General features: G+C 71.9%; 52 protein-coding genes (2 of these 52 cut by a window edge). 16 read left to right on the top strand and 36 right to left on the bottom strand.

What is annotated here, in order from left to right; genetic code table 11:
* The 10 genes in view from AC069X_RS20845 to AC069X_RS20800 are tightly spaced (at most 14 nt apart) and all read right to left on the bottom strand, a layout consistent with a single transcriptional unit that may run on beyond the window.
* Nucleotides 1-989: the 5' portion of an NADH-quinone oxidoreductase subunit N gene (locus AC069X_RS20845; protein WP_478730085.1), read on the bottom strand. The gene continues 544 nt to the left of window position 1, outside the view; 989 of the gene's 1,533 nt are visible here — the first part of the coding sequence; it begins with the start codon at nucleotides 987-989; its stop codon lies off the left edge, out of view.
* Nucleotides 986-2,563 carry a complex I subunit 4 family protein gene (locus AC069X_RS20840; protein WP_478730084.1) on the bottom strand — a complete coding sequence of 526 codons (1,578 nt, stop codon included), beginning with the start codon at nucleotides 2,561-2,563 and terminating at the stop codon, nucleotides 986-988. Before AC069X_RS20840 ends, AC069X_RS20845 begins: the two co-directional genes overlap by 4 nt.
* Nucleotides 2,564-2,577: 14 nt before the next feature.
* Nucleotides 2,578-4,581 (bottom strand): NADH-quinone oxidoreductase subunit 5 family protein, encoded by a 2,004-nt coding sequence (locus AC069X_RS20835; RefSeq protein WP_478730083.1) that lies wholly within the window; start codon nucleotides 4,579-4,581, stop codon nucleotides 2,578-2,580.
* Nucleotides 4,578-4,946 (bottom strand): NADH-quinone oxidoreductase subunit NuoK, encoded by a 369-nt coding sequence (gene nuoK, locus AC069X_RS20830; protein WP_478730082.1) that lies wholly within the window; start codon nucleotides 4,944-4,946, stop codon nucleotides 4,578-4,580. The genes AC069X_RS20835 and nuoK (AC069X_RS20830) overlap by 4 nt, the downstream gene beginning before the upstream one ends.
* Nucleotides 4,946-5,581: an NADH-quinone oxidoreductase subunit J family protein gene (locus tag AC069X_RS20825; RefSeq protein ID WP_478730081.1), complete on the bottom strand. Its 636-nt coding sequence runs from the start codon at nucleotides 5,579-5,581 to the stop codon at nucleotides 4,946-4,948. Before AC069X_RS20825 ends, nuoK (AC069X_RS20830) begins: the two co-directional genes overlap by 1 nt.
* On the bottom strand, nucleotides 5,581-6,198 hold the full coding sequence (locus AC069X_RS20820) for a NuoI/complex I 23 kDa subunit family protein (RefSeq protein ID WP_478730080.1): 618 nt from the start codon (nucleotides 6,196-6,198) through the stop codon (nucleotides 5,581-5,583). The genes AC069X_RS20825 and AC069X_RS20820 overlap by 1 nt, the downstream gene beginning before the upstream one ends.
* Nucleotides 6,198-7,166, bottom strand: coding sequence for a complex I subunit 1/NuoH family protein (locus AC069X_RS20815; protein ID WP_478730079.1), 969 nt, complete (start codon nucleotides 7,164-7,166; stop codon nucleotides 6,198-6,200). The genes AC069X_RS20820 and AC069X_RS20815 overlap by 1 nt, the downstream gene beginning before the upstream one ends.
* A complete protein-coding gene (locus AC069X_RS20810) occupies nucleotides 7,163-8,389 on the bottom strand; it encodes an NADH-quinone oxidoreductase subunit C (protein ID WP_478730078.1) in 1,227 nt (408 codons plus the stop codon). Before AC069X_RS20810 ends, AC069X_RS20815 begins: the two co-directional genes overlap by 4 nt.
* The gene (locus AC069X_RS20805) at nucleotides 8,386-8,991 is read right to left on the bottom strand and encodes an NADH-quinone oxidoreductase subunit B (protein ID WP_478730077.1); all 606 of its coding nucleotides are present in this window, start codon (nucleotides 8,989-8,991) and stop codon (nucleotides 8,386-8,388) included. Before AC069X_RS20805 ends, AC069X_RS20810 begins: the two co-directional genes overlap by 4 nt.
* Complete coding sequence (locus AC069X_RS20800) at nucleotides 8,982-9,389, bottom strand: NADH-quinone oxidoreductase subunit A (RefSeq protein ID WP_478730076.1); 408 nt, start codon at nucleotides 9,387-9,389, stop codon at nucleotides 8,982-8,984. Before AC069X_RS20800 ends, AC069X_RS20805 begins: the two co-directional genes overlap by 10 nt.
* 156 nt (nucleotides 9,390-9,545) lie before the next feature.
* Here AC069X_RS20800 and AC069X_RS20795 point away from each other — a divergent pair, with 156 nt between their 5' ends.
* The 8 genes from AC069X_RS20795 (at nucleotide 9,546) to AC069X_RS20760 (ending at nucleotide 19,790) form a co-directional block, all read left to right on the top strand.
* Entirely contained in the window at nucleotides 9,546-10,703 is a 1,158-nt protein-coding gene (locus tag AC069X_RS20795; RefSeq protein WP_478730075.1) for a sensor histidine kinase, read from the top strand.
* 223 nt (nucleotides 10,704-10,926) lie between these two features.
* On the top strand, nucleotides 10,927-12,243 hold the full coding sequence (locus AC069X_RS20790; RefSeq protein WP_478730074.1) for a sensor histidine kinase: 1,317 nt from the start codon (nucleotides 10,927-10,929) through the stop codon (nucleotides 12,241-12,243).
* Nucleotides 12,244-12,655: 412 nt separating this feature from the next.
* The gene (locus AC069X_RS20785; RefSeq protein ID WP_478730103.1) at nucleotides 12,656-13,315 is read left to right on the top strand and encodes a response regulator transcription factor; all 660 of its coding nucleotides are present in this window, start codon (nucleotides 12,656-12,658) and stop codon (nucleotides 13,313-13,315) included.
* 219 nt (nucleotides 13,316-13,534) lie between these two features.
* Nucleotides 13,535-15,481, top strand: a complete 1,947-nt coding sequence (locus tag AC069X_RS20780; RefSeq protein ID WP_478730073.1) for a 2-oxoacid:acceptor oxidoreductase subunit alpha — start codon at nucleotides 13,535-13,537, stop codon at nucleotides 15,479-15,481.
* 1 nt (nucleotide 15,482) lies between these two features.
* Nucleotides 15,483-16,541, top strand: coding sequence for a 2-oxoacid:ferredoxin oxidoreductase subunit beta (locus tag AC069X_RS20775; RefSeq protein ID WP_478730101.1), 1,059 nt, complete (start codon nucleotides 15,483-15,485; stop codon nucleotides 16,539-16,541).
* A 211-nt stretch (nucleotides 16,542-16,752) separates the two neighbouring features.
* On the top strand, nucleotides 16,753-17,784 hold the full coding sequence (rarD, locus tag AC069X_RS20770; protein ID WP_478730072.1) for an EamA family transporter RarD: 1,032 nt from the start codon (nucleotides 16,753-16,755) through the stop codon (nucleotides 17,782-17,784).
* A gap of 242 nt (nucleotides 17,785-18,026) precedes the next feature.
* Nucleotides 18,027-19,343, top strand: coding sequence for a M28 family metallopeptidase (locus AC069X_RS20765; protein ID WP_478730071.1), 1,317 nt, complete (start codon nucleotides 18,027-18,029; stop codon nucleotides 19,341-19,343).
* A gap of 48 nt (nucleotides 19,344-19,391) precedes the next feature.
* The gene (locus AC069X_RS20760; protein ID WP_478730070.1) at nucleotides 19,392-19,790 is read left to right on the top strand and encodes a hypothetical protein; all 399 of its coding nucleotides are present in this window, start codon (nucleotides 19,392-19,394) and stop codon (nucleotides 19,788-19,790) included.
* Here the strand turns inward: AC069X_RS20760 and AC069X_RS20755 are convergent.
* The 4 genes from AC069X_RS20755 to AC069X_RS20740 all read right to left on the bottom strand — a co-directional run bounded on the left by AC069X_RS20755 (nucleotide 19,764) and on the right by AC069X_RS20740 (nucleotide 22,929).
* Nucleotides 19,764-20,180 (bottom strand): hypothetical protein, encoded by a 417-nt coding sequence (locus tag AC069X_RS20755; RefSeq protein ID WP_478730069.1) that lies wholly within the window; start codon nucleotides 20,178-20,180, stop codon nucleotides 19,764-19,766. The genes AC069X_RS20760 and AC069X_RS20755 overlap by 27 nt on opposite strands.
* Nucleotides 20,177-20,380 (bottom strand): hypothetical protein, encoded by a 204-nt coding sequence (locus AC069X_RS20750; RefSeq protein ID WP_234333790.1) that lies wholly within the window; start codon nucleotides 20,378-20,380, stop codon nucleotides 20,177-20,179. The genes AC069X_RS20755 and AC069X_RS20750 overlap by 4 nt, the downstream gene beginning before the upstream one ends.
* A 106-nt stretch (nucleotides 20,381-20,486) precedes the next feature.
* Nucleotides 20,487-21,692 (bottom strand): LolA family protein, encoded by a 1,206-nt coding sequence (locus AC069X_RS20745; RefSeq protein WP_478730068.1) that lies wholly within the window; start codon nucleotides 21,690-21,692, stop codon nucleotides 20,487-20,489.
* Nucleotides 21,693-21,918: 226 nt separating this feature from the next.
* Entirely contained in the window at nucleotides 21,919-22,929 is a 1,011-nt protein-coding gene (locus AC069X_RS20740; RefSeq protein WP_007265838.1) for a polyprenyl synthetase family protein, read from the bottom strand.
* Between the two features lie 190 nt (nucleotides 22,930-23,119).
* Between AC069X_RS20740 and AC069X_RS20735 the strand changes: the two genes are divergently transcribed.
* Together AC069X_RS20735 and AC069X_RS20730 are read left to right on the top strand one after the other, a co-directional pair.
* Nucleotides 23,120-24,202 carry a peptide MFS transporter gene (locus tag AC069X_RS20735; RefSeq protein ID WP_478730067.1) on the top strand — a complete coding sequence of 361 codons (1,083 nt, stop codon included), beginning with the start codon at nucleotides 23,120-23,122 and terminating at the stop codon, nucleotides 24,200-24,202.
* Nucleotides 24,203-24,222: 20 nt separating this feature from the next.
* Nucleotides 24,223-26,232 (top strand): CocE/NonD family hydrolase, encoded by a 2,010-nt coding sequence (locus tag AC069X_RS20730; protein ID WP_478730066.1) that lies wholly within the window; start codon nucleotides 24,223-24,225, stop codon nucleotides 26,230-26,232.
* A gap of 20 nt (nucleotides 26,233-26,252) precedes the next feature.
* On the opposite strand, the gene AC069X_RS20725 is transcribed toward AC069X_RS20730, so the two are convergent.
* On the bottom strand, nucleotides 26,253-27,059 hold the full coding sequence (locus tag AC069X_RS20725) for a Cof-type HAD-IIB family hydrolase (RefSeq protein ID WP_478730065.1): 807 nt from the start codon (nucleotides 27,057-27,059) through the stop codon (nucleotides 26,253-26,255).
* A gap of 405 nt (nucleotides 27,060-27,464) precedes the next feature.
* Here AC069X_RS20725 and fahA point away from each other — a divergent pair, with 405 nt between their 5' ends.
* The 3 genes from fahA to AC069X_RS20710 all read left to right on the top strand — a co-directional run bounded on the left by fahA (nucleotide 27,465) and on the right by AC069X_RS20710 (nucleotide 30,157).
* Entirely contained in the window at nucleotides 27,465-28,688 is a 1,224-nt protein-coding gene (gene fahA / locus AC069X_RS20720) for a fumarylacetoacetase (protein WP_478730064.1), read from the top strand.
* A gap of 131 nt (nucleotides 28,689-28,819) precedes the next feature.
* Nucleotides 28,820-29,452, top strand: coding sequence for a hypothetical protein (locus AC069X_RS20715; RefSeq protein WP_478730063.1), 633 nt, complete (start codon nucleotides 28,820-28,822; stop codon nucleotides 29,450-29,452).
* Between the two features lie 93 nt (nucleotides 29,453-29,545).
* Nucleotides 29,546-30,157, top strand: coding sequence for a hypothetical protein (locus tag AC069X_RS20710; RefSeq protein ID WP_478730062.1), 612 nt, complete (start codon nucleotides 29,546-29,548; stop codon nucleotides 30,155-30,157).
* A gap of 70 nt (nucleotides 30,158-30,227) precedes the next feature.
* Here AC069X_RS20710 and nuoN read toward each other — a convergent pair whose 3' ends face one another.
* The 14 genes from nuoN to AC069X_RS20640 are packed head-to-tail and all read right to left on the bottom strand — an operon-like array spanning nucleotide 30,228 to nucleotide 46,135.
* On the bottom strand, nucleotides 30,228-31,874 hold the full coding sequence (gene nuoN / locus AC069X_RS20705) for an NADH-quinone oxidoreductase subunit NuoN (RefSeq protein ID WP_478730061.1): 1,647 nt from the start codon (nucleotides 31,872-31,874) through the stop codon (nucleotides 30,228-30,230).
* Nucleotides 31,871-33,481 (bottom strand): NADH-quinone oxidoreductase subunit M, encoded by a 1,611-nt coding sequence (locus tag AC069X_RS20700; RefSeq protein WP_478730060.1) that lies wholly within the window; start codon nucleotides 33,479-33,481, stop codon nucleotides 31,871-31,873. Before AC069X_RS20700 ends, nuoN begins: the two co-directional genes overlap by 4 nt.
* A gap of 1 nt (nucleotide 33,482) precedes the next feature.
* Complete coding sequence (nuoL, locus tag AC069X_RS20695; protein WP_478730059.1) at nucleotides 33,483-35,378, bottom strand: NADH-quinone oxidoreductase subunit L; 1,896 nt, start codon at nucleotides 35,376-35,378, stop codon at nucleotides 33,483-33,485.
* A 12-nt stretch (nucleotides 35,379-35,390) separates the two neighbouring features.
* Nucleotides 35,391-35,690 (bottom strand): NADH-quinone oxidoreductase subunit NuoK, encoded by a 300-nt coding sequence (nuoK, locus tag AC069X_RS20690; protein WP_030864698.1) that lies wholly within the window; start codon nucleotides 35,688-35,690, stop codon nucleotides 35,391-35,393.
* Complete coding sequence (locus AC069X_RS20685) at nucleotides 35,687-36,499, bottom strand: NADH-quinone oxidoreductase subunit J (protein ID WP_478730058.1); 813 nt, start codon at nucleotides 36,497-36,499, stop codon at nucleotides 35,687-35,689. The genes nuoK (AC069X_RS20690) and AC069X_RS20685 overlap by 4 nt, the downstream gene beginning before the upstream one ends.
* Nucleotides 36,496-37,119 (bottom strand): NADH-quinone oxidoreductase subunit NuoI, encoded by a 624-nt coding sequence (gene nuoI / locus AC069X_RS20680; protein ID WP_478730057.1) that lies wholly within the window; start codon nucleotides 37,117-37,119, stop codon nucleotides 36,496-36,498. The genes AC069X_RS20685 and nuoI overlap by 4 nt, the downstream gene beginning before the upstream one ends.
* Entirely contained in the window at nucleotides 37,112-38,509 is a 1,398-nt protein-coding gene (gene nuoH / locus AC069X_RS20675) for an NADH-quinone oxidoreductase subunit NuoH (protein WP_478730056.1), read from the bottom strand. The genes nuoI and nuoH overlap by 8 nt, the downstream gene beginning before the upstream one ends.
* Nucleotides 38,506-41,016: an NADH-quinone oxidoreductase subunit G gene (locus AC069X_RS20670; RefSeq protein WP_478730055.1), complete on the bottom strand. Its 2,511-nt coding sequence runs from the start codon at nucleotides 41,014-41,016 to the stop codon at nucleotides 38,506-38,508. The genes nuoH and AC069X_RS20670 overlap by 4 nt, the downstream gene beginning before the upstream one ends.
* Nucleotides 41,013-42,377, bottom strand: coding sequence for an NADH-quinone oxidoreductase subunit NuoF (gene nuoF, locus AC069X_RS20665; protein WP_478730054.1), 1,365 nt, complete (start codon nucleotides 42,375-42,377; stop codon nucleotides 41,013-41,015). Before nuoF ends, AC069X_RS20670 begins: the two co-directional genes overlap by 4 nt.
* Entirely contained in the window at nucleotides 42,374-43,150 is a 777-nt protein-coding gene (gene nuoE / locus AC069X_RS20660) for an NADH-quinone oxidoreductase subunit NuoE (protein ID WP_478730053.1), read from the bottom strand. Before nuoE ends, nuoF begins: the two co-directional genes overlap by 4 nt.
* Nucleotides 43,147-44,487: an NADH-quinone oxidoreductase subunit D gene (locus tag AC069X_RS20655; protein ID WP_478730052.1), complete on the bottom strand. Its 1,341-nt coding sequence runs from the start codon at nucleotides 44,485-44,487 to the stop codon at nucleotides 43,147-43,149. The genes nuoE and AC069X_RS20655 overlap by 4 nt, the downstream gene beginning before the upstream one ends.
* Nucleotides 44,487-45,209, bottom strand: coding sequence for an NADH-quinone oxidoreductase subunit C (locus tag AC069X_RS20650; RefSeq protein WP_478730051.1), 723 nt, complete (start codon nucleotides 45,207-45,209; stop codon nucleotides 44,487-44,489). The genes AC069X_RS20655 and AC069X_RS20650 overlap by 1 nt, the downstream gene beginning before the upstream one ends.
* Complete coding sequence (locus AC069X_RS20645; RefSeq protein WP_007265818.1) at nucleotides 45,206-45,760, bottom strand: NuoB/complex I 20 kDa subunit family protein; 555 nt, start codon at nucleotides 45,758-45,760, stop codon at nucleotides 45,206-45,208. The genes AC069X_RS20650 and AC069X_RS20645 overlap by 4 nt, the downstream gene beginning before the upstream one ends.
* Nucleotides 45,761-45,775: 15 nt before the next feature.
* Entirely contained in the window at nucleotides 45,776-46,135 is a 360-nt protein-coding gene (locus AC069X_RS20640; RefSeq protein ID WP_249767272.1) for an NADH-quinone oxidoreductase subunit A, read from the bottom strand.
* Nucleotides 46,136-46,960: 825 nt separating this feature from the next.
* Between AC069X_RS20640 and AC069X_RS20635 the strand changes: the two genes are divergently transcribed.
* The gene (locus AC069X_RS20635) at nucleotides 46,961-47,818 is read left to right on the top strand and encodes a C40 family peptidase (RefSeq protein ID WP_478730050.1); all 858 of its coding nucleotides are present in this window, start codon (nucleotides 46,961-46,963) and stop codon (nucleotides 47,816-47,818) included.
* A 135-nt stretch (nucleotides 47,819-47,953) separates the two neighbouring features.
* The gene (locus AC069X_RS20630; protein WP_478730049.1) at nucleotides 47,954-48,259 is read left to right on the top strand and encodes a hypothetical protein; all 306 of its coding nucleotides are present in this window, start codon (nucleotides 47,954-47,956) and stop codon (nucleotides 48,257-48,259) included.
* 59 nt (nucleotides 48,260-48,318) lie between these two features.
* Here the strand turns inward: AC069X_RS20630 and AC069X_RS20625 are convergent, their stop codons facing one another.
* From AC069X_RS20625 to AC069X_RS20615, 3 genes are all read right to left on the bottom strand, one after another.
* Nucleotides 48,319-49,602: a geranylgeranyl reductase family protein gene (locus tag AC069X_RS20625; protein WP_478730048.1), complete on the bottom strand. Its 1,284-nt coding sequence runs from the start codon at nucleotides 49,600-49,602 to the stop codon at nucleotides 48,319-48,321.
* A gap of 118 nt (nucleotides 49,603-49,720) precedes the next feature.
* Nucleotides 49,721-50,632 (bottom strand): glutaminase, encoded by a 912-nt coding sequence (locus AC069X_RS20620; protein ID WP_478730047.1) that lies wholly within the window; start codon nucleotides 50,630-50,632, stop codon nucleotides 49,721-49,723.
* A gap of 6 nt (nucleotides 50,633-50,638) precedes the next feature.
* On the bottom strand, nucleotides 50,639-51,331 hold the full coding sequence (locus AC069X_RS20615; protein WP_478730046.1) for a demethylmenaquinone methyltransferase: 693 nt from the start codon (nucleotides 51,329-51,331) through the stop codon (nucleotides 50,639-50,641).
* Nucleotides 51,332-51,510: 179 nt separating this feature from the next.
* Between AC069X_RS20615 and AC069X_RS20610 the strand changes: the two genes are divergently transcribed.
* Nucleotides 51,511-52,329: a DUF3152 domain-containing protein gene (locus tag AC069X_RS20610; protein ID WP_478730045.1), complete on the top strand. Its 819-nt coding sequence runs from the start codon at nucleotides 51,511-51,513 to the stop codon at nucleotides 52,327-52,329.
* A 6-nt stretch (nucleotides 52,330-52,335) separates the two neighbouring features.
* Here the strand turns inward: AC069X_RS20610 and AC069X_RS20605 are convergent, their stop codons facing one another.
* The 4 genes from AC069X_RS20605 to AC069X_RS20590 all read right to left on the bottom strand — a co-directional run.
* On the bottom strand, nucleotides 52,336-52,980 hold the full coding sequence (locus AC069X_RS20605) for an imidazolonepropionase-like domain-containing protein (RefSeq protein ID WP_478730044.1): 645 nt from the start codon (nucleotides 52,978-52,980) through the stop codon (nucleotides 52,336-52,338).
* Between the two features lie 6 nt (nucleotides 52,981-52,986).
* On the bottom strand, nucleotides 52,987-54,186 hold the full coding sequence (mqnC, locus tag AC069X_RS20600) for a cyclic dehypoxanthinyl futalosine synthase (protein ID WP_478730043.1): 1,200 nt from the start codon (nucleotides 54,184-54,186) through the stop codon (nucleotides 52,987-52,989).
* 85 nt (nucleotides 54,187-54,271) lie between these two features.
* Nucleotides 54,272-56,146, bottom strand: a complete 1,875-nt coding sequence (locus AC069X_RS20595) for a serine/threonine-protein kinase (RefSeq protein WP_478730042.1) — start codon at nucleotides 56,144-56,146, stop codon at nucleotides 54,272-54,274.
* A 207-nt stretch (nucleotides 56,147-56,353) separates the two neighbouring features.
* On the bottom strand, nucleotides 56,354-56,579 hold the 3' portion of the coding sequence (locus tag AC069X_RS20590; RefSeq protein ID WP_478730041.1) for a menaquinone biosynthetic enzyme MqnA/MqnD family protein. The gene runs 638 nt beyond the window's last position; 226 of the gene's 864 nt are visible here — the last part of the coding sequence; its start codon lies beyond the right edge, outside the window — the gene reads right to left on this strand; the stop codon is at nucleotides 56,354-56,356.

Genomic DNA, 56,579 nt, shown 5'->3' with positions numbered 1-56,579 from the left:
ACGGAGGACCAGGCGAGGAGCCGTACGGCGCTGTTGGCGCGGTCGGCGGACTGGCGCAGCGCGGCGGCGTTGCCGAGGGTCATGGTGAGCGCGGCGAGCACGGCGAGGGCCGGACCCCAGATGTCGGAGTACGCGGGGAAGGCGATCACCGTGACGAGGACGAGGCCGGTGAAGCCGACGGCCTTGCCGATCACCGACAGGTATCCGGCCACGGGCAGCGGCGCGCCGACGTAGGTGTCCGGGACCCAGAAGTGGAAGGGGACGGCCGCGGTCTTGAAGGCGAAGCCGACGAGGGTGAGCGCGACGCCGGCCATGGCGAGGGTGTCGAGCTGTCCCGGTACGTCTTCGAGGCGGTCGGCGACCTGCGAGAGGTGCAGGGAGCCGGTGGCGGCGTAGACGAAGCTGACGCCCATCAGGGAGACGGCCGTGGCGGTGACGGAGGACAGGAAGAACTTGAGGGCGGCCTCGGAGGAGAGCCGGTCGCCGCGGCGCATGCCGACGAGGGCGAAGGCGGGCAGCGAGGCCACTTCGAGGGCGACGATCAGGGTGGCGAGGTCCCGGGAGGCGGGCAGCAGGGCCGCGCCGGCCGCGGAGGACAGCAGCAGGAACCAGTACTCGCCGGCCGGGGTGCGCGCGTCGCGGACGGCGGTGACCGACAGCAGGGCGGTGACCAGGGCTCCGGCGAGCACCAGGAACTGCACGACGAGCGTGAAGTGGTCGGCGGTGTAGCTGCAGGCGGCCGGGTCGCCGATGAGGCAGAAGGTGGTGCGGTCGCCGGCGCGCAGCGGGAACAGGGCGGCGGTCGCGGCGGCCAGGCCGGCGACGGAGATCCAGCCGAGGACCGGCTTGCGGGCCTCGGACATGAAGAGGTCGGCGACGAGGACGACCAGGGCGACGGCGGCGGTGATGACCACGGGCGCGATCGCGAGCCAGTCGACGGACTGGACGAGGCTGGGGGTGTCGGCGGCGAGGACCGTCGTGGCCGTCATGCGTTGCCTCCTGCGAGGAGCTTCTGGACGGCCGGGTCGGTGAGGCCGAGGAGGACCGCCGGCCACAGGCCGGCGAGGACGGTGAGGGCGACGAGCGGGGTCCAGGCGGCGAACTCGTAGCGCTGGACGTCGGCGACGGTGATCTCGGGGCCGGCCTTCGGGTCGCCCATGCAGACGCGCCGTACGACGATCAGCAGGTAGGCGGCGGTGAGCAGGGTGCCGAACGCGCCGACGGCCATGTAGGTGAGGAACGCCGGGCGGGAGAGGCCCTCCGCCGGGTCGAAGGCGCCGAACAGGGCCAGCATCTCGCCCCAGAAGCCGGCCAGGCCGGGCAGGCCGAGGGAGGCGACGGCGGCGAAGGCGAGGAGTGCGCCGAGGCGGGGGGCGCGGCCGTAGAGGGCGGCGCCGGTGGCTCCGGCGAGGGTGTCGAGGTCGCTGCTGCCGTAGCGGTCCTTCAGGGCGCCGACGAGGAAGAAGAGCAGGCCGGTGATGAGGCCGTGGGCGATGTTGGCGAAGAGCGCGCCGTTGACCCCGGTGGGGGTCATGGTCGCGATGCCGAGGAGGACGAAGCCCATGTGGCCGACGGAGGAGTACGCGATGAGGCGCTTGAGGTCGCCCCCGCCGCTCTTGCGGGTCAGCGCGAGGCAGGCGAGGGATCCGTAGACGATGCCGACGGCGGCGAAGGCGCCGAGGTAGGGCGCGAAGGTGTGCATGCCGTCGGGGGTGACGGGCAGCAGGATGCGGACGAACCCGTAGGTGCCCATCTTCAGCATGACGCCGGCGAGGAGGACGGAGCCGACGGTGGGGGCGGCGGTGTGGGCGTCGGGCAGCCAGGTGTGCAGGGGCCACATCGGGGTCTTCACGGCGAGGCCGATGCCGATGGCGAGGACGGCCAGCAGCTGGGTGGTCCGGCTCAGTCCGCGCCCGTTGTCAGAGGCGAGTGCCACCATGTCGAAAGTGCCGCTGTTCAGGCCGATCAGCAGCAGTCCGAGCAGCATGACCACGGAGCCGAGGAGGGTGTAGAGGATGAACTTCCAGGCGGCGGCCTGCCGCTGAGCGCCGCCCCAGCGGGCGATGAGGAAGTACATCGGGATGAGGACCATCTCGAAGGCGAGGAAGAAGAGCATCAGGTCGAGGACGGCGAAGGTCGCGAGGGTGCCGGACTCGAGTACGAGGAGCAGCGCGACGAAGGCCCTCGGGGAGGGGCCTTCGGGGAGCTTGAAGTAGCTGTACACCGCGCAGAGGAAGAACAGCAGCGCGGTCATCAGGAGGAGGGGGAGCGAGATGCCGTCGACGCCGAGGTGGATCCGGATGTTCAGCGCCTGGATCCAGCTGATGTCCGTCGTCGCCTGGAAGCGGGACGGGGCGTCGTGGTCGAAGCCCAGGGTGAGGGCGACGGCCGCGGCGAGGACGACTCCGGTGATGGTGACGCCGTGGCGGAGCACGGCCTGTTCGGGGCTCTTGCCCTTGAGGCCGGGCGGGGCCGGCAGGAGGGCCGCGACGGCGCCGAGGAGCGGTGCGGCCACGGTGAACGCCAGGAGGAACTGCATCACGGACGGGCTGATATCGATCACGGCTGACTCTCGGCTCACGATCCGGCGTTGACGTTGGCGAGGACGGCGGTGGCGATCGCCAGGACCACGGCGCCGGCGAGCAGGGCGCTCAGGTAGCTCTGCACGTTGCCGGTCTGGGCGCGGCGTACGAGGCTGCCGAGCAGCCGGGGGCCGGTGCCCGCGCCGCGGACGTAGGTGTCGACGACCTCGCGGTCCAGGAAGCGGACCAGGCCCGCGGCCGCCCGGGTGGGGCGGACGAAGAGCCGGTCGTAGACGGCGTCGAGGTGGAATCCGTCGGCGGCGTGGCGGTGCAGCGGGCCGAGGAGGGCCCGGCCGGGGTCGGCCGCGGGGGCGGCCGGGACGGCGGGGTGGTCGTGGGTCACTTCTGCCACCTCGGGGGTCTCGGCGGCGGATGCGGCGGCGGCGACGGAGGCGGGCACGGCGGCACCGTTGCGCACCCCGGCGGCGGCGCGGGCGGTGGCCCGCTGCCAGAGGCCGTAGGTGAGCACCACGCCGATGAGCGCGGCGCCGGTGCCGAGGACCGTGGTGGTCACGGACGGGGTGAGTTCGGCGCCGTCGAACCAGTCGGCGAGGGGTCCCGCGGCGAGGCCGAAGGCGACGGTGGGGACGGCGAGCAGCCACAGCACGCCGGTCATGGCGACGGGTTCCCTGCCGTGGTCGGGGGCGGCCGCGCCCCGGCCGCGGAAGGCCATCAGCCACAGCCGGGTGGCGTAGGCGGCGGTGAGCAGGGCGGTCAGCACACCGGCGACGAGGACGAGCCAGCCCGCCGCTGCGGGTGCGAGGTCGGAGTGTCCGCCGGCGGTGTGCTCGGCGGCGACGAGGACGGCTTCCTTGGAGAAGAAGCCGGCGAAGGGCGGGATGGCGGCGAGCGCGAGGAGCGCGATCGTCATCGTCCAGAAGGCGTCGGGGATGCGCTTGGCCAGGCCGTCCATGCGGGACATGGCGGCCAGGGAGTTCGTTCCGGCGGCGTGGATGATGACGCCCGCGCCGAGGAAGAGGAGCGCCTTGAAGGCGCCGTGGGACAGGAGGTGGAAGACGGCGGCGCCGCGGTCGCCGACGGCGAGGGCGCCCGTCATGTAGCCGAGCTGGCCGACGGTGGAGTAGGCGAGTACGCGCTTGATGTCGTCCTGGGCGAGGGCGGCGAGGCCGGAGCCGACCATCGTGACGGCCGCCATGACGGCCATGACGACGAGTGCGGCCCGGGAGGCCGTGAAGACCGGCAGGAGGCGGGCGATGAAGTAGACGCCGGCGGCGACCATCGTGGCGGCGTGGATCAGCGCGGAGACCGGGGTGGGGCCGGCCATGGCGTCGGGGAGCCAGGTGTGCAGGGGGAACTGCGCGGACTTGCCGGCGACGCCGGCGAGCAGGAGCAGTGCGATGAGCGTCGGGTGGTCGAGCCCGCCGGCGGCGACCGTGCCGAGGATCTTGGTGATCCGGAAGGAGCCGGCGTCGGCGGCGAGTGCGAACAGGCCGATGAGGAAGGGGACGTCGCCGAGCTTGGTGACGAGGAAGGCCTTCAGGGAGGCGGAGCGGGCCGCTTCGGTCTCCCAGTAGTGGCCGACGAGGAAGTACGAGCAGATGCCCATGATCTCCCAGCCGACCAGCAGCACCATCAGGTCGCCGGAGTAGACGACGAGCAGCATGGCGGAGGTGAACAGCGAGACCAGGGCCGCGTAGGACGGGTAGCGGGGGTCCTCGCGCAGGTACGCCGTCGAGTAGACCTGTACGCAGGTGGCGACGACCCCGACGAGGGCGGCGACCAGTACGGCGAAGCCGTCCAGGTGGAGCGACAGCTCGATCGGCACGGAGCCGGTCGGGGTGAGCTCGGTGGCGGTGTCGATGGCCGGGCCGCCCGCGTGGCGGACGGCGACGAGCACGGCCAGGACGGCGGCGGCCAGTGTCGGCAGGATGGCGAGCGGCCTGACGAAGCCGGGTGCGCCGCGGCCCAGGAGCAGGCCGGCGACCGCGCCGAGGAAGGGGAGGACGGGGACGAGGACCGCGAGGGTCGTGGTGCTCACGCGGCGACCTCCGGCCGGGCAGTGATGTCAGCGGTGTCATCGGACCGGCCGGGCTCGTGGCCCTCGGCGGTGTCGCGGAGCTTGTCGACGTCCGAGGTGCCGCGGTTGCGGTACACCATCAGCACGATGGCGAGGCCGATGCCGATCTCGGCGGCGGCGATGGCGATCGTGAAGAGGGTGAGCGCCTGGCCGGCGTGCAGGGTGTCGCGCAGCCAGACGTCGAAGGCCACCAGGTTGAGGTTGACGGCGTTGAGCATCAGCTCGACGGACATCAGGACCAGGATGGCGTTGCGGCGGGCGAGCACTCCGTAGAGGCCGGTGGCGAAGAGCAGGGCCGCGAGGACCGCGGGGTAGGCGAGGTGCATCAGCGCTGTCCCTCCTGGCCGGCCGCGCGGGTGGCGGCGTCGGCGGCTTCGGCGGCGTCCTCGGCGGGGGTGTTGCGGCGGGACAGCACGATGGCGCCGATCAGGGCGGCGAGGAGGAGCACGGAGAGCGCCTCGAAGGGCAGTACCCAGTGCTGGAAGAGGATCTCCCCGGAGACCTTGGTGGAGCCCTGGGCGGGTCCGTCGAGGTCGATCCAGGTGGTGCGGAAGGCGTCGACGACGACCCAGACGAGCGCGGCCCCGGCGGCGCCGGCGACGCCGAGCGCGACCCAGCGGTTGCCGGAGTCGGCGTCCGGGGAGCGGCCGATGGGGGCCCTGGTGAGCATCAGACCGAAGAGGAGGAGGACGACCACGGAGCCGAGGTAGATCAGGACCTGGACCCAGGCGATGAACTCGGCGGTCAGCAGCAGGTACTCGACGGCGATCCCGCCGAGCGCGACGACCAGCCAGAGGGCGGCGTGCACGAGCTGCTTGGTGGTGACCGTGATGACGGCCGCGCCGAGGGTGGCGAGGCCGACGAGGAGGAAGGCGACCTCCACGCCGGTCGGCGAGAGGAAGCCGGGGCCGGGCGCGGGGGTGCCGGCGGCCGCGGCCGCTGCGAGGTGGGCGGCGTACATCAGGCGGTGCCTCCCGCCGGGGTGTCGGGGGTGCCGTCGGCGGGCGGGGCCGCTTCGGCCTGCGCGGCGGCGGCCGCGGCTGCCGCAGCCGCGGCGGCGGTGGCTTCGGCCTTCTCGACGGCCTTGCGGGCGGCCGCGATCTCCTTGGGCTCCTCCGCCGCGGGGTCCAGGGCGGGCGGGGCCGGGACGGTCCACATCCACTCGCGCAGCTTGTCGCGCTCGTGGGTGAGCTCGTGGATGTCGGTCTCCGCGTACTCGAACTCCGGCGACCAGAAGAGGGCGTCGAAGGGGCACACCTCGATGCAGATGCCGCAGTACATGCAGAGGGAGAAGTCGATGGCGAACCGGTCGAGGACGTTGCGGCTGCGCTCGCGGCCGCCGGGGGTGGCGGCCGGCACCGTCTCCTTGTGGGAGTCGATGTAGATGCACCAGTCGGGGCACTCACGGGCGCAGAGCATGCAGACCGTGCAGTTCTCCTCGAACAGGCCGATGACCCCGCGGCTGCGGGGCGGGAGCTCGGGCTGCACCTCGGGGTACTGGGCGGTGTGCGCGCGCTTGGTCATCGTGCGCAGGGTGACCGCCAGCCCCTTGGCGAGGCCGGATCCGGGCATGGGCATTACTGGATCGCCACCTTCACGATGCCGGTGAGCGCGATCTGGGCGAGCGCGAGGGGAATGAGCACGGTCCAGGCGAGCTTCTGGAGCTGGTCCTCGCGCAGGCGGGGGTAGCTCACCCGGAGCCAGATGACGACGAAGGAAAGGACAGCGATCTTGAGCAGGGTCCAGACCCAGCCGAGGTCGTCGCCGCCGAAGGGGCCGTGCCAGCCGCCGAGGAAGAGGACGGTGGTCAGGGCGCACAGGACGACGATGCCGGCGTACTCGGCGAGCAGGAACAGCGCGAACCGCAGGCCCGTGTACTCCGTGTACGCGCCGAAGATGATCTCGGAGTCGGCGACGGGCATGTCGAACGGGGGCCGCTGGAGCTCGGCGAGGCCGGCGGTGAAGAAGACGACCGCGCCGACGATCTGCCAGGGCAGCCACCACCACTCGAAGGCGCCGACGATCCCGGACAGGGACACGGTGCCGGCGGCCATGGCGACCGAGGCCGCCGCGAGCAGCATCGGCAGCTCGTACGCGAGCAGCTGGGCCGCGGTGCGCAGGCCGCCGAGCAGGGAGAACTTGTTGGCGGAGGCCCAGCCGCCCATGAGACTGCCGAGGACGCCGACGCCCATGACGGCGAGTGCGTAGAAGAGGCCCGCGTCGATGACCTGGCCGACGGCGCCGTCGCCCGGGCCGATGGGGATCACGATCAGGACGAGGAGGTACGGCAGCAGCGCGACGGCGGGGGCGAGCTGGAAGATCCGCCGGTCGGCGTTGGCCGGGACGATGTCCTCCTTCTGCGCGAACTTCACGCCGTCGGCGACGAGCTGGGCCCAGCCGTGGAAACCGCCGGCGTACATGGGGCCGAGGCGGCCCTGCATGTGCGCCATCACCTTGTGCTCGGTCTGCCCGATGACGAGCGGCAGCACGAGGAAGACGGCGAAGACGACGATCAGTCGCAGGGCGACGTCGAGGACGTCGTTCACGCGTCGCCTCCGGTGGTGTCGGTTTCGGGCTTGGTCTTGGTCTCGGGCTCGGGTCCGGGTCCGGGCTCGGCAGCGGGCTCCGGCTCGGATCCGGGCCCGGCGGCGGGCTCCGGCTGCGGCGGGGCCGCGGCCGGGGGCTCCTCGAAGGCGGGCTTCGGGTCGTGCCAGGGCGCGTCCGCGCTCCGCGGGGCCGGGCGCCTGCGCGCCTCCGGCTCGGGGGCCTGGCTCGCCGAGCCGTCCGCGGCGGACCGGGTGCGCCGGGCCGGGCGCGCGGCGTCCGGGGCCGCGGGGGCGTCGGGCGCGGCCGGGGTCTCCGGGGTGGCCGGGGCCGCCTGGCCGGCGGAACCGTCGGAGGCCGACCGGGTGCGCCGGGCCGGGCGCGCGGCGTCCGGGGCCGCGGCGGCGTCGGGCGCGGCCGGGGTCTCCGGGGTGGCCGGGGCCGCCTGGCCGGCGGAGCCCTCCGTCACCGAGCGGCTGCGGCGCGGCGGGCGCGGGGTCTCGGCGCCGGCGTCGGGCGCGGCCTGGGTGGCGGAGCCCTCCGCCACCGAGCGGGTGCGGCGCACCGGGGCGCCCTCGCGCGGGGTGCGGGCCGGGCCGGCACCGGCCGCGCGCGGGGTGCGGGCCGGACGGGCCGGGGCCGGGGGCAGCTGGCCCTTGAGGGGACCCCAGTCGTTCGGGTCCGGCACGCCGGGCGGGAGCATCTGGCGGCGCTTGGGCGCGTCCGGGTCGTGTGCCTCGCCCGGCTCCTTGGCCCCGGGCCACGCCTTGGCGACGCGCGCCGCCAGGACGAAGTCCTTGCGCAGCGGGTGTCCCTCGAAGTTCTCGGGGAGGAGCAGGTGGACGAGGTTCGGGTGGTCCGTGAAGGTGACCCCGAACATCTCGAAGGTCTCCCGCTCGTGCCAGGCCGCGCCCGCGTACACGGCGACGGCCGACGGCAGCGTGGGTGCCGAGTGCGGGACGGTGGTGCGCAGCAGCAGCCGGCGGACCCGGTGGTTCTCCAGGGAGACGACGTGCGCGCAGACGCGGAAGCCCGTGCCGGGCTCGTCGACCGCGCTCAGCCAGTCGAAGTAGGTGCAGCCCAGCTTGTCGCGGGCGATCTCCAGCGAGGAGATCCAGGAGCCGACGGGCACGTCGACGGTGAGGACCTCGTACGCGGACGAGGCCACGGCCTCGGCGCCGAACACCGTCGTGGCCGCTTCGGGGAGGGAGTCGTAGAGGTTCACGCGCCGGCCCCCGGTGCGGGCGGCGGCGTGACGAGGCCGCTGGTGAGCTGGGCGACGGAGGGGGAAGCGGCGTAGCGGTCCGCGAGGGACTCGCGCGCGATCTTCTCCTGGAGCTTGAGGATGCCCTGGAGGAGGGCTTCCGGACGCGGCGGGCAGCCCGGCACGTAGACGTCGACCGGAATGATCTGGTCCACGCCCTTGGTGACCGAGTACGAGTCCCAGTACGGGCCGCCGCAGTTGGAGCAGGCGCCGAAGGAGATGACGTACTTCGGCTCGGGCATCTGCTCGTACAGACGCCGGACGGCCGGGGCCATCTTGTCGGTCACCGTGCCCGAGACGATCATCAGATCGGCCTGGCGAGGGCCGGGCGCGAACGGGATGACACCCAGGCGGATGAAGTCGTGGCGGGCCATCGACGCGGCGATGAACTCGATCGCGCAGCAGGCGAGGCCGAAGTTGAAGACCCACAGGCTGTAGCGGCGGCCCCAGTTCAGGACCACCTTCATGGGCTCCGGGGCGAGACGGGAGAGCACGCCCAGCCTCTTCGGTTCCGGGAGCAGCTGGGGCTGGGGCTCCGGTGTGACGGCCGGTGTCACGTCCATTCGAGGACGCCCTTCTTGTACGCGTAGAGCAGGCCGACGGCCAGGAACCCGAGGAAGACGAACATCTCGACCAGGGTCGTGGCGCCGTAACCGGCGGCGGCGAACACCGTCGCCCACGGGAAGAGGAAGATCGAGTCGACGGCGAAGATGACGTAGAGGAACGCGTACACGTAGTAGCGGACCTGGGTGTGCGCCCAGCCCTCCCCCACGGGGTCCACGCCGCACTCGTACGTCAGCAGCTTCTCGGGGGTCGGGACCACGGGCCGCAGCAGGCGGCCGGCGCCGAAGGCCACGGCGACGAAGAGCACGCCGAGGACCGCGAGCAGGCCGACGACCGAATAGCTCCGGAAGTAGTCCGCGGCGATCACGGTCGCTGTCGATACCGTTGGTTCGGGCACGTCCGTTCCTCGCTCCTCGGCAACTGTCGACGATCAGGTTGATCTGGTACGGCAGGGAGTCTAGGGCCTGGGCCGCACGGGGTGGGGTTACCCCCCGTTCACTGGCGCCTGGCTCCCCCATGGCGTCGGCGGGGCGGAATTGGCAGGCTGAGCCGCATGACCGCGAACGATCAAGCTTCCGCTCCCCCTCCCGTACGACCCGCGTTCGACGCGGCGACGTGGAAGGAGATCGCCTACCTGCTGAGCAACCTGCCGGTGGCGTTGATCGGATTTGTTTACACGGTTTTCATGGTGGCGACGGCCGGCGGCCTGTCCGTGACCGCGATCGGACTGCCCTTGCTCGCATGCGGACTGCTGGGGTCGCGTCAGCTCGGCAAACTCGACCGCGCCCGGGCGCGCGCCCTGCTGGGCGTACGGGTGGACGAGCCGAGCCCGCTGCCGGGACCGAAGCGGGCCGGCGGGTTCTTCGCCTGGCTGTGGGCCGGGATCAAGGACCCGGTGGGCTGGCGGACCGTGCTGTACGAGCTGGTCCGGCTGCCGTGGGGAGTACTGACCTTCAGTATCGCGCTGACCGGGCTGTTCGTGCTGTGGCCCGTGCTCCCGTACGTGGTGCGGGCCCTCGCGAACGTGGACCGCGCGATGGTACGGGGCCTGCTGTCGCCCTCCGACGAGCTGGAGCGGCGCATCGCGGAGCTGGAATCGGGCCGCGGGGTGGTCGTCGACACGGCGGCGGCCGACCTGCGGCGCATCGAACGGGACCTGCACGACGGGGCGCAGGCCCGGCTGGTGGCCCTGGCCATGGGGCTGGGCCTGGCGAAGGAGAAGCTGCTGGAGGACCCGGAGGGCGCGGCGGCGATGGTCGACGAGGCCCACGGCGAGGTGAAGCTGGCGCTCCAGGAACTGCGGGACCTGGCCCGGGGCATCCACCCGGCGGTGCTGACCGACCGGGGACTGGACGCGGCACTGTCGTCGGTGGCCTCGCGATGCCTGGTGCCGGTGAAGGTGCACGTGGACCTGGCGGAGCGGCCGGCCGAGGCGATCGAGGGGATCGCGTACTTCACGGTGTCCGAGCTGCTGCAGAACGTCAGCAAGCACGCGGGGGCGCGGGGCGCGACCGTCGAGGTGTGGCGGGCGGGGGCGCGGCTGCTGCTGCGGGTCTCCGACGACGGGCGGGGCGGGGCCAGTGCCTCCGGCGGGAGCGGGCTGGCCGGGCTCGCGGAGCGGTTGCGGGCGGTGGACGGGGTGTTCGTGGTGGATTCCCCCGAGGGGGAGGGGACGGTGGTCACGGCGGAGCTGCCGTGGCGCGGCCGCTAGAGGTCATCGGGGGGCGGGGCCTTGCGGGGCCGGGCCCTGCGGGGTGGGCGGGGGCGGGTGCGGGTGGATGGGGCGGGGCGGGGGGCGGAGTCCTCGGCCCCGCCCTTCGCCCGTTCCCCGGGCTGCGCCCGGGTGCCGGGGTGGGGTTAACCCCACCGGGGAGACGCCGACCTGCCGCATGGTTCGGGCAGAGGGGTGGGCGGCAGGGTTGGGGGGACACGGGATGAGCGGAAGGGCGGGCGGGAACATGGGGAACGGCAAGAGCAGCGGCTGGACGGTGCTGCGGGCACCGGTGGCGGCGCAGACCTGGCGCGAGTTCGCGTACCTGCTCGTCGGCCTGCCGCTCAGCACCCTGTACTTCTCGCTCGCGGTCACCGGGGTGGCCCTGGGCGCCGGGCTGCTCGTGACGTTCGTCGGGGTGCCGGTGCTGGCCGGGGTGCTCGCCATGTGCCGGGGCTTCGGGCACGTGGAGCGGACCCGGGTGCGCGAGCTGCTGCGCGTACCGGTCGCCGACCCGGCGCCGGTCCGGGCGGCCAAGGACGGAGCGGTGGCCAGGATGGGGGCGCTGCTCAAGAGCGGCAGCGCCTGGCGGCACGTGCTGTATTCGGTGGTCCACCTGCCGTGGGCCGTGTTCACCTTCTCGACGGCGCTGACGCTGTGGAGCGCCGGCTGGAGCATGCTGCTGTACCCGCTGTGGTTCTGGGTCTTCCCGGCCTTCACCGACCAGCCGGGGCTCCAGCTGTTCCAGAACGACGAGTACGCCTTCTACCTGGACTCCCCGCTCGCGATCGCCGCCACCTTCGCCGTCGGGCTGGGCCTCACCCTGGCCACCCCGTGGGTGCTGCGGGCCCTGACCACCGCCGACCGGGTGCTGGTCAGGGGGCTGCTCGGCCGGTCCCGGCTCGACGACCGGGTCAGCGAGCTGGAGTCCGACCGGGGGTCGGTGGTGGACACGGCGGCGGCCGACCTGCGGCGCATCGAACGGGACCTGCACGACGGGGCGCAGGCCCGGCTGGTGGCCCTGGCCATGGACCTGGGGCTGGCGAAGGAGAAGCTCGGCGAGGACCCGCAGGCCGCCGCGCGGATGGTGGACGAGGCCCACGGCGAGGTGAAGATCGCCCTCCAGGAGCTGCGGGACCTGGCCCGGGGCATTCACCCGGCGGTGCTGACCGACCGGGGACTGGACGCGGCGCTGTCGTCGGTGGCCTCGCGGTGCACGGTTCCGGTGCGGGTGGAGGTGGACCTGCCGGCCCGGCCGGCGGCGGCGATCGAGGGGATCGCGTACTTCACGGTGTCCGAGCTGCTGCAGAACGTCAGCAAGCACGCGGGGGCGCGGGGCGCGACCGTCGAGGTGTGGAAGTCCGGGGCCCGGCTTCTGATCCGGGTGGCGGATGACGGGCGGGGCGGGGCCAGTGCCTCCGGCGGGAGCGGGCTGGCCGGGCTCGCGGAGCGGCTGGGCGCGGTGGACGGGGTGTTCGTGGTGGATTCCCCCGAGGGGGAGGGGACGGTGGTCACGGCGGAGCTGCCGTGGCGCGCGTGAGCCCTGCCGGGCGGTGAGCCGGGGCCCTGCCGGGCAGTGAGCCGGGCGGGGCCCGTGCGGGGCCCTGCCGGGGGCGCGGCCGAGGCGGGGGCGTGCCGCTGCGCGGGGGCGTGCCGCTGCGCGGGGCGAGGTCCCCTACCCTCCCCCAGACTCCGTCCGGGGGGACCCCCACTTCGCCCGTTCCCCGGGGCTCCGCCCCCGGACCCTCCCCCGGCTACCGCGGGGAGGTGCCCCCAGCGCCTCGAACGTCGGCGGGGCTGGATTGTGCCGCCCGCCCGCCAGGGCGGCGGTTTCGGCCATGTCTGGGCGCGTTGGCTTGGATCTGCTCCCCCGGCCGGATGCGGCTGGGATGCTTGGCTGTGCCAAGTGGTCGTCGAGTGGACGCGGGAGCTGCGGGAACGTGGAAGACAGGGTGCGAGTGGTCATCGCCGAGGACTCAGTGCTGCTCCGTGAGGGCCTGACCCGGCTGCTGACCGACCGGGGGCATGACGTCGTGGCCGGCGTCGGGGACGCGGAAGCCCTGCTCAAGACGGTGGCCGACCTGGCGGCCGAGGGGGCGCTGCCCGACGTCGTCGTGGCCGATGTGCGGATGCCGCCTACGCACACCGACGAGGGCGTACGGGCCGCCGTGCGGCTGCGCCGCGACTACCCCGGGATCGGGGTGCTCGTGCTGTCGCAGTACGTGGAGGAGCAGTACGCCACCGAACTGCTGGCCGGTTCCAGCACCGGTGTGGGCTATCTGCTCAAGGACCGCGTCGCCGAGGTCCGCGAGTTCCTCGACGCCGTCGTCCGCGTCGCGCGAGGCGGTACGGCCCTGGACCCCGAGGTCGTGGCCCAGCTGCTCGGGCGCAGCCGCAAGCAGGACGTGCTGGCCGGTCTGACCCCGCGCGAGCGCGAGGTACTGGGCCTGATGGCTGAAGGACGCACGAATTCCGCTGTAGCGAAGCAGCTCGTCGTGAGCGATGGGGCCGTGGAGAAGCACGTCAGCAATATCTTCATGAAGCTGGGGTTGTCCCCGAGTGACGGGGATCACCGGCGTGTACTGGCGGTCCTCACCTATCTGAGGTCTTGATTAACTGACAATGTGTCAGGTAAGGCGCGCCGCTCCGGCGTGCGCGCCACGGCGACCGCCGGGTGATTTGGAATATTTCGAGTAGTGCACGACGTCTGTCGGACCGGCCGCCCCGAGAGGGGCGGTCCAGAATGCGGGCGACCCCAGGGCCTGACGTCCTCACGGACGTAGGGTTGGTTTTGGGAACGAGCGCCCCCGCCTCGAAGGAGGTCCAGTTCAGTGACCAGCCAGGTCAGTAGCCCGGCCGAGCAGGCCGACGGGGCCGGTGGGTCCATCGGGGAGCAGCGCACGGCGACTGCGTCCCATGGGACCGGCAAGGAAATCCGCCGTGTCGACCGGGTGATCATCCGCTTCGCGGGTGACTCGGGTGACGGTATGCAGCTGACGGGTGACCGTTTCACCTCGGAGACGGCGTCCTTCGGGAACGACCTGTCGACGCTGCCGAACTTCCCGGCCGAGATCCGGGCCCCTGCCGGGACCCTGCCCGGGGTGTCGTCGTTCCAGCTGCACTTCGCCGACCACGACATCCTCACCCCCGGCGACGCGCCGAACGTGCTGGTCGCCATGAACCCGGCCGCCTTGAAGGCGAACATCGGGGACGTACCGCGCGGCGCGGAGATCATCGTCAACACGGACGAGTTCACCAAGCGCCCCATGGCCAAGGTCGGCTACGACACCTCCCCCCTGGAAGACGGCTCGCTCTCCGCCTACAACATCCACCGGGTCCCGCTGACCACCCTGACGGTGGAGGCGCTGAAGGACTTCGGTCTCACCCGCAAGGAGGCCGAACGCAGCAAGAACATGTTCGCGCTGGGCCTGCTGAGCTGGATGTACCACCGGCCCACCGAGGGCACCGAGAACTTCCTGCGGCAGAAGTTCGCGAAGAAGCCCGAGATCGCCGAGGCGAACATCGTCGCCTTCCGCGCCGGCTGGAACTTCGGCGAGACGACCGAGGACTTCGCGGTCTCCTACGAGGTCGCCCCGGCCACCACGGCCTTCCCGACGGGCACCTACCGCAACATCTCCGGGAACCTGGCCCTCTCCTACGGGCTGATCGCCGCCGCCCGCCAGGCCGACCTGCCGCTCTACCTGGGCTCCTACCCGATCACCCCGGCCTCGGACATCCTGCACGAGCTGAGCAGGCACAAGAACTTCGGCGTGCGGACCTTCCAGGCCGAGGACGAGATCGCCGGCATCGGCGCCGCCCTCGGCGCGGCCTTCGGCGGCTCCCTCGCCGTCACCACCACCTCCGGCCCCGGCGTCGCCCTCAAATCCGAGACCATCGGCCTGGCGGTCTCCCTGGAGCTCCCGCTCCTGATCGTCGACATCCAGCGCGGCGGACCCTCCACCGGCCTGCCGACCAAGACCGAGCAGGCCGACCTCCTCCAGGCCATGTACGGCCGCAACGGCGAAGCCCCCGTCCCCGTCGTCGCCCCGCGCACCCCGGCCGACTGCTTCGACGCCGCACTCGACGCCGCCCGCATCGCCCTGACCTACCGCACCCCCGTCTTCCTGCTCTCCGACGGCTACCTCGCCAACGGCTCCGAACCCTGGCGGATCCCCGACGTGGCGGACCTGCCCGACCTGCGCCCGCAGTTCGCGACGGGCCCCAACCACACCCTGGCCGACGGCACCGAGGTGTTCTGGCCGTACAAACGGGACCCGCAGACCCTGGCCCGCCCGTGGGCGGTCCCCGGCACCCCCGGCCTCGAACACCGCATCGGCGGCATCGAGAAACAGGACGGCACCGGCAACATCAGCTACGACCCGGCCAACCACGACCTCATGGTCCGCACCCGCCAGGCCAAGACCGACAACATCCAGGTCCCCGACCTGGACGTCGACGACCCGGACGGCGCCCGCACCCTGGTCCTGGGCTGGGGCTCCACCTACGGCCCCATCACCGCCGCCGTCCGCCGCCTCCGCACCAGCGCCACCCCCATCGCCCAAGCCCACCTGCGCCACCTCAACCCCTTCCCGAGGAATCTCGGAGAGGTCCTGAAGCGTTACGACAAGGTAGTGGTGCCGGAGATGAACCTCGGGCAGCTGGCCACCCTGATCCGGGCGAGGTACCTGGTCGACGCCCAGTCGTACAACCAGGTCAACGGAATGCCCTTCAAAGCGGAGCAGCTCGCGAAGGTTCTCGAGGAGGCCATCAATGACTGAGGTGACCGACGCCCCCACCCTGCTCTCCCTGGTCCCCAAGGCCGAGGCGAAGCAGTCGATGAAGGACTTCAAGTCGGACCAGGAGGTCCGCTGGTGTCCCGGGTGCGGGGACTACGCGGTCCTGGCCGCCGTCCAGGGCTTCATGCCCGAGCTCGGCCTCGCCCGGGAGAACATCGTCTTCGTCTCCGGCATCGGCTGCTCCTCCCGCTTCCCGTACTACATGAACACCTACGGGATGCACTCCATCCACGGCCGCGCCCCCGCCATCGCCACGGGCCTGGCCACCTCCCGCCGCGACCTCTCCGTCTGGGTCGTCACCGGCGACGGCGACGCCCTCTCCATCGGCGGCAACCACCTCATCCACGCCCTCCGCCGCAACGTCAACCTCAAGATCCTCCTCTTCAACAACCGCATCTACGGCCTCACCAAGGGCCAGTACTCCCCCACCTCAGAACTCGGCAAGATCACCAAATCCACCCCCATGGGCTCCCTCGACGCCCCCTTCAACCCCGTCTCCCTCGCCCTCGGAGCCGAAGCCACCTTCGTCGCCCGCACCATCGACTCCGACCGCAAACACCTCACCGAAGTCCTCCGCCAGGCCGCCGACCACCCCGGCACCGCCCTGGTCGAGATCTACCAGAACTGCAACATCTTCAACGACGGCGCCTTCGACACCCTCAAAGACCAGGAACACGCCGAAGAAGCCGTCATCCGCCTCGAACACGGACACCCCATCCGCTTCGGCACCGACCGCACCAAGGGCATCACCCGCAACCCCCGCACCGGCGACCTCGAAGTCACCGAGATCACCGACGCCAACGCCCACCACGTCCTCGTCCACGACGCCCACGCCACCAGCCCCACCACCGCCTTCGCCCTCTCCCGCCTCGCCGACCCCGACACCCTCCACCACACCCCCATCGGCGTCTTCCGCAGCACCGAGCGGCCCGTCTACGACACCCTCATGGCCGACCAGCTCGAAACCGCCGTGGACCAGCGGGGCAAGGGTGACCTGGCGACCCTGCTCGCCGGCTCCGACACCTGGACCGTCGTCGGCTAGGGCGGCCCGTACGCGTACCCCCGGCAGCCCGGATCCCGCCACGGGGTCCGGGCTTCGCCTTGCGCCGCCCGGTTCCGGGGCCCGCCCGCCCCGGCCCGGCCCGGCCCCCGGGGTGTCATGAGTATCTCTCCGGTACGGGCATGACAGCAGCGCCGTACGGCGCTACCGTCGTGAGGTTGTGAGATTGGCTGGAAGTCGCACTGGAGGCCCCGTGAAGGCGGAGAACGAGCAGCGCACGGGTTTGCTCTACGGATTCGGCGCGTACGGGATGTGGGGGCTCGTCCCCCTCTTCTGGCCCCTCCTCAAGCCTTCCGGGGCGGTCGAGATCCTCGCCCACCGCATGGTCTGGTCACTGGCCGTGGTGGGTGTGGCACTGCTCGCGCTGCGGCGCTGGAGCTGGGTCGCCGAGATGGTCCGCCGGCCGCGCAAGCTCGGGCTGACGGCCCTGGCCGCGGCCGTGATCAGCGTGAACTGGGGCCTGTACATCTGGGCGGTCAACAACGGCCAGGTCGTCGAGGCCAGCCTCGGGTACTTCATCAACCCGCTGGTCACCATCGCCATCGGCGTCCTGGTGCTGGGCGAGCGGCTTCGCCGGGCCCAGTGGGCGGCCGTCGGGATCGGATTCGCCGCCGTCCTGGTGCTGGCCGTCGGCTACGGGCGGCTGCCGTGGATCTCGCTCACGCTGGCCTTCTCCTTCGCCACGTACGGGCTGATCAAGAAGAAGCTCGACATGGGCGGGCTGGAGTCACTGGCCGCCGAGACGGCCCTGCAGTTCCTGCCGGCCCTGGGCTACCTGGTGTGGCTGGGAATGCAGGGGCAGTCGACCTTCACCTCACAAGGGCTCGGGCACTCGGCGCTGCTGGCCGCTACGGGTCTGGTCACCGCGATCCCGCTGATCTGCTTCGGGGCGGCCGCGATCCGGGTGCCGCTGTCCACGCTGGGGCTGCTCCAGTACCTGGCTCCGGTGTTCCAGTTCGGGCTCGGGGTCCTCTACTTCCACGAGGCGATGCCGCCCGAGCGGTGGGCCGGCTTCTCCCTGGTCTGGGCCGCGCTGCTGATCCTGACCTGGGACGCACTGCGGAACGCCCGGCGCTCGCGGACCCTGCTCGCCGAGGCCTCCACCGGCTCCGCGGCAGTCCAGGGGGGCGCCCCCGAGGCCGCCGCGGCCGGTTCCGGTACGGGAGGGGCGGCGGGCACCGCGGCGGCCGGCACGGACCCGGCACCGAGCCGCGGGCCCGCGTAGGCCGGCGCCCCGGGTGGGGGCGTAACCGCACACTCATACACCACACGATCCCCGGTACGGAACATCCGTACCGGGGATCGTCCGTTTTCCGAACTACCCCGACCGGATTGTGGTCTTGACGGATAGTCACACTCTCACTGAACATCAGGCTCGCACTGACGCACCAACGCTCACCTGCACGATTCCCGCACGTTCCGTCTCATCCCCAACGGATCATCCCAACGGAATCCCGGAGCCCCCACATGAGCCTGTCCGTCTCCCGGCGTCTTGCCGCCGCGACCGCGATCGCGGTCGCGGGCCTGCTGGCCGCCACCTCCCCCGCCGCGCTCGCGGCCCCCACGGCCGTCGCCGCGGCGCCGACGCCGCCCGACATCCCGCTGGCGAACGTCAAGGCGCACCTGTCGCAGCTCCAGACCATCGCCACCAACAACGGCGGCAACCGCGCCCACGGCCGGGCCGGCTACAAGGCCTCGATCGACTACGTGAAGGCCAAGCTGGACGCGGCGGGCTTCACCACCACCCTGCAGACCTTCACCTCCAGCGGCGCGACGGGCTACAACCTGATCGCCGACTGGCCGGGCGGCGACCCCAACTCGGTCCTGATGTCCGGCTCCCACCTGGACTCGGTGAGCTCGGGCCCCGGCATCAACGACAACGGCTCCGGCTCGGCGGCCGTGCTGGAGGCCGCGCTCGCGGTGTCCCGCGCCAACCTCCAGCCGACCAAGCACCTGCGCTTCGGCTGGTGGGGCGCGGAGGAGCTGGGCCTCGTCGGCTCGAAGTACTACGTCAACAGCCTGCCGGCGGCGGAGAAGGCGAAGATCTCCGGCTACCTCAACTTCGACATGATCGGCTCGCCGAACCCGGGCTACTTCGTCTACGACGACGACCCGACGATCGAGCAGACCTTCAAGAACTACTACGCGGGCCTCGGCGTCCCCACCGAGATCGAGACCGAGGGCGACGGCCGCTCCGACCACGCGTCCTTCAAGAATGCGGGCATAGCCGTCGGCGGCCTGTTCACCGGCGCCAGCAACAGCAAGACCTCGGCCCAGGCCCAGAAGTGGGGCGGCACCGCCGGCCAGGCCTTCGACCGCTGCTACCACTCGTCCTGCGACACCACGTCGAACATCAACGACACCGCGCTGGACCGCAACTCCGACGCGATCGCCTACGCGATCTGGAACCTCGGCGCGGCCACCCCGGTCCCGCCCGGCCCGTCCTTCGAGAACACCGCGGACGTGAACATCCCGGACTCGCCCGCCGCCGCGGTGACCTCGCCGATCACGGTCTCGGGCGTCGCGGGCAACGCGCCGGCCACCACCAAGGTCGACGTGAACATCGTCCACACCTACCGCGGTGACCTGGTGATCGACCTGATCGCCCCGGACGGCACGCCGTACCGGCTGAAGAACTCCAGCTCGGACTCCGCCGACAACCTGGTCACCAGCTACACGGTGAACGCCTCCAGCGAGGTGGCCAACGGCGTCTGGAAGCTCCAGGTCAAGGACGTGGCCGCGCAGGACGTCGGCTACATCAACTCCTGGAAGATCACCTTCTGAACCAGGGTGGTCTAGACCTCTAGGGCTCCGGCATGGTCTCATCTGATCATGCCGGAGCTCATCGCCGCCCTGTTCAGCCTGCTCGCCCAGGCAGCCGCCGCCGTCAACCCCGCACTCCTGGTGCGCAGACGGCGGCGGCTCCGGCGTCTCGCGGACCACGCGCGGGGCGTCGCCGTACGGGTCCCCTGCGACTTGCGGGACCGCGAGCTCACCGCGGGCCGGTGGTGCGAGGGCCTGCTGGAGCTGCCCCCGGGCGGCGCCGCCGGGCCGGTGCACTGGCGGGGCGAGGGCGCCCCGGCCGCCCGGCCGGCGTGGTTCCCGCCCCTGGAACCCGTCTCCGCCGACGAGCTCAGCGTCGCCTTCCGCTCCGAGGACGGCGCGACAGAGCTGCGCCTGCACCCCGACGAGGCACCGATGGTGCTACGCCTCCTCCGCGGCGGGGCGTAGCGAGGCGGACATCGGCTCCTGGATGCGGACGCGCAGCCGCTGCGCGACCTCGGACACGTCGGCGCGGCCCAGCTTCGCGGCCTCCACCAGGTCGCCGAGTTCCTCGGGTGAGGGCAGCCGCTTCGCGCCGGCCACCCGCAGGTACGAGCGGGTGGCGGCGGCGGCGTAGAACTCGTTCATCGGGGATTCCAGCGCGGGGCAGACGGCGAGCGTGTGCAGGAAGGCCGCGGCCCGCCAGGCGGTGTCGGGTGCGGGCTGCTCCGGGACCATGACCAGGTCGTTCTGGTGGCGGGCGACGGCGGCGGCGACTCCGGAGGGGTCCCACACGGCGGGATCCGACGGCAGATGGTGGGCCAGCGCGGTCCAGGCCCACTCCATGGTGATCTTCAATTGCCGAACCGCTCCTGGAAGTAGCCCCAGTGGTCGGCGAACTCCTCTATGCCGGAGAGGAACGTCTTCCGGTCCTCGTCGAGTTCGCGTTCCGTGACCTCGGTGATGAGCGCGGTGACCGTCGTCCCCAACGCCGCCGCGCGCGCCTTGAGGCGTTCATGGAACTCTTCGTCCAGGCGGATGGTGACGTGTCTCGACATGTCCATCACCGTACAGCCGGAGCGCTGTACGCAGGAGGGGAACGGCACAAGGGTGGCCCGGGACACAGGTCCCGGGCCACCCTCGCGGCGTCCCTGCGGGCGGCCGCTACTTGGCGGAGTCGGCCGTCCGGACCAGCTGGTCCTTGGTGACCGCGCCGACGTAGACCTTGCCGTCGTCCGTGATCAGCGCGTTGACCAGGCGGGTCGAGAAGATGCGGCCCTCGCCGAACTTCCCGGAGACCTTGTCACCGAGGGAGTTCAGGAACTGCTGGGCCTCCTTGGGCGCGTTCTTGTCGTTCTCCAGGTCCCTGAGGGACTTGCCGGCCTGGCCGGCGCCCGAGTCGATGCGCGCGACGGTGGACCAGCCCTCGCCGAGGACCTTCACGTCGCCCTTGCCGTTCGCCCCGCCGGCCAGGTCGCCGAGGCCGGGGAAGGCCTCCAGGGCCTTGAGCGGCTTGTCGTCCTTCTGTCCCTTGCCGTGCTCGGTGCCCTCCGTCACCTTGGCGCCCTTGGGCGGGGTGAAGGCGAAGGTGTCGGCGGCGGGCTTGGCGAAGTCGACCTGGGTGAAGCCCGCGTCGACGATCGGCTTGCCGCCCTGGCTGGAGAGCAGCTGGATGCGCAGCGGCACGCCGTTCTTGGCGTCGACCGCGATCTGCACCGAGCCGACGGTGGAGCCGGTCTGCTTGGGCTTGAGGACCAGCTGGTAGGCGTCGCGGCCGGCGACCTGCGCCGTGTCGCCGACGCTGATGTCGGTGGTGGGGCCGGCGGTCTTGAGGACCTCCTGGGCCAGCTCCTGCGGCGAGGCCGGCAGGCGCTCGCCGGCCTTCTTGTGGTCCGGGCCGGCGCCCTGGCCGTCCGTCTCGTGGAAGACCTCGTTGGACTTGGAGTCGTAGCCCCAGACGTCCTTGCCGTTGTGGACGAGGGTGTACTCGTCCTTGCCGTCGAGGAACGTCAGCTTCTGGCGGTCCGGGCCGTCGGCCGCGACGCGGAAGGTGTGCGTGCCGTTCGCCAGCTGCGCGATCTTGTCCTCGGGGTTCGCCGAGCCGCCCGCGAGCCCGCCGCCGCCCAGCAGCCCGGAGGCGATCTTCGGCAGACCGAGGTCGGTGGTGATCTTGGCGGTGCCGGAGAGCTGCTCCACGTCGGAGGCGGCGACCTTCTCGATCAGCTGCTGCGCCGTCAGCTTGGGCAGGTCCGGGCTTCCGGCGTTGGCGAAGGCCGGGACCATCGCGACGGTTGCCGCGGCGACCCCTGCCACGGCGACCGGTACGGCGTACCGGGCGGCCTTGCGCGAGGTCTTCGTGTTCGCTGCCATCTCAGTGCCCTGCCCTCTTGTCCAGGGCGGCGACCCTTGTCGCCGCACTCACCCGATCCGGTGGGGTTTCGATGTATCCATCTGACCAAATCGGGGAGCGCGGGGCGTCAGCCCCCGGAATCAACTCCGCGTACGACCGTGGGATGACACGGGAAGGGCCCCTCCGCCCCGACCCGTAGGGGTCATGGAGGCGGAGGGGCCCATTCCGGAAGCGGTCGCGCGGGCCTCAGCCCGCGCGGTGGACCACCGCGTCGCACAGCTCCTCCAGCGCCGACTTCGCGAAGCACTCCGGCAGCGGGGCGAGCGTGGCGCGCGCGTCCTCCGCGTACTGGACGGTGTCGCGGCGGGCCTGCTCCAGCGCGGGGTGCACCCGCAGCCGGGCGAGGACCTCGGCGTGCCGGGCGTCGTCGGTGAGGTCGCCGTCCAGCAGGGCGACGAGCTCCAGGTCCTCGGGGCGCCGGTCCCGCTCGGCCATCTCGCGCAGCCGCAGCACGGGCAGGGTCGGGATGCCCTCGCGCAGGTCGGTGCCCGGGGTCTTGCCCGACTCGTGCGAGTCGGAGGCGATGTCGAGGACGTCGTCCGCGAGCTGGAAGGCGGTGCCGAGGCGCTCGCCGTACTGCGTCAGGATGTCGACGACGGACTCGTCGGCGCCGGACATCAGCGCGCCGAAGCGGCCGGAGACGGCGATCAGCGAGCCGGTCTTGCCGGCGATGACGTCCAGGTAGTGGGCGACCGGGTCGCGGCCGTCGCGCGGGCCGGCCGTCTCCAGGATCTGGCCGGTCACGAGCCGCTCGAACGCCTCGGCCTGGATGCGCACGGCCTCCGGCCCGAGGTCCGCGAGGATGTGCGACGCACGGGCGAACAGGAAGTCACCCGTCAGGACCGCCACGGAGTTGCCCCAGCGGGTGTTGGCGCTCTCCACCCCGCGGCGCACGTCCGCCTCGTCCATGACGTCGTCGTGGTAGAGCGTCGCCAGGTGGGTCAGCTCCACGACCACCGCGGACGGCACGATCCCGGGCGCGTAGGGGTCGCCGAAGCGGGAGGCCAGCATCACCAGCAGCGGCCGGAAGCGCTTGCCTCCGGCGCGCACCAGATGCTGCGCGGCCTCGGTGATGAAGGGGACTTCGCTCTTGGTGGCCTCCAGCAGACCCGCCTCGACGGCGGCCAGTCCGGCCTGGACATCGGTCTCAAGAGCCTGGTCCCGCACGCTCAGTCCGAACGGCCCGACGACGGTCACGAGGGGTACTCCTGTCTGCTGACGATCACGCTGACGATCACATGGATTGTCGATGTGTCGCTGCCATCACTCAAGCCAGCGTATCCGGTCTGTTTTCGATCACCGAGAGCGCCTGTCCGGTTGCCGCGCACGCGCGGTCCGATCCACCCCGGTATGTTCGGTGAGAGCCGAAACAACCGGAGAATGCGTTTTGTCCAGAACTGCTACCGACATCGACGGGCCGTCCGCCCCCGGGGCGGGCCGGCCGCCGCACCCCGCAGACCACGGATTCCTCGGACATCCCAAGGGCCTGGCCACGCTCTCCGGCCTGGAGGTCTGGGAGCGGTTCTCCTTCCTGGGCATGCAGGCCATCCTCGTCCTCTACTTCGCGGACACCGTGGCCCGCGGCGGCCTCGGCATGGACCCGGCCACCGCCGCCTCCGTCTCGGCGGCCTACGGCACCATGGTCTACCTCGTCTCCGTGGCTGGCGGCTGGCTCGCCGACCGGATCCTCGGCTCGTACCGCGCCGTCCTGGCCGGCGGCGTCCTCATCGCCTGCGGCCACTACGCCATGGCCGTCCCCGCCACCGCCATGACCTGGACCGGACTCGGCCTGATCAGCGCGGGCACCGGCCTGCTCAAGCCCAACGTGGCCAGCATGGTCGGCAGGCTCTACCGCACGGACGACGAGCGGCGCGACGCCGGCTTCGCCCTCTACTACACGGCCATCAACATCGGCGCCTTCGCCGGACCGCTGGTCACCGGCTGGCTCGGCGATCACCGCGGCTGGCACTGGGGCTTCTCCGCCGCCGCCGTCGGCATGACCGCGGGACTGGTCCAGTACGTCCTCGGACGCCGCCGGCTGCCCGGACGCAGGCTCTCCGCCGCGTACGCGCTGCCGCCCGACGCGATGCGCACCGCCGTCCGGCGGATCGCCGCCGGGGGCCTCGCCGCCGCCGCGCTCGCCACCCTCCTGGCGGGTATCGGCTGGTTGACGATGGGCCGTTTCGTCGACCTGCTGACCCTCGTCTCGGTGATCGCCCCCGTCGTCTTCTTCACGCTCATGTCCGCCACCACGAAGCTCGCCCCCCGCGCCTACGCCGGCCAGACGATGGCCCTGTGGTTCCTGTCCCTGGCCCTGGCCAACGGCATCCAGGCCCAGGTCGTCAAGGTCTACGGCCACGTCTCCCACCCCGTGTACTTCGGCGTCAACGGCGCCGTCGCGGTCGCCGCGGGCCTCGCCGTGATCGCGGCGGCACCCTGGCTGCGCCGCACGATGCATCCCGTCCACTGAGGGGCCGGTGAAGGAACCCGATGATCATCCGTACCGACTTCCCGTACGCCACCACCCACGAGGACGTCCGGATCCCGATGGCCGACGGGGTGGAGCTCTACGCCCGGATCTGGCGGCCGGTCACGGACGAGCCCGTCCCCGCCCTGCTGGAGTACCTCCCGTACCGGCTGACCGACTGGACCGCGCCCCGCGACCGCCAGCGCCACCCCTGGTACGCCGGCCACGGCTACGCCTCCGTACGCGTCGACGTGCGCGGCCACGGGTGCAGCGGGGGCCGGCCCGGCGACGAGTACGACGCCCGGGAACTGGCCGACGGGGTCGCGGTGGTGGAGTGGCTCGCGGCCCGGCCGTGGTGCACGGGGGCGGTGGGCATGTTCGGGATCTCCTGGGGCGGCTTCAACAGCCTCCAGACCGCCGCGCTGGCACCGCCCGCGCTGAAGGCCGTCGTCACCGTCTGCTCGACGGACGACCGCTACGACAACGACGTCCACTACATGGGCGGCTCGGTGCTCGCCGTCGACATGCACGCCTGGGCCGCCACCATGCTGGCCTTCGCCTCCCGCCCGCCGGACCCGCGCTACGCCGGCGACGGCTGGCGGGAGCAGTGGCTGGACCGGCTGGAGGGCGTGGAGCCACTGATCCACACCTGGCTCTCCCACCAGACCCGCGACGCCTACTGGCGCCACGGCAGCGTCTGCGAGGACTACGGGGCGATCGGCGCGGCCGTGCTCGCGGTGGGCGGCTGGCACGACCCCTACCGGGACGCGGTGCTGCGGCTGGTCTCCCGCCTGCCCGCCTCCCGGGTGCGCGGCCTGATCGGGCCCTGGTCGCACCAGTACCCGGACCGGGGACTGCCGCCGGGGCCGGCGATCGGCTTCCTCCAGGAGACCCTGCGCTGGTGGGACCACTGGCTCAAGGGCGCCGACAACGGGGTGATGGACGAACCGCTGCTGCGCGCGTGGATCAGCGGCTCGCACCCGCCCGCCACCGTGTACGAGGAGCTGCCGGGCCGCTGGGCCGGCGAGAAGGCGTGGCCGTCGCCGTCGGTCGTGCCCGTCTCGTACGGACTCCAGGGCGCGCCGGTGGCCGTCGCCTCGCCGCAGCACACCGGGCTGGACGCCGGGCGGTTCTTCCCCTTCGGCAACGAGGCCGACCTGCCGCCGGACCAGCGGGAGGAGGACGCGAAGTCGGCCTGCTTCGAGTTCCCGGTGCCGGTGGACGCCGGCGAGCCGGTCGAGGTCCTCGGCCGGCCCTCCGTCACGCTCCGGCTGCGGATGGACGTCCCCTACGGGCAGGTCGTGGCGCGGCTGTGCGACGTCGCCCCCGACGGGGCGTCGACGCTGGTCACGCGCGGGGCGCTGAACCTGTCGGCGCGGCACGGCCGGGACCGGGCGGTGCCGTGGCGGGCGGGCGCGTACGAGGACGTCACCTTCGAGCTGAACGGCATCGGCCACTCCTTCCCGCCGGGGCACCGGATCCGGCTCGCGGTGTCGTCCGCGTACTGGCCGTGGATCTGGCCCCGGGCCGGCTCGGAGGCCGGCTGGACCCTGGACCCGGCGGGCAGCACGCTGGAGCTCCCGGTCCGCGCGGGCTCCCCCCTCGACGCGGGGATCGCCTTCGGGCCGCCGGAGCAGGCGGAGCCGCTGGGGGTGGTCCACCCGGAGACGCTGGACGCGCCGCGTCCGGAACGGGTCGTCGTACGGGACGTCGCGCGCGGGGTGTGGCGGCTGGAGGTGGACCCCCGGTACGGGGGGACGCGGGTGTACCCGGACGGGCTGGAGTACGAGGAGGACGCGGCGGAGGTGTACGAGATCCAGCAGTCGGACCCCCTCTCCGCCCGCACCCGCTCGGACTGGCACATCCGGCTGCACCGGCCGGAGCTGGGCTGGGACGCCCGGGTGGAGACCCGCTCCGAGATCTCGTGCGACGAGGGCGGCTTCCTCACGTCGAACGAGGTCGTGTGCCGTGAGGGCGACGAGGTCGTCTTCCACCGCACCTGGGAACGCCGTCTCCCCCGTGCGGCGGGCTGAGAGCGGCCGCGCCCGACGCGTCAGCGGAACAGCCGCTCCAGGACGACCGCGATGCCGTCCGCCTCGTTCGACAGGGTCACCTCGTCGGCGACGGCCACCAGTTCACGGTGGGCGTTGGCCATCGCCACGCCGTGCGCGGCCCACGCGAACATCGGGATGTCGTTCGGCATGTCGCCGAAGGCGATCGTCGATTCGGCCGCGACCTCCAGGACCGCCGCCGCCCGCGCGAGCCCGGTCGCCTTGTCGACGCCGGGCGGCTGGAGTTCCACCGTGTGCTCCCCCGCCATCGTGACGTTCACCAGGTCCCCGACCACCGACCGCGCCACCCGGGTCAGTTCGTCGTCGTCCAGCCTCGGGTGCTGGAGCAGCACCTTGTTGATCGGCGACGACCACAGCTCGCCGCGCCCGCGCACCCGCACCATCGGCAGGTGCGGGTGCGGCATGCGGTAGCCGGGGCCCACCAGCATCTCCGCGTCCAGCCCCTCCTGGTTGACCGCGACGTACACCTCGCCGATCTCCGCCTCGATCTTGCCGAGGGCCACCTCGGCCAGGCCCCGGTCCATCGCGACGGAGTGCAGCAGGATTCCGCGCGCCGCGTCGTACACCTGCGCGCCCTGCCCGCACACCGCGAGCCCCGAGTAACCGAGGTCGTCCAGGACGTGCCGGATCTGTGGGACCGGGCGGCCGGTGACGACGATGTGCCGGGCGCCGGCCGCGCGCGCCGTCGCGAGGGCCGTGCAGGAGCGGGCGGAGACGGTGTCACCGGCGCGCAGCAGAGTCCCGTCCAGGTCGGTGGCGATCAAGGCATAGGGGAGGGCGGAAGTCACCCCGCCAAGGATACGGACCCCCTTGGACAAGTCCTACAATTGGCGTCTTCTCCACCTGAAGGTGGAGGATTCCCGCCCGGCGCCCACGATGAGCAGGACCTTCGGGCGGTTCCTGCCTCTCGGCCCGCCCGGCCGCCGGGAGTTGGCGATCTTGGGCGCCGGTTCCGGGCAGCCCCGGTGGCCGTGACGCGGCCGCACGGACAGACCGTACGGCCCCCGCGACGGCAGCCCGTACGAAATGACTCCATGTGAGCGGAAGCAACAATTTCTGCCCCTTTTCGTCTTCCCGGGTGTGTTTCATCTCCGCTCGGGCACCCGAGCTTTCACCCGGGATCCTGGGTAGCGTGTCCCGCACCGTGTCTACCGGGACACCCCCGGACCCCCTCGAAAGCGAGGCAGCACCCCATGCCCCAGCAGAGCCCCCTCGATGTCCCCGAGGGCGACCCGTTCGGGCCGCACAACCTCCCCTACGGCGTCTTCACCACCCCGGCGGAGCCGGAGCGCCGCCGGGTCGGCGTGCGCATCGGCGGGTACGTGCTCGACGCGGGGGCCGTGGCCGTCGCGCTCGGCTCCCCGTACGCCGGGCTGCTCGCCCAGGGTTCCCTCAACCCGCTGCTGGCCGCCGGCCGCACCGCCTGGCGCGACGTGCGCCGTGCGCTGACCGCCTGGGTCACCGACCCCGGACACCGGGAGACGGTCGAGCCGCACCTCCTCCCCCTCGACGGCGTCGTCCTGCACCTGCCGTACGAGGTCGCCGACTACGTCGACTTCTACGCCAGCGAGCACCACGCCACCAACGTCGGACGGATCTTCCGCCCGGACGGCGACGCGCTCACCCCCAACTGGAAGCACCTGCCCATCGGTTACCACGGCCGGTCCGGCACGATCGTGGTCTCGGGCACGGACGTCGTACGCCCCTCCGGGCAGCGGAAGGCGCCCACTGACCCGGCGCCGGTCTTCGGGCCGTCGGTGAAGCTCGACATCGAGGCCGAGGTCGGCTTCGTCGTCGGCGCCCCCTCCGAGATGGGCCGTCCGGTCGCGCTCGGCGACTTCGAGGAGCACGTCTTCGGACTGTTCCTGCTCAACGACTGGTCCGCCCGCGACATCCAGGCCTGGGAGTACGTGCCGCTGGGCCCCTTCCTCGGGAAGTCCTTCGCCACCTCCGTCTCCGCCTGGGTGACCCCCCTGGAGGCCCTGGACGCGGCCCGGGTCGCCCCGCCCGCCCGGGACTTCCCGCTCCTGCCCTACCTGGACGACGCCGACGTCGACCGCCCCGGCGGCTTCGACCTGCACATCACCGTCTCCATCAACGGGCAGGAGGTCGCCCGGCCGCCGTTCGCCTCCATGTACTGGACCGCCGCCCAGCAGCTGGCCCACATGACCGTCAACGGCGCCTCGCTGCGCACCGGCGACGTCTTCGGCTCGGGCACGGTCAGCGGCCCGGAGGCCGGCCAGCGGGGCTCGCTGCTGGAGCTCACCTGGAACGGCCGGGACGCGGTCGAACTCGCCGACGGCAAGCGCACCTTCCTGGAGGACGGTGACACGGTCACCCTGACCGCCTGGGCCCCGGGCGCCGACGGCACCCGCGTCGGCCTCGGCGAGGTCACCGGGCGCATCACCGCCGCCTGACGGGACGGGGGCGGCGGGGGTCTCCCGCCGCCCCCGCTCACGCCACCCCCGCTCACGCGCCTGCTCCCGCCGCCTACTCCGGCCGCGCCGCCCGAGTGGCGGGGCCCCGGGGCCGAGGTGACGCTGCTCGCATGGCCCCTCGTACCGCACAGCTCGCCCCCCTGGCCCTCGCGGCCACCGCCTCCCTCGCCCTCGGCGCCGCTCCCGCCGCCCCCGCGGCCACGCCCAGCGCCCAACTGGCCGCGACCTACCGGGCAACCGCCAAGTACCACGAGCACCGCCTGGCCGTCGCGGCCGGCTACGTCCCCGACAAGTACTGCGTCGTCAACCCGAGTGGCGGCGCCGGGGCGCTCGGCTACCCGCACTTCAACCACGCCTACGACGGCTCCACCGACCCGAAGAAGCCCACCGCCCTGCTCTACGAGGGTGACGGCGCCGGGCGCTGGCGGCTGGCCGGCCTCGAATGGATGGTCGTCGACCGCGACGGCCGCGCCGACACCGACGACGACCGCCCCTCCCTGTTCGGACAGCCCTTCCGCGGCCCGCTGCCCGCCCGGTACGCGGGCCAGAAGGTGCACTACTCGCTGCACCTGTGGCTGTGGAAGAAGAACCCGTCCGGGCGCTTCGAGCCCTTCAACCCCTCGGTCGTCTGCCGCCCCGGCACCACCCGCCCGCGCCCCGCCGCACCGGCCGCCCCGTCGGCCCCGGCCGCCGCCCCGGCCGCCGCCCCGGCCGCCGCCCCGCAGGCCGGCCCCGCCGCCTGACCCCCCGTTCGGGGGCCCGCCGCGTGCGGGGCCCCGGCCGCCCCGGGATGGTGGACGAAAGCCCTCCGGGACCCCCGAACACCAGGAGCTCCCATGCCCGTACCGCGCACCGCCAAGGTCCTCTTCGCCGTCTCCGTCGCCGGCGCCTCGATGTTCCTCGCGGCCCTGCCCCCGGCCCAGGCCGTCGAAGGGCCCGCGCCCGACCCCCGCGACAAGCGGGCGATGCGCGACATGGCCACGGCGATCGCGGTGACCGCGAAGTACGTGGACGAACGCCAGGCCGTCAAGGACGGGTACGTGAAGCACGGCGAGTGCATGAACAACCCGTTCGGCACCGGCTCCATGGGCTACCACTACGTCAAGGACGCCCACTGGGGTTCGACCGACCCCAGCAAGCCCACCGCGCTCGTCTACAGCGCGGAGACCGACGAACACGGCCGGCGCAAGCTCCAGGCCGTGGAGTGGATGGTCAGCGACGGGGACCAGGACCTGACCACCAAGAACGACCGGCCCAGCATGTTCGGCCTGCCCTTCGACGGGCCGATGCCCGGCCACTGGGCGGGCATGCCCAAGCACTACGACCTGCACATGTGGGCGTACGAGGACAACCCGGCGGGCCGCTTCCACAACTGGAACACGGCCCTGAAGTGCCCCGGGACCACCGCCGCCACCCCTCCCAACCCCATGCACGCCGACCACGGGTGACGCTCCCCGCCCGCACGGCGAAGGGCCCGGCCCCCGAGGGGGCCGGGCCCTTGCGTCCGTACGGACCGGGTCAGCGCACGAACGTGCTCGCCTGTCCCGCCAGGTCCAGGAAGTACTGCGGGGCCAGGCCCAGGACCAGGGTGACGGCCACGCCCACCGCGATGGTGGTCATCGTCAGCGGCGAGGGGACGGCCACCGTCGGGCCGTCGGCCTTCGGCTCGCTGAAGAACATCAGCACGATGACCCGGATGTAGAAGAACGCCGCGATCGCCGACGAGACGACACCGACGACGACCAGCGCCCCGGCACCGCCCTCCGCCGCCGCCTGGAACACCGCGAACTTGCCGGTGAAGCCGGAGGTCAGCGGAATGCCGGCGAAGGCCAGCAGGAACACCGCGAACACGGCCGCCGTCAGCGGCGAACGCCGCCCCAGGCCCGCCCACTTCGACAGGTGGGTCGCCTCGCCGCCCGCGTCGCGCACCAGGGTGACCACCGCGAAGGCGCCGATCGTCACGAAGGAGTAGGCGCCCAGGTAGAAGAGGACGGACTTGACGCCCTGCTCGGACGTGGCGATCACACCGGCCAGGATGAACCCGGCGTGCGCGATCGAGGAGTACGCCAGCAGCCGCTTCACGTCGGTCTGGGTCACGGCGATCACCGCGCCCGCGAGCATCGTGACGATCGCGACGCCCCACATCACCGGCCGCCAGTCCCAGCGCAGGCCCGGCAGCACCACGTACAGCAGCCGCAGCAGCGCGCCGAACGCGGCCACCTTGGTCGCCGCCGCCATGAAGCCGGTGACGGGGGTCGGGGCGCCCTGGTAGACGTCGGGGGTCCACATGTGGAAGGGGACCGCTCCGACCTTGAACAGCAGGCCCGTCAGGATCAGCGCGCCGCCGATGAGCAGCAGCGCGTCGTTGCCCATGGTGGAGGCCAGCGCCGGGTCGACCCGGGCGACGGTGCCGTCCACCACGTCGGCGATCGCCGCGTAGGAGACGGAGCCCGCGTACCCGTAGAGCAGGGCGATGCCGAAGAGGAGGAAGGCCGAGGAGAACGCGCCGAGCAGGAAGTACTTGACCGCCGCCTCCTGCGACATCAGCCGCTGGCGGCGGGCGAGGGCGCAGAGCAGGTACAGCGGGAGGGAGAAGACCTCCAGCGCGACGAACAGGGTCAGCAGGTCGTTGGCGGCCGGGAAGATCAGCATGCCGGCGATCGCGAACAGGGCCAGCGGGAACACCTCGGTGGTGGTGAACCCGGCCTTGACGGCGGCCTTCTCGCTGTCGCTGCCCGGGACGGACGCGGCCTGGGCGGCGAAGGAGTCGACCCGGCTGCCGTGGGCCTTCGGGTCGAGGCGGCGCTCGGCGAAGGTGAACACCGCCACGACGGAGGCCAGCAGGATGGTGCCCTGGAGGAAGAGCGCCGGTCCGTCGACGGCGATGGCGCCCATGGCGGCGATGTGCGCCTTGGTGCTCCCGTACCCGCCGGCGGCGAGGCCGACGACCGCCGCGAAGGCCGAGGCCAGGGCGGCGACGGTGAGGAACACCTGGATGTAGTAGCGGGACCTGCGCGGGACGAAGGCCTCGACGAGGACTCCGAGGATGGCCGCGCCCACCACGATGAGCGTGGGCGCGAGCTGCGCGTATTCGATGTGCGGGGCCGGGATGCGGTCGGCCGGTCCTTCGGCCGCCAGCGTCAGCAGGCTCTGGGCAGCGATCACTTGGCCGCCTCCACGTTCTGGATGGACAGCTCGGGCTTCGGGTCCGTCAGCTTCACGTCCGACATGGTGTGCTCCACCGCCGGGTTGACGATGTCCGTCAGCACCTTCGGGTAGACGCCCAGGCCGATGAGCAACGCGATCAGCGGGGCGATCACGAGCAGTTCCCGTCCGCGCAGGTCCGGCATGGTGCGGACCTCCTCCTTGACGGGGCCGGTCATGGTGCGCTGGTAGAGCACCAGCGTGTACAGGGCGGCCAGCACGATGCCGACGGTGGCGATGACGCCCACGACCGGGTAGCGGGCGAAGGTGCCGACCAGGACCAGGAACTCGCTGACGAAGGGGGCGAGACCCGGCAGGGACAGGGTGGCGAGGCCGCCGATGAGGAAGGTCCCGGCGAGGACCGGGGCCACCTTCTGCACGCCGCCGTAGTCGGCGATGAGCCGCGAACCGCGCCGGGAGATCAGGAAGCCGGCGACCAGCATCAGCGCCGCCGTGGAGATCCCGTGGTTGACCATGTAGAGCGTGGCGCCCGACTGGCCCTGCGAGGTCATCGCGAAGATGCCGAGGATGATGAAGCCGAAGTGCGAGATCGAGGCGTAGGCGATCAGGCGCTTGATGTCCCGCTGGCCGACCGCGAGCAGCGCGCCGTAGACGATGCTGACCAGGGCCAGGACGAGGATGACGGGGGTGGCCCACTTGCTGGCCTCGGGGAAGAGTCCGAGGCAGAAGCGGAGCATCGCGAAGGTGCCGACCTTGTCGACGATCGCGGTGATGAGGACGGCGACCGGGGCGGTGGCCTCGCCCATGGCGTTGGGCAGCCAGGTGTGCAGCGGCCACAGCGGGGCCTTCACCGCGAAGGCGAAGAAGAAGCCGAGGAACAGCAGCCGCTCGGTGTTGGTCGCCATGTCGAGGGTGCCCGCGGCGCGGGCTTCGGCGATCTCCTGGAGGGAGAAGTTCCCCGCGACCACGTACAGCCCGATGACGGCGGCGAGCATGATCAGGCCGCCGGCCAGGTTGTAGAGGAGGAACTTGACGGCCGCGTAGGAGCGCTGGGCGGCGGCGTTCTCGTCGGTTCCCGAGTGGGCGCGGTCGCCGAAGCCGCCGATGAGGAAGTACATCGGGATGAGCATGGCTTCGAAGAAGATGTAGAAGAGGAAGACGTCGGTGGCCTCGAAGGAGATCACCACCATCGCCTCGACCAGCAGGATCAGGGCGAAGAAGCCCTGGGTGGGCCGCCAGCGGGAGGGCTGCCACGTGGCAGAGCCGCTCGCAGGCTCGGCCGGCGGGTCGGCGTCGTTCCAGCCGGCGATGATCACGAAGGGGATCAGCAGCGCGGTGAGCCCGATGAGCGCCACGCCGATGCCGTCGACGCCCAGTTCGTAGCGGACGCCGAAGTCGGCGATCCAGGCGTGGGACTCGGTGAGCTGGTAGCGGTCGCCGCCGGGCTCGAAGCGGACGGCGACCAGTACGGCCAGGGCCAGGGTCGCCAGGGAGAAGAGCAGTGCGAGCCACTTGGCGACGGTCCTGCGGGCGGCCGGGACGGCCGCCGTCAGGATCGCGCCGGCCGCGGGGACCGCGGCCGTCAGCGTCAGAAGCGGGAAACTCATTTCACACCGCCCTCATCAGCAGGGTCGCGGCGATGAGGATCGCCGTGCCCCCGAACATCGAGACCGCGTAGCTGCGGGCGTAGCCGTTCTGCAGCTTGCGCAGCCGGCCCGAGAGTCCGCCGACGGAGGCGGCCGTGCCGTTGACCACGCCGTCGACGACGCTGTGGTCGAGGTACACGAGGGAGCGGGTCAGGTGCTCTCCGCCGCGTACGAGGACGACGTGGTTGAAGTCGTCCTGGAGGAGGTCGCGCCGGGCCGCCCGGGTGAGGAACGAGCCGCGGGGGGCGACGACCGGGACGGGCTTGCGGCCGTACATCGACCAGGCGATGGCGACGCCGGCGACGAGGACCACCATGGTGGAGGCGGTCACCGTCATGGCGCTGACCGGCGGGTGGCCGTGTTCGTAGCCGGTGACGGGCTCCAGCCACGTGAGGAAGCGCTCGCCGATCTCGAAGAAGCCGCCGGCGAAGACCGACCCGAACGCCAGGATGATCATCGGGATGGTCATGGACTTCGGGGACTCGTGCGGGTGCGGTTCGTGTCCCGCGGCGTCGGGCTGCCAGCGCTTCTCGCCGAAGAAGGTGAGGAGCATGACCCGGGTCATGTAGAAGGCGGTGATGCCGGCGCCCAGCAGGGCGACCCCGCCGAGGATCCAGCCCTGGGTGCCGCCCTTGGCGAAGGCGGCCTCGATGATCATGTCCTTGGAGAAGAAGCCGGACAGGCCGGGGAAGCCGATGATCGCGAGGTAGCCGAGGCCGAAGGTGACGAAGGTGACCGGCATGTAGGTGCGCAGGGCGCCGTACTTGCGCATGTCGACCTCGTCGTTCATGCCGTGCATGACCGATCCCGCGCCGAGGAAGAGGCCGGCCTTGAAGAAGCCGTGCGTCACCAGATGCATGATCGCGAACACGTACCCGATCGGGCCGAGGCCCGCGGCCAGGATCATGTAGCCGATCTGCGACATCGTCGACCCGGCGAGGGCCTTCTTGATGTCGTCCTTCGCGCAACCGACGATCGCACCGAAGAGCAGCGTGACCGCACCCACGATGGTGACCACCAGCTGGGCGTCGGGCGCCCCGTTGAAGATGGCCCCGGAACGGACGATCAGGTACACGCCGGCCGTCACCATCGTCGCCGCGTGGATCAGGGCCGAGACCGGGGTCGGGCCCTCCATCGCGTCGCCGAGCCAGGACTGGAGCGGCACCTGCGCGGACTTGCCGCAGGCGGCCAGCAGCAGCATCAGGCCGATCGCCGTCAGCGTGCCCTCCGAGGTCTCCCCCACGGCACCGAGCACCGGGCCGAAGGCGAAGGTCCCGAAGGTCGTGAACATCAGCATGATGGCGATCGACAGGCCGATGTCGCCGACCCGGTTGACCAGGAACGCCTTCTTCGCGGCGGTGGCCGCGCTGGGCTTGTGCTGCCAGAAGCCGATCAGGAGGTACGAGGCGAGGCCGACGCCCTCCCAGCCGAAGTACAGCAGCAGGTAGTTGTCGGCGAGGACGAGGAGCAGCATCGCCGCGACGAAGAGGTTGAGGTAGCCGAAGAAGCGGCGGCGGCGCTCGTCGTGCTCCATGTACCCGATCGAGTACACGTGGATGAGCGTGCCCACCCCGGAGATCAGCAGGACGAAGGTCATCGACAGCTGGTCCAGCTGGAAGGCCATGTCGGCCTGGAAGCCCTCGACGGGGATCCAGGTGAACAGCCGCTGGTGCAGGGCCCGGTCCTCGGCCCCGCGCCCCAGCATGCCGGCGAAGAGGACGACGCCGATGCCGAAGGAGACGGCCGCGAGCAGGGTGCCGATCCAGTGGCCGGCCTTGTCGAGGCGCCGGCCGCCGCACAGCAGCACCACCGCTCCGAGCAGGGGCGCCGCCACCAGCAGCGCAATCAGATTCTCCACTGTGAACGCCCCTTACAGCTTCATCAGGCTGGCGTCGTCGACCGAGGCCGAGTGGCGGGTACGGAACAGCGACACGATGATCGCGAGGCCCACCACGACCTCCGCGGCGGCGACGACCATCGTGAAGAACGCGATGATCTGGCCGTCGAGGTTGCCGTGCATCCGGGAGAAGGCCACGAAGGCGAGGTTGCAGGCGTTGAGCATCAGCTCGACGCACATGAACAGCACGATCGCGTTCTTCCGGATGAGTACGCCGGCCGCGCCGATGGTGAACAGCAGGGCGGCCAGGTACAGGTAGTTGACCGGATTCACTTCGAGGCCTCCTCTCGGCCCAGGCGCTCCGCGGAGCGCTGCTCCAGCGCCTTGAGGTCTTCCATGGCCTGGCCGGAGACGTCGCGGATCTGGCCGCGGGCGCGCAGCGTCTTGTTGACGGTCAGCTCGGACGGGGTGCCGTCCGGCAGCAGGCCGGCGATGTCGACGGCGTTGTGCCGGGCGTAGACGCCGGGGGCCGGAAGCGGCGGGACCTGAACGCCCTCGCGTACGCGCTTCTCGGCGAGCTCGCGCTGCGTGGCGGCCCGCTCGGTGCGCTCGCGGTGGGTGAGCACCATCGCGCCGACGGCTGCCGTGATCAGCAGGGCGCCGGTGATCTCGAAGGCGAAGACGTAACGGGTGAAGATCAGTTCGGCGAGGCCCTCGACGTGCCCGGCGGAGTTGACCCGGCCGAGACCGTTGAACCGGGTGAGGCCCGCGTTGCCGATGCCGGCGATCAGCAGGATGCCGAAGCCGAGCCCGCACAGGGCGGCCAGCCAGCGCTGCCCCTTGAGGGTCTCCTTCAGGGAGTCCGCCGCCGTGACGCCGACGAGCATGACCACGAAGAGGAAGAGCATCATGATGGCGCCGGTGTAGACGATGACCTGGACCACGCCCAGGAAGTACGCACCGTTGGCCAGGTAGAAGACCGCCAGGATGATCATCGTCCCGGCGAGGCACAGGGCGCTGTGCACGGCCTTCTTCATCAGGATCGTGCACAGCGCGCCGATCACGGCGACGGTGCCGAGCAGCCAGAACTGCACGGCCTCGCCGGTGGAGGTCGCGCCGGCGGCCGCGGCGATGGCGCTCATGCCCCGACCTCCTCGGTCTTGCCGGCCCCGGCCTCGGCGTCCGTCCCGGCCGTCTCGCCCTTGGACACCGCCACCTGCCGGACCGTGCCCGGGGCGGCGCCCGTCACCAGCCCGCGGTAGTAGTCCTGCTCGTCGGTGCCCGGGAAGACCGAGTGCGGGGCCTCGACCATGCCCTCGGTCAGCCCGGCGAGGAGCTGCTCCTTGGTGTAGATCAGGGACTCGCGGCTGGCGTCGGCCAGTTCGAACTCGTTCGTCATGGTCAGCGCACGCGTCGGGCACGCCTCGATGCACAGCCCGCACAGGATGCAGCGGGCGTAGTTGATCTGGTACACCCGCCCGTACCGCTCGCCCGGGGAGTAGCGCTCCTCCTCGGTGTTGTCCGCGCCCTCCACGTAGATCGCGTCGGCGGGACAGGCCCAGGCGCACAGCTCGCACCCGATGCACTTCTCCAGGCCGTCGGGGTGGCGGTTGAGCTGGTGCCGGCCGTGGAAGCGCGGGGCGGTGGTCTTCTGCTGCTCCGGGTACTGCTCGGTGAGCCGCTTCTTGAACATGGCCTTGAAGGTCACGCCGAAGCCGGCCACCGGGTTCTGCCACTTCTCGCTCTGGTCCGCGTCAGACATGGTCAGCACCCTCCTCTCGGTCACTGTCAGTATTCGCCCCGCCACTGACAATCAGCTCCCCCGCGCCGCGGGGACGTCGGCGCGGTACGGGTGCCAGGTGCTGGCCCGGCTTGGGCGGTACGGGGAACCCGCCCGCCATCGGGTCGAAGGGCGCGGCCGCCGCGGCCTTCCCGGCCTCGGCGGCGGCCGCCTTGTCCCGCCTGTCCCGGAAGTGGTCCGCGACGGAGGAGATCAGCAGGACCGCGATGACCGCGCCCCCGACGTACAGGACGATCTCGCTGAAGTCGTAGCGCTCGTTGCGCAGCGCCCGGACGGTGGCGACCAGCATCAGCCAGACCACGGAGACCGGGATCAGTACCTTCCAGCCGAGCTTCATCAGCTGGTCGTAGCGCACGCGCGGGAGCGTGCCGCGCAGCCAGATGAAGAAGAACAGGAGCAGCTGGACCTTGAGGACGAACCAGAGCATCGGCCACCAGCCGTGGTTCGCGCCCTCCCAGTACGTGGAGATCGGCGCCGGGGCCCGCCAGCCGCCCAGGAAGAGGGTGACCGAGACCGCCGAGACGGTGACCATGTTGACGTACTCGGCCAGCATGAACAGCGCGAACTTGATGGAGGAGTACTCGGTGTTGAAGCCGCCGACGAGGTCGCCCTCGGACTCCGGCATGTCGAAGGGGGCGCGGTTCGTCTCGCCGACCATCGTGACGACGTAGATGATGAACGACACCGGCAGCAGCACGATGTACCAGCGGTCCGCCTGCGCCTCCACGATCGCCGAGGTCGACATCGACCCGGAGTAGAGGAACACCGAGGCGAAGGCGGCGCCCATCGCGATCTCGTACGAGATCATCTGCGCGCAGGAGCGCAGGCCGCCGAGCAGCGGGTACGTGGAGCCGGACGACCAGCCGGCGAGGACGATGCCGTAGATGCCGACCGAGGCGACCGCGAGGACGTACAGCATCGCGATCGGCAGGTCGGTCAGCTGCATCGTGGTGCGCTGGCCGAAGATCGACACCTCGTTGCCGGGGGGACCGAAGGGGATCACCGCGATGGCCATGAACGCCGGGATCGCCGCGATGACCGGCGCCAGGATGTAGACCACCTTGTCGGCGCGCTTGACGACGACGTCTTCCTTCAGCATCAGCTTCACGCCGTCGGCGAGCGACTGGAGCATGCCCCAGGGACCGTGCCGGTTGGGGCCGATGCGCAGCTGCATCCAGGCGACGACCTTGCGCTCCCACACGATGGAGAAGAGCACCGTCACCATCAGGAAGGCGAAGCAGAACACCGCCTTGAGGAGGACGAGCCACCAGACGTCCCTGCCGAACAGGGTGAGGTCCTCGGCGGCCAGGACGTGCGGCTGCTGGGCCGCGAACTGGGCGAGGTGGGTCACGGTCGTACCTCCGCGTCGGCCGCAGGGCCGGCCCCGGCCGGGCCGATCCGTACGAGGGTTCCGGGGCGGGCGCCGGTGTCGGCGAGGACCCCGGAGCCCGTGGAGTTCAGCGGGAGCCACACGACCCGGTCGGGCATCTCGGTGATCCGCAGCGGGAGTTCCACCGATCCGGCCGGGCCGGTGACGGCGAGGACGTCGCCGTCCTTGACGCCGGTCTCGGCGGCGGTGGCCGCCGAGAGCCGGGCACTGGCCTCGTGCCGGGTTCCGGCGAGGGCGTCGTCGCCCTCCTGGAGCCGGCCCAGGTCCAGCAGCAGCCGGTGCCCGGCGAGTACCGCCTCGCCCGCGCCGGGTCGGGGCAGCGGCTCGGGGGCGGTGGACCGCTCGGGCGCCAGCTCCCCCTCCCAGGGGCCGAGCCGCTCCAGCTCCCGCCGCACGGCGTGGACGTCGGGCAGCGCGAGCGGCCGGTCGGCGGCGTCGGCGAGCATGTGCAGCACGCGGGCGTCGGCGGGGGCCAGGCGGCGGGTCATCTGGTCGGGCTTGAGGGCGGCCTCGAACGGCCGGATCCGGCCCTCCCAGTTGATGAACGTGCCCGCCTTCTCCACGACGGCGGCGACCGGCAGGACCACGTCCGCACGGTCGGTGACCTCGCCGGGCCGCAGCTCCAGCGAGACCACGAAGGCCTCCTCCAGGGCGGTGCGGGCCCGCTCCGGGTCGGGCAGGTCGCCGACCTCGACGCCCGCGACCAGCAGGGCGGACAGCTCCCCGGTCGCGGCGGCCTCGACGATCTGCCCGGTGTCACGGCCGTAGCGGTGCGGGAGTTCCGCCAGCCCCCAGGCCGCGGCGACCTCCTCGCGGGCCCGCGGGTCGGTGGCGGGGCGCCCGCCCGGCAGCAGGGACGGCAGCGCGCCCGCCTCGACCGCGGCCCGCTCCCCGGCCCGGCGCGGGATCCACACCAGCCGGGCCCCGATGGCGGTGGCGGTGCGTACGGCGGCGGTCAGCGCGCCGGGCACGCCGGCGAGGCGCTCCCCGACCACGATGACGGAGCCGGGCCGGCGCAGCGCCTCGGCGGCCTCGGAACCGCCCGCCTCCAGCCCGGTGCGGGTGGCGAGGGCGTCGAGCCATTCGGGCTCGGTGCCGGGCGCGGCGGCGAGCAGGGTGCCGCCGGCCTTGGTGAGGCCGCGCGTGGCGAAGGGGGCGAGGGCGAAGGTCCGCTGCTTGTGCTTGCGGTGGGCCTTGCGCAGCCGCAGGAAGACCCCGGGGGCCTCCTCCTCGGCCTCGATGCCGACGAGGAGCACGGCGGGGGCCGCCTCCAGGGAGGCGTACGTGACGCCCGTGCCGTCGAGGTCCTTGCCGGTGCCGGCCACGGCGGCGGCCAGGAAGTCGGTCTCCTCCGCGCTGTGCACGCGGGCCCGGAAGTCGATGTCGTTGGTGTCGAGCACGACGCGGGCGAACTTGGCGTACGCGTAGGCGTCCTCGACGGTGAGCCGGCCGCCCGTCAGGACCCCGGCCCGGCCGCGCGCGGCGGTGAGCCCCCTCGCGGCGGCCTCCAGCGCCTCGGGCCAGCTCGCCGGGGCGAGCACACCGTCCGCACCGCGCACCAGCGGGGTGGTCAGCCGGTCGGGGCGCTGCGCGTACCGGAACGCGAAGCGGCCCTTGTCGCAGATCCACTCCTCGTTGACCTCGGGGTCCTCGGCGGCGAGCCGGCGCAGCACCTTGCCGCGCCGGTGGTCGGTCCGGGTCGCGCAGCCGCCCGCGCAGTGCTCGCACACGCTCGGGGAGGAGACGAGGTCGAAGGGGCGGGAGCGGAACCGGTAGGCGGCCGAGGTGAGGGCGCCGACGGGGCAGATCTGGATGGTGTTGCCGGAGAAGTACGACTCGAACGGGTCGCCCTCGCCGGTGCCGACCTGCTGGAGCGCGCCGCGCTCGACCAGCTCGATCATCGGGTCGCCGGCGACCTGGTTGGAGAAGCGGGTGCAGCGCGCGCACAGCACGCACCGCTCGCGGTCCAGCAGTACCTGCGTGGAGATCGGGACGGGCTTCTCGTACGTCCGCTTGTGGCCCTCGAACCGGGATTCGGCGTTGCCGTGCGACATCGCCTGGTTCTGGAGCGGGCATTCGCCGCCCTTGTCGCAGACGGGGCAGTCCAGCGGGTGGTTGATGAGCAGCAGCTCCATCACCCCGCGCTGGGCCTTGTCCGCGACCTGCGACGTCAGCTGGGTCTTGACGACCATGCCGTCGGTGCAGGTGATGGTGCAGGAGGCCATGGGCTTGCGCTGCCCCTCGACCTCGACGATGCACTGGCGGCAGGCGCCGGCCGGGTCGAGGAGGGGGTGGTCGCAGAACCGGGGGATCTCGATGCCGAGCTGCTCGGCGGCCCGGATGACCAGGGTCCCCTTGGGGACGGACAGTTCGATGCCGTCGATGGTCAGGGAGACTGCGTCCGTGGCGTCCTGGGGCGGCTTGGCCGCCTCGCCGCCGCCCGCCGGGGCGTTCGTGACGACGGTCATGCGTTCACCTCGGGGTTCTTGATGGGACCGTCGGCCCAGAGGGTCGACTTCGCGGGGTCGAAGGGGCAGCCCTTGCCCGTGATGTGCTGCTCGTACTCCGCGCGGAAGTACTTCAGCGAGGAGAAGATCGGGCTGGCCGCGCCGTCGCCGAGCGCGCAGAACGACTTGCCGTTGATGTTGTCGGCGATGTCGTTCAGCTTGTCGAGGTCGGACAGGACGCCCTTGCCCGCCTCGATGTCGCGCAGCAGCTGGACCAGCCAGTACGTGCCCTCGCGGCAGGGGGTGCACTTGCCGCAGGACTCGTGGGCGTAGAACTCGGTCCAGCGGGTGACGGCGCGCACCACGCAGGTGGTCTCGTCGAAGCACTGGAGGGCCTTGGTGCCGAGCATGGAGCCGGCGGCGCCGACGCCCTCGTAGTCCAGCGGGACGTCGAGGTGCTCGTCCGTGAACATGGGGGTGGAGGAGCCGCCCGGGGTCCAGAACTTCAGCCGGTGCCCGGGGCGCATGCCGCCGCTCATGTCGAGGAGCTGGCGCAGGGTGATCCCGAGCGGGGCCTCGTACTGGCCGGGGCCGACGACGTGCCCGGACAGCGAGTACAGGGTGAAGCCGGGGGACTTCTCCGTCCCCATCGCCTTGAACCAGTCCTTGCCCTTGTTGAGGATCGCGGGAACCGAGGCGATGGACTCGACGTTGTTGACGACAGTGGGGCACGCGTAGAGCCCCTCGACGGCGGGGAAGGGGGGACGCAGCCGGGGCTGGCCGCGCCGGCCTTCGAGGGAGTCGAGCAGTGCCGTCTCCTCGCCGCAGATGTACGCGCCCGCGCCCGCGTGCACCGTGATGTCGAGGTTGCGGCCGGTGCCGTCGATGTCCTGGCCGAGGTATCCGGCGGCGTAGGCCTCCCGCACGGCCTCGTGCAGGCGCCGCAGCACGGGGACCGTCTCGCCGCGCAGGTAGATGAAGGCGTGTTCCGACCGGATCGCGTAGCAGGCGATGATCATTCCCTCGATGAGGGAGTGCGGGTTGGCGAACAGGAGGGGGATGTCCTTGCAGGTTCCCGGCTCCGACTCGTCCGCGTTCACGACGAGGTAGTGCGGCTTTCCGTCGCCCTGCGGGATGAACTGCCACTTCATCCCGGTGGGGAAGCCGGCGCCGCCGCGTCCGCGCAGACCGGAGTCCTTGACGTACGCGATCACCTCGTCCGGGGTCATCGCGAGGGCCTTGCGCAGGCCCTCGTAGCCCTCGTGGCGCCGGTAGGTCTCCAGCGTCCACGACTCGGGCTCGTCCCAGAAGGCCGACAGCACGGGCGAGAGCAGCTTCTCCGGACTGGTCCCGTTCTTGCTGAGTTCGGTGGACACGGTCATCCCTCCCCTCCTTCGGTACGCGCCTCACCGCGCGGGTGGACGATCGTGGTGTGGGGGGACTCGCCGCGCGCGATCCGCAGGCCGATCAGGGAGGCGGGGCCGGCGCCGCCGCTCGCCCCGACCGCGCCCTCGCGCTCATCGGGGAAGCCCGCCAGGATCCGGGCGGTCTCCTTGTACGTGCACAGCGGCGCGCCCCGGGTCGGCTCGACCGGGCGGCCCGCCCGCAGGTCGTCGACGAGCGCCTTGGCGGACTCGGGGGTCTGGTTGTCGAAGAACTCCCAGTTGACCATCACCACGGGCGCGTAGTCGCAGGCCGCGTTGCACTCGATGTGCTCCAGCGTCACCTTGCCGTCGGCGGTGGTCTCGTTGTTGCCGACGCCCAGGTGCTGCTTGAGCTCGTCGAAGATGGCGTCGCCGCCCATCACCGCGCACAGGGTGTTCGTGCAGACGCCGACCTGGTAGTCGCCGGAGGGCCCCCGCCGGTACATCGTGTAGAAGGTGGAGACGGCGGTGACCTCGGCCGTGGTCAGGCCCAGCGTCTCGGCGCAGAAGCGGATGCCGGTGCGCGAGACGTGGCCCTCCTCGGACTGCACGAGGTGCAGCAGCGGCAGCAGCGCGGAGCGGCTGTCGGGGTAGCGGGCGATGACCTCGGCGGCGTCGGCCGCCAGGCGCTCGCGCACCTCGGCCGGGTAGTCGGGGGCGGGCAGCTGGGGCATGCCCAGGCTGAGGGGGGTGGTCCGGGGGGTGTCCCCTCCGGAAGACACGGTGGTCATCGGTCGACGCCTCCCATCACGGGGTCGATGGAGGCGACGGCCACGATGACGTCGGCGACCTGGCCGCCCTCGCACATCGCGGCCATGGCCTGCAGGTTGGTGAAGGACGGGTCGCGGAAGTGGACCCGGTAGGGGCGGGTGCCGCCGTCGGAGACGACGTGCACGCCGAGTTCGCCCTTGGGGGACTCGACGGCGGCGTAGACCTGTCCGGCCGGTACCCGGAAGCCCTCGGTCACCAGCTTGAAGTGGTGGATGAGGGCCTCCATGGAGGTGCCCATGATGTTCTTGATGTGGTCGAGCGAGTTGCCGAGGCCGTCGGGGCCCAGGGCGAGCTGCGCCGGCCAGGCGATCTTCTTGTCGGCGACCATCACCGGGCCCGGTTCCAGGCGGTCCAGGCACTGCTCGACGATCCGCAGCGACTGGCGCATCTCCTCCAGGCGGATCAGGAAGCGCCCGTAGGAGTCGCAGCTCTCGGTGGTGGGCACGTCGAACTCGTAGTCCTCGTAGCCGCAGTACGGGTCTGCCTTGCGCAGGTCGTGCGGGAGGCCGGCCGAGCGCAGGATCGGGCCGGTCGCGCCGAGCGCCATGCAGCCGGCGAGGTCGAGGTAGCCGACGTCCTGCATGCGGGCCTTGAAGATGGGGTTGCCGGTGGCGAGCTTGTCGTACTCCGGCAGGTTCTTCTTCATCGTCTTCACGAACTCGCGCAGCTGGTCGACCGCGCCCGGGGGCAGGTCCTGGGCGAGGCCGCCGGGGCGGACGAAGGCGTGGTTCATGCGCAGGCCGGTGATCAGCTCGAAGACGTCGAGGATCAGCTCGCGGTCCCGGAACCCGTAGATCATGATCGTGGTCGCGCCCAGCTCCATGCCGCCGGTGGCGATGCACACCAGGTGCGAGGAGAGCCGGTTGAGCTCCATCAGCAGGACGCGGACGACGGTGGCGCGGTCCGGGATCTGGTCGGTGATGCCGAGCAGCTTCTCGACGCCGAGGCAGTACGCCGTCTCGTTGAAGAACGGCGTCAGGTAGTCCATGCGCGTCACGAAGGTGGTGCCCTGCGTCCAGTTCCGGAATTCGAGGTTCTTCTCGATGCCGGTGTGCAGGTAGCCGATGCCGCAGCGGGCCTCGGTGACCGTCTCGCCGTCGATCTCCAGGATCAGGCGGAGCACCCCGTGGGTGGAGGGGTGCTGCGGGCCCATGTTGACGACGATGCGCTCGTCGTCCGCGCGGGCGGCGCTCTGGACGATCTCGTCCCAGTCACCGCCGGTGACGGTGTAGACGGTGCCCTCGGTCGTCTCGCGGGAGGACGCGTGGTCTCCCGCGTGGTTCTGGGTGGGGGACATCAGCTGTACGACCTCCGCTGGTCGGGAGCCGGGATCTGGGCGCCCTTGTACTCGACGGGGATGCCGCCGAGCGGGTAGTCCTTGCGCTGGGGGAAGCCCTGCCAGTCGTCCGGCATCATGATCCGGGTGAGGGCCGGGTGGCCGTCGAAGACCAGTCCGAAGAAGTCGTACGCCTCGCGCTCGTGCCAGTCGTTGGTCGGGTAGACGGAGACGAGCGAGGGCAGGTGCGGGTCGCCGTCCGGGACGGAGACCTCCAGCCGCAGGATCCGGCCGTGGGTGAGCGAGCGCAGGTGGTAGACGGCGTGCAGCTCGCGGCCCTTGTCGCCGGGGAAGTGCACCGCCGAGACGCCGGTGCAGAGCTCGAAGCGCAGGGCCGGGTCGTCGCGCAGGGTGGAGGCGACGCGCGCGAGGTGCTCGCGGGCGATGTGGAGGGTCAGCTCACCCCGGTCGACGACGGTCTTCTCGATCGCGTTCTCCGGGAGCAGGTCCTGCTCCTCCAGGGCCCCCTCCAGCTCGTCGACGACCTCGTCGAAGTACGAACCGTAGGGGCGGGTGCTCGCGCCGGGCAGGGCCACGGTGCGGACGAGGCCGCCGTAGCCGCTGGTGTCTCCGCCTCCCGGGGTGCCGAACATGCCCTTGCGGACGCCGATCACCTCGGGTCCGGTGCCGCCCCGGGGAGCAGGGACGTTATTGCCGTTCTCGACGGCCGGGTCGTCGCTCACCGAAGGAGCCCCTTCATCTCGATGGTGGGGAGGGCCTTGAGGGCCGCCTCCTCCGCCTCGCGCGCCGCTTCTTCCCGGTTCACGCCGAGCTTGGAGCCCTGGATCTTCTGGTGGAGCTTGAGGATCGCGTCCATCAGCATCTCGGGGCGGGGCGGGCAGCCGGGCAGGTAGATGTCCACCGGGACGATGTGGTCGACGCCCTGGACGATCGCGTAGTTGTTGAACATTCCGCCCGAAGAGGCGCACACGCCCATGGAGATGACCCACTTGGGGGCGGGCATCTGGTCGTAGACCTGGCGCAGCACGGGCGCCATCTTCTGGCTGACCCGTCCCGCCACGATCATCAGGTCGGCCTGGCGCGGGGAGCCGCGGAAGACCTCCATGCCGAAGCGGGCCAGGTCGTAGCGGCCGGCGCCGGTGGTCATCATCTCGATGGCGCAGCAGGCGAGGCCGAAGGTGGCCGGGAAGACGGATGACTTGCGCACCCAGCCCGCGGCCTGTTCGACGGTGGTGAGCAGGAAGCCGCTCGGCAGCTTCTCTTCCAGTCCCATGGGAAATTCAGCCCCTCAGTCCCATTCCAGGCCGCCGCGGCGCCACACGTATGCGTAGGCGACGAAGACGGTGAGCACGAAGAGCAGCATCTCGACGAGCCCGAAGATCCCCAGGGCGTCGAAGGTGACGGCCCAGGGGTAGAGGAAGACGATCTCGATGTCGAAGACGATGAAGAGCATCGCCGTCAGGTAGTACTTGATGGGGAAGCGACCGCCGCCGGCCGGCATCGGGGTCGGCTCGATGCCGCACTCGTAGGCTTCGAGCTTCGCCCGGTTGTACCGTTTTGGGCCGATCAGCGTGGCCATGACCACGGAGAAGATCGCAAACCCTGCGCCGATGGCGCCGAGCACGAGGATGGGTGCGTACGCATTCACGCTCCTCGCTCCTTCCAGTCGTCCTTGACCGTTGGACCGCTGCGCCGGCGCCGAGTGCCCCGCCCCGCCGAAGGCCGCCCTTCGAACAGGAGCCGATCGCATGTGAGGCAGTTCACAAGCCGGACTGGTGCGCATCTTATGCCTGCCGGTCTGTGATCTGCGACACGGGTAACAACACCGAGTTTGTGATCTCCACCACCTGACGAACGATCATGAAGGCCGATGAGTGGTGATCTTCGTACTCAAGGCATCCACATGATCACCAAAGGTGACATCCGGGCCCGTAGGCGCAGGTGAAAGGGGTGTCGCCCTATCAAACGATGCGCAGTGCAGGCAAATTGGCGACGGGGCCGCCCAAGTGATAAGGGAAGCCGCGTCCCCCGCCCGGGGGACATGCCGCGTACGGGAGTGGACACGGTGGCCGGAAGTCGCCGCCGCCGCGATCCGGGGAGAGATCCTGTGCATCCGTTCACGAACCGCGCGGCGGGTTCACGGCCGGATCACGAAGCGGCCACGGGGACCTCACGGCGGCCTCACGACGGCCCCGCGGCGGCATCACGGCCGCAGGTGACTGTGACCTGCATCACACCGAACAGGGGTCGCCAAAAGGGGGCTTGGCCAACTGTGCGGGTCGATGGTAGGCCGTGGATCAATTCGGACTTATTACTGAAACCCCATGATCACAGGCTTGCGAAAGCATGTCCGTTACGTCCGTTACGGCGTCAATAAGGGTCGCGGCGCGCCCGGTTAACGGGCTCCGCGCGCAACTGTGGCGCAGACCACGTTTCTTGAAGGGAACCCGGCACCCCTGATAGCGGTTGTCCCATGTCCCACACCGCTCACATACCCAGCCACCGGAAGCCCCGCCGCAGCGCCTCGAAGCTCGCGGTCCGCGCCGGAGTTGCCGGTGGCGTCCTCAGCACCCTGGCCATGGCCGGAACCGCGAGCGCGTCCCCGTCCGAGCCCGTGGCCGAGACGACGCTCGAAATGCCGGTCCTCAACCTGGACCTCGGCACCGAGGTCTCCAACGCCGTCAGCACGGCCGCGGAGAACACCCGCGTCGCCGCTGTCGAAGCCGCCGTCACCGGCGAGCTGAACGCCCAGGAGGAGAGCGCCCGCACGGGTGCCGCCGCCGAGGCGAAGCAGGCGAAGGAAGACGCCACCAAGGCCGCCGAGCTCAAGGCGAAGCAGGAGGCCGACCGCAAGGCCGAGGCCGAGCGTGCGGGCCGCAGCGCCGACCGCACCGACCTCACCACCGCCTCCGCGTCCGGCGGTTCCTCCGCCGTCACCGGTTCGGGCAGCGGCTCCACCGCCTCGAAGCCGGCCACCGGCTCGGCCGCGGCCATCGTCAGCTTCGCCCGCGCCCAGATCGGCAAGCCGTACGTGCTGGGCTCCACCGGCCCCACCGCGTACGACTGCTCGGGCCTCGTCCAGGCCGCCTACCGCCAGGCCGGCATCAAGCTGGACCGGGTCTCCCAGGACCAGTCCATGGCCGGCCGCTCGGTCTCGCTGAGCAACCTGCAGCCCGGCGACATCCTGTACTGGGGTGCCAAGGGCAGCGCGTGGCACGTCGCCATCTACTCGGGCAACGGCAAGTTCATCGGTGCGCAGAACCCCAGCACCGGCATCGTCGAGCGCAACCTGAGCTACGACATGCCGACCGGCGCCGTCCGCGTCCTCTGACGCACGGTCGCACGATCGCCCGCAAGGTCCGGTACTCCCCCGCTCGGGGGCGGAGTACCGGACCTTCGGCATGCTGAGAAGATGGCGGGTGCGCGTCGCCCGGCCGTTCGAGCAGACCCTGGAGGTGGTGGTCCCGTGAGCAGACCGTCCCGCGAGGACCACAGCACTCCGGGCCCCGAGGACCGTGACGCCGCCGACGCCGCCGCCGTCCCCGCCGCCCTCGGCCTGGGTCTCCTCTCGGTCGGCGGCTGGCTGCTGACCACCACCCGCCCCTGGAACAAACCGGGCAATTCCCTGACGCTGGGCCTCGGGTGGACCGTCTCCGGCGCGCTGCTGCTGTCCGGCCTCGTCCTCCTCGCCCGCTGCATTCGCGCCGTCCACACCGCCCCCGGAACCGCCGAAGGGGCCGGAACGCCCCTGCGCGGCCCCGGGAACGACTGAGCCGCCCCCGGACACCGGGAGCGGCTCACAGACGCCGCGGGGCGCCCTCACGGGCCCGCTCAGGCCTTCGGGGCCACCTTCGAGAGGCCGTTGATGATGCGGTCCATCGCGTCACCGCCCGTCGGGTCGGTCAGGTTCGCCAGCATCTTCAGCGTGAAGCGCATCAGCACCGGGTGCGTCAGGCCGCGCTGCGCGGCGATCTTCATGACCTTCGGGTTGCCGATCAGCTTCACGAAGGCGCGGCCCAGCGAGTAGTAGCCGCCGTAGGTCTCCTTCAGCACCTTCGGGTAGTTGTGCAGCGCCAGCTCCCGCTGGGCCGGGGTGGCCCGCGCGTGCGCCTGCACGATGACGTCGGCCGCGATCTGGCCGGACTCCATCGCGTAGGCGATGCCCTCGCCGTTGAACGGGTTGACGAGCCCGCCCGCGTCACCGACCAGCAGCAGGCCCTTGGTGTAGTGCGGCTGCCGGTTGAAGGCCATCGGCAGCGCCGCCCCGCGGATCGGCTGCGTCATGTTCTCCGGGGTGTAGCCCCAGTCCTCCGGCATGGACGCGCACCAGGCCTTCAGGACCTCGCGCCAGTCCAGCTCCTTGAAGGCGGAGGAGGAGTTCAGGATGCCGAGTCCGACGTTGGACGTGCCGTCGCCCATGCCGAAGATCCAGCCGTAGCCCGGCAGCAGCCGGTCCTGCGGACCTCGCCGGTCCCACAGCTCCAGCCAGGACTCCAGGTAGTCGTCGTCGTGCCGGGGCGAGGTGAAGTACGTACGGACGGCCACGCCCATCGGGCGGTCCTCGCGCCGGTGCAGGCCCATCGCGAGCGACAGCCGGGACGAGTTGCCGTCGGCCGCGACGACGAGCGGGGCGTGGAAGGTGACCGGGGTCTTCTCCTCGCCGAGCTTCGCCTGCACGCCGGTGATGTGCCCGGTGCGCGGATCGCGGATCGGCTCGCCCACGTTGCAGCGCTCGTACAGCCGGGCACCGGCCTTCTGCGCCTGGCGGGCCAGGGTCTCGTCGAAGTCGTCGCGCTTGCGGACGAGTCCGTAGTCCGGGTAGGAGGCCAGTTCCGGCCAGTCCAGCTGGAGCCGCTGCCCGCCGCCGATGATGCGCAGGCCCTTGTTGCGGAGCCAGCCGGCCTCTTCGGAGATGTCGATGCCCATGGCCACGAGCTGCTTCGTGGCACGCGGGGTCAGACCGTCGCCGCAGACCTTCTCGCGCGGGAACGCCGTCTTCTCCAGGAGCAGGACGTCCAGCCCGGCCTTGGCGAGGTAGTAGGCGGTCGTGGAACCGGCGGGCCCGGCCCCGACGACGATCACGTCCGCGGAGTGTTCGGTGAGGGCTTCGGTCACTGCGGGTTCTCCTGAAGGCTCGGTGGAAAGTGCCCGGCGGCACAGGACATGACGCAGTCTATGCAGCCGGGGCGCTCCCGCCGGGTGCGGGTGGAAGCCCTGCCCCGGCCCGGGCCCGTCAGAAAACGCTCAGGCCCGTCAGGGTCGTGAAGCGGTCCAGCGCCGCGACCCCCGCGACCGAGTTGCCCCGGGCGTCGAGGCCCGGGCTCCACACCGCGAGGGTGCACCGGCCCGGGACGACCGCCACGATGCCGCCGCCCACGCCGCTCTTCCCCGGCAGGCCCACGCGGTACGCGAACTCCCCCGCCGCGTCGTACGTCCCGCAGGTCAGCATCACCGCGTTCACCTGCTTCGCCTCGCTGCGGGTGAGGAGCCTGGAGCCGTCCGCGCGCAGCCCGTGGCGGGCCAGGAAACGCCCGGCCAGGGCCATGTCCGCGCAGCTCATCTCGATGGAGCACTGCCAGAAGTAGTGCTCCAGCAGCGCCGGCACCGGGTTGTCGATGTTGCCGTACGAGGCCATGAAGTGGGCCACCGCCGCGTTGCGGTCGCCGTGTTCCTGCTCCGACGCCGCGACCTCCGGGTCGAAGCCGAGCTCCGGGTTGCCGCTCTCCTGCCGCAGGAAGTCCAGGAGTTCGCTGCTCGCGTCGCCCGTGAGGGTCTGCAGCCGGTCCGTGACGACGAGCGCGCCCGCGTTGATGAAAGGATTCCGCGGAATGCCGTTCTCGTACTCCAGCTGCACCAGGGAGTTGAACGGGTTGCCCGACGGCTCCCGGCCCACCCGCTCCCACAGGCTGTCCCCGCCCTCCGCGAGGGCCAGCGCCAGGGCGAAGGCCTTCGTGACGGACTGGGCGGAGAAGGGGACGCGCCAGTCGCCGACCCCGAAGACGTTGCCGTCGAGGTCGGCGAGCGCCATGCCGAACTGCCGCGGGTCGACCTTCGCCAGCGCCGGGATGTACTCGGCGGGCGTGCCGCTCCCCACCAGCGGGGAGACGTCGGCCGCGATCCGCTCCAGCAGCCCCTGGTAGTCCATGGAGGGTTACGCCTTGACTCCGCGGTGCAGCGCCACGATGCCGCCGCTCAGGTTCCGCCAGGCCACCTTCGACCAGCCGGCCTTCCGCAGCAGGCCCGCCAGCGCCGGCTGGTCCGGCCATTCGCGGATGGACTCGGCGAGGTACACGTACGCGTCCGGGTTGGAGGAGACCGCGCGGGCGACGGGCGGCAGGGCGCGCATCAGGTACTCGGTGTACACGGTCCGGAAGGGCGCCCAGGTGGGCTGCGAGAACTCGCTGATCACGACCTGGCCGCCGGGCTTGGTCACCCGGTACATCTCGCGCAGCGCGCCGTCCGTGTCCTGGACGTTGCGCAGCCCGAAGGAGATCGTCACCGTGTCGAAGACGTCGTCCTTGAAGGGCAGCTTCGTCGCGTCGCCCGCCGTCAGCGGCAGCCACGGGTTGCGCTTCTTGCCCTCGCGGAGCATGCCGAGGGAGAAGTCGCAGGGGACGACGTACGCGCCGGTCGCGGCGTACGGGAGGGACGAGGTCGCGGTGCCGGCGGCCAGGTCGAGCACCGTGTGGCCGGGGCGGGCGGCGACGGCCTTGGCGGCCTCCTTGCGCCACAGGCGCGCCTGGCCGAGGGACAGGACGTCGTTGGTGAGGTCGTAGTTCGCGGCCACCCCGTCGAACATGGAGGCGACTTCGTGCGGCTGCTTGTCCAGGGAAGCCCTTGTCACTGGCGTTGGCCCCTCGGTGCTCGGTGTGTCTGCGGCGGACGGGTCGTACCCCGTCATCCTCTCAGGCCGCCACCGCGTCGGCCGCCCCGGCCCGGCCCGGCCCGCCCCGGGCGAAATTCCGGAAGATCAGGACCGGAAACGGGCAGACTGGCCGGGCAATCCGAACAAAGGGACCACTCATGGCGACACGCCGGTCAGTCAAGGCACGACGGGCCGCACGGCGCAGGCGACTGCGCCGCACGGTCCTGGGCTCCATGGCGTTGGCGGCACTCTCCGCGGCCGCCTACTGGCTCGGGCTGGAGAGGGGATCCGCCACCGCCGGCCGGGGCGGCCCGCCCCCGTCGGCCGAGCGGGCGGCCCCGGCCGCACCCGCGGCTCCGGACCCTCCCCCCGCCCCGAGCCCGTCCCCGAGCCCGTCCCCGAGCCCGAGCGCGTCCGCGGCGTCCGGGGTGTTCACCGCCTCCTCCACCGCCGGCCGTTCCCAGGGCCAGGGGCGCCCGCTGCGCTGGCGGGTGGAGACGGAGAACGGCAGCGGCGTCGACCCGGACTCCGCCGCCCGGACCGTCGAGGCGATACTCGGGGACCGGCGCGGGTGGATACGCGACCCCGCGTACGGATTCCGGCTGGCCGGCCGCGGCGAACCCGTGGACTTCACCGTGAAGATCGCCACGCCCGCCACCACCGACCGGCTGTGCGAGGTGACCACCCCCGAGCTGATCGGGGAGACCAACTGCCAGGCCCACCACACCATCGTGGTGAACCTCAAGCGCTGGCAGGAGGGGTCGCCGAAGTTCCGGGGCACGGCCGCCGAGTACCGGGCGCTGATCGTCAACCACGAGGTGGGCCACGAACTGGGCCGCGGCCACGAGACCTGCCCCCGTCCCGGCGCCCCCGCCCCGGCGATGATGCAGCAGATCAAGGGCCTCCACGGATGCACGTCGAACGCCTGGCCGTACACCGCCGGCGGGACCTACCTCGCCGGACCGCAGGTCCCCTGAGGCGTCTCAGCGGCGCCGGTGCAGCAGCCGGCCCGCGATGACCGTGGCCACGCACGTGGTCGCGCCGCGCTCCAGCAGTTCGGCCTCGTCCGCCACCGCGAAGACCGCGAACCGGGCCGGGGCACCCGCCTCCAGGACCCCGTGGAACGCCTGCCCGGCGGACTCCCGGCCGGTGAGCGGGTCCGGGGCGGGCGCGCCCTCGTACGGGGCCGGCGGGACCACCGTCAGGCCCGAGCGGGTCACCGCCGTGCGGACGGAGGCGACGGTGAAGCGCCCGGCCACCGCGACCACCCCGCGCGCCAGCAGCTTCTGCGTGCCCCGCCGGGCGCTGTTGCCCCAGCGGGCCTCGGTCATCTTCAGCGCGTCCAGCGCCTCGGCCCCGGTGATCGGGTCGGCGCCGAGCTCGGTGACCTCGTACGGGTCGTCCGGGTAGTACGTGCGCTCCAGCAGCTCGTCCGCCCCGCGCGCGAGCAGTCCCGGGGTGAGCACCCCGGGCCAGCGGCGGACCCGGGCGTGCGGCGCGGACGCGCCGAGTTCCGCGTACGGGCCGGTGCGGACGATCCGGTCGCCCTCGACCAGGACCGCGCCGCCCTTCAGCGGTGCGCAGCCCGGGCCGGTCACGAGCAGGTCGGCGGTGTGCAGGGTCAGCATCGAGCGTCAGTTCGTGGAGATGAGCTTCAGCTCGGGGTGCGCGGTGCCCCCCTCGATGGCGGTCGAGGAGATGTGCGAGACCACGCGGTCGTCGACGGGGTCGTTGGCCGGGTCGTCGTGGACCAGGAGGTGTTCGTACGTGGTCGCGCGCTGCGCGGGGACGCGGCCGGCCTTGCGGATCAGGTCGATGATCTCCTGGCGGTTCGAGCGGTGCTTGGCACCGGCCGAGGAGACCACGTTCTCCTCCAGCATGATCGAGCCGAGGTCGTCGGCGCCGTAGTGGAGGGCGAGCTGGCCCGCCTCCTTGCCGACGGTGAGCCAGGAGCCCTGGATGTGCGCGATGTTGTCGAGGAAGAGCCGCGCGATCGCGATCATGCGCAGGTACTCGAAGACGGTCGCCTGGGTCCGGCCCTTGAGGTGGTTGTTCTCGGGCTGGTACGTGTACGGGATGAAGGCGCGGAAGCCGCCGGTGCGGTCCTGCGTGTCCCGGATCATCGCGATGTGCTCGATGCGCTCGGCGTTGGTCTCGCCGGTGCCCATCAGCATGGTGGAGGTGGACTCCACACCCAGCTTGTGGGCGATCTCCATGATCTCCAGCCAGCGCTCGCCGGACTCCTTCAGCGGGGCGATCGCCTTGCGCGGCCGCTCCGGGAGCAGTTCGGCGCCGGCGCCGGCGAAGGAGTCGAGGCCGGCGGCGTGGATGCGCTCGATGGCCTCCTCGGCGGAGACGCCGGAGATGCGGGCCATGTGCTCGACCTCGGACGCGCCGAGGGAGTGGATGACCAGCTGCGGGAAGGCCTTCTTGATCGCCGAGAAGTGGTGCTCGTAGTACTCGACGCCGTAGTCCGGGTGGTGCCCGCCCTGGAACATGATCTGCGTGCCGCCCAGCTCGACGGTCTCCGCGCAGCGGCGCAGGATGTCGTCGAGGTCGCGGGACCAGCCCTTCTTCGTGTCCTTGGGGGCCGCGTAGAAGGCGCAGAACTTGCAGGCCGTGACGCACACGTTGGTGTAGTTGATGTTGCGCTCGATGATGTACGTCGCGATGTGCTCCGTACCGGCGTAGCGGCGGCGGCGCACCGCGTCGGCGGCCTGCCCGAGGGCGTGCAGCGGGGCGTGCCGGTAGAGGTCGAGGGCCTCTTCCTTGGTGATCCGGCCCCCTGCGGCGGCGCGGTCGAGGACGGACTGGAGTGCGGCCAGGTCGGTCACCGGGGGATCACCTTTCGGCGGTGTGTCAAGGGTCCGGACCGATCCAGCCTACGCCAGGGGCCGTGGGCCGCCGTCAGGGCGGGGGTCAGGGGCTGCGGGTGAGGTCTCCCTCGGGGTAGCCGGCGGGCTCGTCGCCCGACTTGTAGTGCAGGGTTCCGTCGGCGTTGAGGGTGAAGCGCTCGTTGGGGGAGCCGTTGGCGCAGATGCCGGGGGCCGGGTTGGGGCCGCCGGCGGTGTCGAGGACGAGGGAGCGGTCGGTGGCGGAGGCGAGCTTCCAGTCGCCGCTGCAGTCGGTACGGGTGCCGAGCAGGTCGATGACCGACTTGTCCCGGCCGACGACCTCGCCGGTCTTGCCGGCCTTGATGGTGATCTCGAACCTGCTGGCCACGCCCAGGCGGGCGGTGGTGACCGTGCCCTTCCAGGTGCCGATGAGCTCCTTGGGCACGTCGCCGCGGGTGCCCTTGGGCGGGGCCGACGCGGAGGCCGACCCGGAGGCCGACGGCTCGGCGGCGTCCGGCGCGGAGGCGGCCGGGGCCGGGGTGGAGGGCTTCGCACCGCCCGAGGCCGAGTCCCGGGTGGTCCCCTGGCCCGGCAGCAGGCCGAGCCCGTACAGCCCGCCGGACAGCGCCGCCAGCACGGCGGCCGCGCCGAGCACGAGGGTGCAGCTGAAGCGGCGGCCGGCCGCGTTGAGGGTGACCCCGCGGCCGCCGCCGTCGGGGGCGCTCCGCGGCTGCGGCACACCGCCGCCCGTCTGGCCGGCGGTCTCGGTCGGGGCGCCGTACACGCCGCCGCCGGCGTACCCGCCCGGGGTTCCGTACGAGGGGTCCGGCGTGCCGAAGCCGGCGCCGGCCGCCCCGCCGGAGGACCCTGCCGTGAACGGCACCGGCCCCGAGCCGGAGCCGTACGGGCCCGCGCCGAAGCCGGCGCCGCTGGAGGGTCCGCCGCCGAAGCCGGGACCGGGCCCCGTGCCGCCCGCCGTCGCGGGCCCGGCGGCGTGGCCGGCCCCGGCGGACGCCCCCGGGCCGAAGCCGGACCGCGTCCCGGACCCGGTCCCGGAGACGTCACCGGAGGTGTCGGCGTCCAGGTCCAGCAGGGCCACCGCCGCCCGGCTCGCCTCCTCCACCAGTGGCGCCGGAAGCCACCCGGGCGCGCCGAGGGCGCCGCCCAGGGCCGCCGCGACGGCCTCGGGTGCCGGGCGCTCGGCAGCCGTCTTGGCCAGGCAGGAACGGACCAGCTCGCGCAGCTCCCCGGCGGGGAGCCCGTCCAGCTCCGGCGGCTCGTGGACCACCTTGTAGAGGAGGGTCGCGGAGTTGTCCCCGCTGAAGGGCGGCCGGCCGGTCGCCGAGAAGGCGAGGACCGCGCCCAGCGAGAACACGTCCGACGCGCCGGTCACGCCCTTGCCGAGGATCTGCTCCGGGGACATGTAGCCGGGCGAGCCGACGGAGACCCCGGTGGAGGTCAGGGAGGCCGTGCCGTCGGTGGCCCGGGCGATGCCGAAGTCGATCAGCCGCGGCCCGTCCAGGGTCAGCATCACGTTGGAGGGCTTCACGTCCCGGTGTACGAGGCCCAGCCCGTGCACCGCCACCAGCGCGCGGGCCAGCCCGGCACCGACCGCCCGCACCGAGGCCTCGGGCAGCGGCCCGTGCCCGGCCACGGCCCGGTCGAGGGAGGGGCCCGCCACGTACCCGGTCGCCACCCACGGCACGGGCGCCTCCGGGTCGGCGTCCAGCACGGGCGCGGTCCACTCCCCGCCGACCCGCCGGGCGGCCTCCACCTCGCGGCGGAAGCGGGCGCGGAACTCCGTGTCGGAGGCGAAGTGCGGGTGCACGATCTTGACGGCGACGGTCCTGCCGCCGGCGCTGCGCCCCAGATAGACCCGGCCCATGCCGCCGGCGCCGAGCCGGCCGAGCAGCCGGTAAGCACCGATGGTGCGCGGCTCGCCGGCTTCGAGCGGCTGCATCGCGTCCCCCGTCCCCCGAGATCCGTGTTTGTGCGAACAGACAGCACCTTAGGGGGTGACGGGGGCCCGCTCCCGCCGAATACCTTCCGCTTCCCCCGTCGACGTTCGCATTCGCCTTCGAGTGACGTGAATACGAAAGGGGACCGAATTCCCGGCAAACGGAACATTCCCCTGGGGAGAAGCGGAAGATCGTCGGTGATTTCGTGATCAGCGATCTGGCGTGGACACCTTCAACAGCTGCACGGCGACATCCGCGTCGTACCCGGTGTCCGCTCCGGTACGGCGGGCGAATTCGCGTACGCCGGCCAGTTGGTCGGCGCCGAAGCGGAAGTCGAGGGTGGTGAAGTAGCGCTGGAGGAGCCCGGCGTCGAAGGCCTCCCAGCGGGCCGCCTGCTCGGCGACCTTGACGACCTCTTCCAGGGAGACGTCGCGG

This window comes from Streptomyces sp. NPDC043896, from assembly GCF_056435605.1.
Note: the sequence above shows the minus strand (reverse complement) of the source record. Positions and strands in the feature narration are given on the sequence as shown.

What these genes read in the sequence shown, in the direction of transcription:
- AC069X_RS20795 (WP_478730075.1), top strand. Translation starts at nt 9,546, where the DNA reads ATGACCGCGAACGATCAAGCTTCCGCTCCCCCTCCCGTACGACCCGCG.
- AC069X_RS20700 (WP_478730060.1), bottom strand. Translation starts at nt 33,481, where the DNA reads ATGAGTTTCCCGCTTCTGACGCTGACGGCCGCGGTCCCCGCGGCCGGC.
- AC069X_RS20745 (WP_478730068.1), bottom strand. Translation starts at nt 21,692, where the DNA reads ATGGCAGCGAACACGAAGACCTCGCGCAAGGCCGCCCGGTACGCCGTA.
- AC069X_RS20825 (WP_478730081.1), bottom strand. Translation starts at nt 5,581, where the DNA reads ATGTACGCCGCCCACCTCGCAGCGGCCGCGGCCGCCGGCACCCCCGCG.
- AC069X_RS20805 (WP_478730077.1), bottom strand. Translation starts at nt 8,991, where the DNA reads ATGGACGTGACACCGGCCGTCACACCGGAGCCCCAGCCCCAGCTGCTC.
- AC069X_RS20710 (WP_478730062.1), top strand. Translation starts at nt 29,546, where the DNA reads ATGCCCGTACCGCGCACCGCCAAGGTCCTCTTCGCCGTCTCCGTCGCC.
- AC069X_RS20820 (WP_478730080.1), bottom strand. Translation starts at nt 6,198, where the DNA reads ATGCCCATGCCCGGATCCGGCCTCGCCAAGGGGCTGGCGGTCACCCTG.
- AC069X_RS20715 (WP_478730063.1), top strand. Translation starts at nt 28,820, where the DNA reads ATGGCCCCTCGTACCGCACAGCTCGCCCCCCTGGCCCTCGCGGCCACC.
- AC069X_RS20750 (WP_234333790.1), bottom strand. Translation starts at nt 20,380, where the DNA reads ATGTCGAGACACGTCACCATCCGCCTGGACGAAGAGTTCCATGAACGC.
- AC069X_RS20605 (WP_478730044.1), bottom strand. Translation starts at nt 52,980, where the DNA reads ATGCTGACCCTGCACACCGCCGACCTGCTCGTGACCGGCCCGGGCTGC.
- AC069X_RS20790 (WP_478730074.1), top strand. Translation starts at nt 10,927, where the DNA reads ATGAGCGGAAGGGCGGGCGGGAACATGGGGAACGGCAAGAGCAGCGGC.
- AC069X_RS20760 (WP_478730070.1), top strand. Translation starts at nt 19,392, where the DNA reads ATGCCGGAGCTCATCGCCGCCCTGTTCAGCCTGCTCGCCCAGGCAGCC.
- AC069X_RS20685 (WP_478730058.1), bottom strand. Translation starts at nt 36,499, where the DNA reads ATGAGCGCCATCGCCGCGGCCGCCGGCGCGACCTCCACCGGCGAGGCC.
- AC069X_RS20645 (WP_007265818.1), bottom strand. Translation starts at nt 45,760, where the DNA reads ATGGGACTGGAAGAGAAGCTGCCGAGCGGCTTCCTGCTCACCACCGTC.
- fahA (WP_478730064.1), top strand. Translation starts at nt 27,465, where the DNA reads ATGCCCCAGCAGAGCCCCCTCGATGTCCCCGAGGGCGACCCGTTCGGG.
- AC069X_RS20620 (WP_478730047.1), bottom strand. Translation starts at nt 50,632, where the DNA reads ATGGACTACCAGGGGCTGCTGGAGCGGATCGCGGCCGACGTCTCCCCG.
- nuoF (WP_478730054.1), bottom strand. Translation starts at nt 42,377, where the DNA reads ATGACCGTGTCCACCGAACTCAGCAAGAACGGGACCAGTCCGGAGAAG.
- AC069X_RS20595 (WP_478730042.1), bottom strand. Translation starts at nt 56,146, where the DNA reads ATGCAGCCGCTCGAAGCCGGCGAGCCGCGCACCATCGGTGCTTACCGG.
- nuoK (WP_478730082.1), bottom strand. Translation starts at nt 4,946, where the DNA reads ATGCACCTCGCCTACCCCGCGGTCCTCGCGGCCCTGCTCTTCGCCACC.
- AC069X_RS20655 (WP_478730052.1), bottom strand. Translation starts at nt 44,487, where the DNA reads ATGTCCCCCACCCAGAACCACGCGGGAGACCACGCGTCCTCCCGCGAG.
- nuoI (WP_478730057.1), bottom strand. Translation starts at nt 37,119, where the DNA reads ATGTCTGACGCGGACCAGAGCGAGAAGTGGCAGAACCCGGTGGCCGGC.
- nuoE (WP_478730053.1), bottom strand. Translation starts at nt 43,150, where the DNA reads ATGACCACCGTGTCTTCCGGAGGGGACACCCCCCGGACCACCCCCCTC.
- AC069X_RS20610 (WP_478730045.1), top strand. Translation starts at nt 51,511, where the DNA reads ATGGCGACACGCCGGTCAGTCAAGGCACGACGGGCCGCACGGCGCAGG.
- AC069X_RS20730 (WP_478730066.1), top strand. Translation starts at nt 24,223, where the DNA reads ATGATCATCCGTACCGACTTCCCGTACGCCACCACCCACGAGGACGTC.
- AC069X_RS20765 (WP_478730071.1), top strand. Translation starts at nt 18,027, where the DNA reads ATGAGCCTGTCCGTCTCCCGGCGTCTTGCCGCCGCGACCGCGATCGCG.
- AC069X_RS20635 (WP_478730050.1), top strand. Translation starts at nt 46,961, where the DNA reads ATGTCCCACACCGCTCACATACCCAGCCACCGGAAGCCCCGCCGCAGC.
- AC069X_RS20670 (WP_478730055.1), bottom strand. Translation starts at nt 41,016, where the DNA reads ATGACCGTCGTCACGAACGCCCCGGCGGGCGGCGGCGAGGCGGCCAAG.